Genomic DNA, 53,652 nt, shown 5'->3' with positions numbered 1-53,652 from the left:
CGAGTAAACTGACGAGTTGTATCCCAGTGACCGGGTTCTTGGCGGCCCCGAACCAACCAAAACGGTCGATGAGCAGGCTTCCGCATAGCAAGCCGACAATGACGATGACGACGGCGATGCCGGTCCCGACCATCGGCACAATCAAGACGTTCCCGCCAATAAAGAGTGCCCCGATGATGCCACCGAGCCAAATCCACCAAGGCTGACCGCGTAGTCCGCGCCATTCAACGCTCGGCCGCAAGACGAGCAAGATGAGCAGTAACGTGACCGTCCCGACAACGAACGAAACAAGCGCCCCTTTCAAAGCCGATTCGAGCACCGTTCCCAAATAACCGTTGATGGCCGTCTGTGTCGCACTCATCATCCCGGTCCCGATTCCGACGAGGCGCCAGACGTTCAAATTGCCGGTTCCCGTCTGCGATGTGGCGACGAGTTTACCACGGCGACGGTTAATCCAGTCCGTGAGTGCGACCGTGCAGACGACGCCGAGTAAGACGAGCAGTGCCCCGAACACGCGCCACGGTGTGAGGACGTTGACGGTTGAATTAAACCAACCGAAGTGGTCAATCAACAGTCCCATCAAAATCTGTCCAAAGATCGGCATGATGACGGTCTGGACACTACCGAGTCTCGGGAACAGCAAAATGTTCCCCGTTAAAAAGATGACCCCCAACAAACCACCCGACCACATCCAAAGCGGTTCTCCTTGGAAAATGGATGATTCGATCCCGAATGACTGCCCGGTGAGCAGTAACGTGAGCGTTAAAAAGGTCGTCCCGATCGCAAATGACAGGAACGACGCGACGAACGGTGACCCGACGATGGTGCGCAGACGCGAGTTCACGCTCGTCTGCATCGGTAACAAAATTCCGATGACGAGTCCAATTACAATGGCTAACATAGTCTCTTCCTCGATTCTCTCTATATACTGTGTACGTCTCAAGCTTACTCCTCGAGCACTCGAGCATAAAGGACCGATGTCCTGAAAAATGAAAAAAGACGAGTTCCAACTATCAGGAACTCGTCTTTCGGTGCGTATAGCGCTCAGTTTTCGCTTCGTCGAACATCCGATTCGTCACGTGGTGTGCATCAAACGTCAGTATGACTCGATGGACTAGACGTGAAAACACCAACCCACCAATCGTGCCGACTCCTAAGATCGTTAGGAGTGGCCAAATCGTGAGAAACCCGGTGTGATGAGCAGCAAGCAGACAGAGAAACAGTAAAAAAATGAACCATTCGACGATAAAATCACTGTAAACCCAACGTCGATAGCGAGGCTCTGAATTAAATGTCAGCAACACTTTCGTCTTGCACCACGCAACACACAATTGCGGCAAATACACTGCAAATAGGATGAGCGGTAAGTAAATCGATGTCTGATACGAGATGAACGCGACGACGATGAGGTTGAAGAAGAGACCCCAATAGCGCCAATGCCACGTCGCATCCTCATGTGCGAGCAAACGCTCGATTCGTTCCTGTTTCGTCAACATCTTCATAGCAATCCACTCGCTGTTGCCAATTCAGAGCGGACCGGTTGAGCTGCATCCGCGCTTCGGACAGTCTCATTGAAGCGTTTATACAGAAGCGGCAACAGCACCGCCATCCCAAGGACGAGAATCCATGTCCACCAAGGGACCGCCAGTTTATAACTTGCCACGCTACCGACGATCAAGACGTACCACCCACCTAAAATCCGGTAGACGTTTTGCGTCGCCACTCGTGCTTCGCTTTGATTGGATAGACGAGCGAATGCCTTCCCTTCTTTTAGCAAATACACGATTGAACCGCTGGCGAACAAACCCATCAACCCTAAGCCCACCCACCAAATGTGATCCGCGAGCAACGTGACAAATAAAAGTCCAGGGACAGGAGCGAACAACATGTCTCGTCGCCGCTTCCTTTGCTCACGATATCGATTCATTTCGTCAATCCGTTGTTGTTTCGTCATACGATTCCATTCCTTTTCTAATCATTGATTCCGTCAAGACGACGTTTTAACTTCTCGCGATTGGCTTTAGCCAGCATGTTCGACGTGACGTGTTCCGGGTCGAGTTTGAGCAGTTTTCGATCAATCCACAGCGGTAACAAGACAGAAGGTGGTGCCCCGATGACAATCACCCACATCAATACGTCCTTATGGACTTGCCCCGTTAAAAACAGGGCGATCAGACTGAACAATAAGATGAACGTGAAAACGAGTGAGGAAAACTGTAGTTTAATGAGACGTCGATACGTCCAGTCGTCATTGAACTGCAGATAGAGCGTCGTCTGTTTCCATTCGAAAAACAACGTCGGGATGAGACTGACCACCGCAATCACGCCAGAGTAAGTCGTCTGCATCATGAAATAGAGTGCACTCACAAAGATGACGACACTGCTCCCAATCATAAAACGACGATACGTCGTGTTGATTTGTAACAACGCTTCAGTCCGGGCTTCCCTGTTCATCTCGTACCTCCTCAGTCTCTGACGTTGTCGAGTCGAATCTCACGCAACATCGGATGATCTGGATCGATATCCGTCAATCGCTCGTCTTGTTTTCGAATTAAGCGGTAGCCACCGTATAGTACACCAACTGCCACAGCTAATATCCAGGCGTACATCCAACCAAGGTTAAGCGTCAGCGCAAACGATAAAATGAATACGACGAACAGCGCAAAGACAAATCCGTTCCGACGGGCGATGATGATTTTGGCATCCTCTCGCTCGGTCAACTCGGTCTCGACTCGGTTCGCCTTGAAGAAGATTCCTCCCAGCAGCAACAGACAGACGAGTACGCCGGCCACATACCACCCGTTCCATGAATCCGATTGAATCAATCCGACGAGACAAAACACCATCGGAAACGTGAGCAGACTTTGAAGAACGGCCGTCTTTATATTGGTTTTATAAATCAGATTGATACGTTCTTGTTTGGTCATCGAATCCCCCCTTAAAAGCTTTCTCGTTTGACGTCGCGACGCCTCGGTTGCTCAGGATCAATCCGTTTTACTTTCTCATCAAGCAGGCGTTCGACAATTACCAGCGCTAACGCCGCAAGGGAGAAGATGAAAAAGGGGACCCAACTGATTGTTTCGAGCTTCAAAAGCAACGGGAAAAACAAACAGCTAAAGACAACCATCATATAGTCGAACACATATTGAATGTGGATGACCCGCTTCGCTCGAATGTGGTCTGTGAAACTGCTCATGAATCGACTTTCCCGCATGATCATCACGCCGTATGCTAACAGCGACACGACCATCAAACTTCCGTATACGAGCGATCGTGTCTCGGTTTGTAGAAAGAAGAAGAGCAATACCCCAATCGGAATCGCAAAACCGAGTCGTACGAGAAGCCATTTCCGGTTTGCGGTAACCATTTGCTTCAAACGGTGATGTTTATTCATAAGCTACTCCTTTAATTGTGATGGATCCAAGCTAACCTCATGTCTGTTTCAACCTCACCACGTGAATCTCGTGCGTTGAATCTCGCGACGAGTCGGTTGTTCTATATCCATCCAGCTCAACTGTTGATCAAGTTTATGTTGCGTAAACAAGATGAACGCGCTACCACTGACGAACAGAACAAAGGGAATCAAGCTGGTCAGGATATTCAGTCGCATCATCATCGGAAAAATCACGGCCATCATGATGACGAATAAGTAGTCGAGTTGATATTGGATACCGATCACCTTTTTCGCTTGATCATGCGTCGTTAATGCTTTGACGAAGCGCGCTTCCCTCATAAACAAAATACTTGCTGCACTGGTCAACGATAGAAGGAACGCTGCCATAATCATCGGGGAGCCTTGCGACTGTAAGAAGTAATAGATCAAAACCCCAGTCGGCAAAGCAAACATCAAACGTAACAACATCCACTGTACATTCATTTGTTTCACGCTATGTAATCGTTCTTGTTTACTCATCGCATTCACCTCTTAACTAACTATACGGTTGTCAGTGAAAAAAGTTCCGTTTTTTTACAATTAACTTCACAGCCACCTACTCGCTTGACGAACCTGTGACTTCGCTTTACAGTTTAGTTAACTTAACTATATTAAAAGGTAGAAAGACTGAGGTTTTCTTTATGAATTTCCTACAAAATACACGCTTCGTGTTCACGTGGTTATCCGGCATGACGCTCACACTCGGGTTCTCGATTTTCTTCTTGAGTGTATCCTGGCTCACAATCGATGTGCTGAAGCAACCGGCCCTTCTCGGGATTATCATGACCGCCGTCTCGTTACCGCGTGTCGTAATGATGGTGTTCGGCGGTGTGTTCGCCGACCGATTCCAAAAGAGTCGGCTCTTGTTTTTGACGAACCTCGGGCAAGGTCTTCTTATGGTCGCGGTCGTAGCGCTCCATCTCGCGGACGCGTATTCAGTGTTCGCCTTGATTATGATTTCCATCGTGTTCGGTCTACTCGACGGCATGTCTTATCCAGCGTTGTCATCTTTGATTCCGTCGCTCGTCAAACAAGAAGAGCTACAACGTGCCAATTCGCTCTTCCAAGGAACGCTCGAGCTCATGTTCGTGTTTGGACCGTTTCTCGCCGGGGCCTTACTGACATGGGGTGGCTTCGGGCTCAGCTTCGGGACGGCGGCCGTCCTGATTTTCATCGCCGCCATCTTGATTATGCCGCGCTTGATTCGTGATTCGATTCCCCTAGCCCGTGCCATGTCGCTCGGTCATGTCATCGTTGACTTGAAAGAAGGCATCCGTTACGTCTCGAGCACACCGATTTTACGGAGCGGGACGTTGTCCATCGCCATCGTCAACCTGTTCGTCATGGGTCCGCTCATCATGAGCATCCCGATTCTCGTCGGTGAACGGGGCGGCAACGCGTTTGATTTGAGTTTGATTGAAGGTGGACTTGCTGTCGGGACGTTCGTCGCGAGTTTTCTCGTCCTGTTGTTCCGCTCGGTCCATCGTGGTCGCTTCGTCTTCCGCGTCCTGTTTTTGACGATTGGCGCCTTCTTCCTCTATACGCAGGCGCAGTCCATCACACTCCTTGCCTTGGCTGCGGCCGCGAGCGGATTCATGTTGATGCTCGTCTACTTGCCAACGGTCACACTCATGCAAGAACATAGCGACCATGACAAGATCGGACGGGTCATGAGCATCATGGCGCTCGCCGCATCTGGCCTCGAGCCGATCGCGTTCGCTGTCCTATCGATTTTGGTCGCCTTGGCTGTACCGATTCAAACGCTCCTCATCTCGTTTGGTATAATCGGATTAGTATTGAGTATCGTGTTATACGTGCGGAGCCAGACGTTCCGTGACACGCGATGAAAGGAGAACGACGATTGAACGACACACGCAAACAGCAAGTCATCGAGATGTACCGTCAAATCGACGAGCTCGACTTGTTGTTCACCAAATACTTTACCGAGTTGAACGAATTCGAACTCAGTTACCAGCAAGAACAGATGCTACTCCTGTTCAAACGACAAGACACATGGACGACGACCGAGATTGCGACGAAGATGAATATCTCGAAAAGTGCGGTCAGCCAAGTGCTCAAAGTACTCGAACAGCGTCAGTTTGTTAAAAAAGAGAAGAACCCGGACAACTTGCGCGAGAGTTTCATCCGACTCGGACCGATCGGTTTAGAGTATTCGAAACAAATCGATGCGATTGAAGAACGGCTCGCTGAAGAGATGTTCTCCGTACTCGAAGATGACGAGATGACGATGATCAATCGCTCACTCGCGCTGATGATTAAAAAGTTCAAATGAAAAATGCGTATCGTCCCTGACTCGGGAGGATACGCATTTTTGGTTAGAGTTGATTGACGACACGTTCCGCTGCCCGGAGCGCGCCTTCGATATGGCCGCCGAACAAGGAGTCCGTCTCCGTCCCAGCGAGTGAGAGTCGTCCTTCCCATGCTGAATCGAGCGCGATCGGTTGATAGACCGGGAAGTCGGTCAACGGCTGGGCATCTCGTGGGCTTGACGTGTCACGATCACTCGACCAATCGACGTATAACACGTCACGCGGATGGCGCGCTTCTTCCCCGAACAGACGCACGAATTGATCGATGACGCGACGATTCAGCTCGTCCCGGTCGAGTACCGAGCGTTCGGTAGCAGACAACCGGAAGAAGCCGAATAACGCGGCCAATCCGCCCGGCTGCGAGGCGTCATGAATCTCCTGCAACACCCCGGCCCAGCTCATGCCTTGACCAGATTGACCACTGTCTCGCCAAAACGGGCGGTCGTAGACGGCGAGTACTTTCGCCTGTCCAGCCATCCAGGTCGGCGTGTTTGCCAGCTTCGACTTCGTCGTTTCAGACAGTTCAGGGTGAAACGAGATGCGTGAGACGAGTCGTGGCGGGATGGCTAAGATGACATGTTCGAACGCTGTTGTCCGTCCGCCTTCGAGCTCGACCAATATCTCGTCTTCCGCCTGTTGAATTGAGGTGACGGTCGACTCGAGTTGAATTGTCCCTGCCGGTAGTGTCGAAGCGAGCGACGTCGTCAAACTGGCCATGCCACCGACGAGTCGCATCGATGGAACAGTGTGACCTGGCGGGAGCGTATGACGCTCGATGACACCGAACTGCCGCTCGAGCACCAAGTCCCCGCTCGTGTGTTGAGAGAACGTCGGGAGACCGAGTCGTTCGATCAGTTGCGTGATTGTCGTCTCCGTCTCTGGCCAATACCAGGTCGGGCCGAGGTCGAACCCGTCTTGGCTCAACACCCGTCCCCCGATGCGACTGCGCGCCTCGAACACGGTGACGTCATAGCCTTTCTCAGTGAGGAGCGACGCGGCATATAAGCCGCTCACGCCCGCCCCGATGATGGCGATTGATTTGGTCATATAAATACTCCTTCTCTATACGTGGTGCTCCCATTATACTGAAAAAGACGAATGTACATAATTTGGGCGCACCGCTCAGGAAAGGGCGTTACGACGTGAAGCGTTTCTTCTATTACATCTTATTTCCTTACATCTTGTTGATGCGAGGATTATATCGATTTATCAAAACAGAAAGTACAATGTCTTATGCATTCATGCTGTTCTTTGTTCCTGCCCATGTCCTCATCATCGGATATGGCCTCCAAGTGTCGCTTTTACTAGAAACCGTTTTTAGAATTTATCTTTTGGCAGGATTGTTCACCCCAATGTATTACTTCGAATCGGATGTCAGGCGCAGACGCGCAAAATCAGGATACGTTCCACTTAATGAACGGTAACGTCTAAGAAAGGATTTACCAACATGTCCAATACCGTCAAGACGCTACTTTATCCGTTCCTCGTAGGCATTCGTCTGTTCTCTCGATTTCGAAGAGGCAAGATCTTGATGTATCTCCTTGCCTATCTATTCGTGTTCTCGTTTGAAGGATTGCTGTTTTTCCAAATCCTCTACGTACCCAATTTAGTTCGGACGTTCGTAATCATGTATCTCATCCTCGGGATGATTTACGTCGAATTTCATTTTGATGATTTAGACCAACAGAAGTCGCTTTAATAAATGACTGTCATCGTGGAAGAAACAATGATTCATACTGATCAATCAACTTACCCAACCAGTCATCTTGAACTTCTTCTGACTCCATGCCTCGCTCTAAGTCATCTATGATTTCACTGTTTGGAAAATAGAGGCGCAATACAAACAGACTGTCTGTAATCGTCGATACAAAACTTTGATCTTCGACGTTGATTGTCAAATACGCACCTCGAATCATCCGTTTGACGAGTGACCGTTTTTCGTTTCCCGTCATACGTCTTGTCTTCAATTGCACTTTCGCTTCTCGTAACTGATCGAACAAATCTCGATTCAACGCTCGGCTAGTCCGCTCGTCCGGTTTCATATACGGAAAACGATGAGACAAGTCAGTCCCGTCAACACATGCACACATGTGACGTAACCAAAATCCCCATTCAACATGATTAGTGGGCTCAAGCACTGTATCCAACAGACCAATGTCATAATCAATTTTGATTACTTCCGGATGTTCCCGCAACAGGAGCACGGTACGTCGCTTCAATACATTATCATCCATTTCCCGTTTGACGATGACCGTCACGTCTAAATCCGACCGTCCGGCTACAGCCGTCCCGCGACCGACGCTTCCATATACATATACGCTATGCAGCGCTTCAGCGAATTCTTCTCGCAACAATTGAATCACTTGATCAAGCACTGGCCGAAACATCGGTTGAATCCGTATCACGTCTGTTTGATTGATGACGTAACCCGCCTCGTCTGTACCTAGTCGTGTCGGTAGCTCCATCACACACCCTCCTCAATAAACGTCGTCACGTCGAGCACTTGTCCGAGATCAACCCGAGCGACGAGATAGTGATACTTCGTGTTCGTCTCCGGATACTCCTCGACAATTGATTCGCACCAGTCAATGTCGAACATCTTCTCCCACGATTTTTTCAACTCTTCCTCATTCCTAGCTTCCCGGTCTTCAAACGAGAGAAAACACCGATTCAACGCGAACGTCCAATAACCGGCCTCGACTGCGAGCACATGTGCGTCCGGCAGCTCAACCGTCAGCACGACGCCCGGTTCTCCAGATTCCAAGTAGCCACCCCGTGCGACGTCTGGCCTTGTTTTGCTCAACCAAACCGGATAGTTTCCACGAAGCGAGATTTTCGTCCGTTGCTCATATTGCCCCGCGAGCCAATTGTAGGCAGGGCGATGATACGCGTAGTCCTCGTCTTGAAAAATGCCGTACGCCGGATTCCCAAACAAGTAGCCACACGCATTGGCAGCTTCCCAGGCGCCCGCATGTTGATATGTATAGTAAATTGCCATAGGTTCACCTCTTTTTTTGAAGATACTGTTAGCATAACTGACCTTCCCACTTTGCATCCATCACGGGAATCGTTTGGGTTTGTCTGAATTTGGAAGTATACTAGCCGTATGGATTACATAAAGGAGGAAAAAGCATGAATGTTTTAATGACGTTACTATTTAGTTTATTGGCAATACTTGTCCCACTCGCGTTACTCATCGCGGTCATCGTGATGATTGTTCGATTTATCGATCGCTACGAGAAGCGGGCGGATGCGCGACTCGAGTTGGATCGTCAAACCGCGGCTCATCAGCAACAACAGTTCGACGTCTTAGTGGAGCGCCTCGAGCGAATCGAAGAAAAAATAGAGACACGCCCTTAATGTCGACATCACTCACGATATGGACGAAACGTCTCGTCACCACAGCCATCATCGGTGGTCTGTTACTCGTTGCGACTGTTACTTGTCAACGTGTCTTCAATATGTCGGAAATCAATCTGTTGATTGATAAAGCGGACGAACAACAGCTAAGCTATGAATTGATTATTTATAATCCGCTCACCAATGCTTACAGTTTCGATATCATCGATAATTAAGCGAAAGGAGTGTTTGAATGGATTGGACCACGATCCTGTTGACTGCCTCATTGATCTTGAACGCCTTCTTGATCAATATCATTGCGCAACAAGCAAAGGACATGAGTGCATTGAAACGAAAACAACTTCATACCGAACCAATCGTGCAAGATGCTGAGTTTCATGCGTCGATTAAGGAAAAAATCGATACGATTGGCGTGATTCCGACCGTTAAATTCTTGCGTGAGACATATGACCTGTCGCTGCTTGAAGCGAAACAATTGGTCGATCGGGTAAACGAAAGGGAGTAGCGTGTGCTACTCCTTTTTGACTGCCTTTATTTTAAAAAGAAACCGACTTTACCGCGTTCATAGGCTTTATGCGTCACGTGTTCCGGGTCGATGTTAGCAAGCTTTTGATCAATCTTAGAAGAAGCAATCCACGCAAATAGATTGAACGCCACAACGAGAATCAAAATATTCTCTTGTTCCGGACGTAACAGCAACGTCACAATCAACACACAAAAGATTACAATCACGGCCATCCCGCTCCAATACTCATACCAGACGAGACGCCGATAGTCTGGAGCCTCGTTGAACGTGAGCAGCGTTTTCGTCCGTGCCCACACTTTGACGAACAAGATGACCGGAATGAACAAGACGAACCCTACCAGTTCAGCGAGTCGACGCTCGCCTGTGAACCAAAAGATGACGCCAAGTAAGACGATGAACACTCCAAGAAGAAGTGCTTGGCGGGTGGAACGTTTCCCCGCCTCATATAAATGATCAAACCGTTCGCGTTGGGTCATATTCATATTCCTTTCTACGATTGCATCGTTTATATTCAAGTAGACTGTCATACAAAGAAAAGAGGGTGTTCATGAATCCTACACAAACCGAAGTCCTGGTCTATTTCCAACTGCTTGCCGATGATTTCTCAATCGAAGATGTGACGCGTCGGCTAGGAATCATTCCTACAGAAACCTTCAAACGAGGTGAAAAAGGCTATTCTTCCCATCCTCGCGAACATACATCGTGGTCACTCGGTACGGGCTATCAGCCTTCATTTGATGTGAACGATCAGCTGCAACATATCATTGCTCAACTTCGTGGAAAAGAACCAATTTTAGATGACATTTACAGTGCGTATGACGACATCAAAGCGCGATTCATCATCGTAATCGTAATGGAAGGCGGTCAAACACCGTCGCTTGTGTTTGATTTGGAGACGATTCAATTCGCCCATCGGATCCGTGCCGAGTTTGACATCGATTTATATGCGAACCCATATCAGGATGAGGGGTATTAGACTTCACCGGACTAACATTCATTCGTCTAAGGACACTTCCTGTTCTTGTCTCGCTAACAGAATCTGAAACCCGCACAGCAACAGCGGGAAAATCATACGGAAATCCCGTGAAGGATGGCGAGCACCTACCACATTTTGGTTCGTGCATTCACTTTCTTGATCTCCTTTTGATATGGATCATTTATGATGCTCCACAATTTTTCGCATGTTTTTCGCCTTCACTGTTCGACATGTTGATTTAACAAAGCACCGTACAGTCTTTTTCGGAAAGGCTGTACGGCGTCTGCGTCACACAGCTTGATCGTGCATCGCAATAGAAGATTTCAAAAAAGAATTTCTCAAAAAATAGCGGCTCATACCTAATAAGGTAACTGCCCCGACGAGATACAGTAATCCGTGTCCAACCCAGTCCGCGAGCGCTCCACCGAGTAAATAACCGAACGGAGCCAATATTCCTTGAAGGGCATAGACAACGGTCAATACGCGTCCTAAATAATCAGGTTCGATTTGACGCTGAAGAAGCGTTTGAAATTGAATCCCCATCATCCCAATCGCCACCCAAGCCATACTAAAACAAATCAACGTCACGCCAAAATTACGATTCAACCAAAATGCCGAGATGCACCAAGCGACTCCACCGAATCCGGTTGCCAAGACGAATGTCCATCGTAACGAACGCCAAATCGAATCGATAAGCCGCTTCCCAATAACGTACCAATCGAAATGGCTGCAAGCCATAAGCCGTATTCCTGTTCCTTCGTCGCCAAAATCGGGAGGACGCCAAGCGAGATCGAAATCATGAAGTTAAGGCACGTGAAGACAAGAATCAACGTGCGAAACGAACCGAGTTTCCATACGTAACGAAATCCAAATTGTAAATCAGCAAAATACGGAAAATCACTTGGTGTGTGGCCCTTTGTTTCGTTGATGCGTAACAAAAAGCCAATCCCCCCAAATAAAAACAGATAGAGGATGGCGTTACTCGTATAGACGAGACCGACACCAATAAGCGCCAGCAAAATCCCAGCAATGGCATTGCACAAGATATCGAGACTATGATAGGTGAACGTGAAGAGTGCATTGACTTTTTGTAGGTCCGCCTCCCGAACGAGAGTCGGAACGAGTGCATACTCCGTTGGATAACTCAATTCGCTCGCCAACGTCGCGACGAACAAACCGACAATGACGACCCCTACCGACAGTTCATCTATTACATATAAACTCGCGAGGATTGTGAAGACAGTCGCCTGCACTGCCATTGCCCAAAGCAATAACTTCTTTTTGTCGTAACGATCGATCAACGGTCCATACAGCACTTGAAACGCAACCGGCACCATTGCCACAAACGTCGTGACGCCAACCCAAAAAGACGAGTCCGTCATGTCTTTGACGTACCATACCGATGCTAAAAAATAAAAACTGTCCGCGAAATTCGCAATCACACGTACAGATAACAAAACTACTATGTTCCGATTCATATCATCCGCTCCTCATTTGATTTGTCTAGTAAGTTCGAGACAAATCATAAGGCGGTCCGCGAATATAAGGTTATATGTCGTTCAGGTAATGATACATGACGAGCTCCTTTCGAATTTATTTTATCTAGATGCTAGGCTTCAGCCGTTTTTTATCGAATCGTCTCTTGTTTCATATGTCTCCAATGAACGAAAGCATTCGCAAACCAAATAATCGTCAATAACGGAAACATGACGAGCATCCATGTTGAACTCTCGATTTGAAAAAGCGGCATCATAAGCAAAAGGACGATATTCAATAGACCTACACTGAGATACATGAGAAAAAGGCGTCGATGTTTCGCTCTCATTATGAGTTCTCTCCCTTCTCTTCATAACCACTAATCCAAAACTCAATCTTCAAGTTTGCAAGTTTCATCAAGAAGTCTGGGTCAAACCCCAACTTTAAATCACCATAATAAATGACACCTAAGTCGATATAAATATGGTCGGCTCCACAAGAACGAAGGGTGTCGATATGTTCCGTAAGGGTGTCTACCATCCAAAAGAGTCCGATATACGGATTTTCCATTTGTTGAAATTCCATTGGTGGTTCAAATGACGCATGACCGTGCGTAGCAATCTGCTTTCCTATGCGCTCCATCTCCCCGACTTCGGTCTGGGTATAAAACCGAATGCCTGTTTTCTCCGATGCGACGCGAGGTGAGAAATTCTTTCCGATTAAATGGCAAGGAATCATAAATTGATCTGGAGGATACCTTTCGAGCGTTTCACTCATGATTGTGGACTCGGATATTTCACCGCATTTTTCTCAAGCTTCTCTTCAATCGCCTGCGACACATCAATCCCTGCCGCATGGGCGAACGTCAGCGCATAGATGAGGACATCCGCGAGTTCTTCTTTCATCTCGACGTGTTTAGTCTCGAGCGCTTCTTCGCTCGACACCCATTGGAACACCTCCAACAGTTCGCTCGCCTCAAGCGATAACGACAACGCCAAGTCTTTCGGGTTATGGTGGAACGCCCAATCGCGCTCGTCACGGAATTCAATCACTTTGTCCATCAATCGTTGTACTTCGTTCATGTCTGTACCTTCTCTCTTTGAATGTGTAGCAGCTTATCTCGCAACGCTTGATTGCTCGCATACAAATAAAGTCCTCGGACGCCTCGCTTCATCAACACATTAATCGAGTTCAAGACAATCTGTTCTTTCGCCAACTCGACATCTTTAACACCGTCAATCCCAGCATAAGCTCCTGTATCTTTATAAAGATTCGTGTCAATCACCAAGCAATCCTTCGTCTCATCGTACGTTACCGAAGGACCGAGCACGACGCCGACGTAGTTCAAATCAAAGCCTTGAATTGTATAAATCGACCCGGCCTCAGCAATCGTCTCAGATTTCTCGGCCCACGTCGTCTTGCCGCCCGTCGTATTCCACGGCATCTTATACTCCCCGTTCGACTCATAGACGTAATACGTTTCTCCATCCTTTTTATGAAGATAATCAAACGTCGACACGACTCGACTGAGTCCATGTTTCTGATCTTGTTCGATAATCATTTGATGCATCTCTTCCAACGTTTCAAACACGCGCAAATCATAGTCTGTAGACGACGGGAATACCTGTATCTGCTTAGCTTTAAAAGCGTTGATCCAATCGATGACATCCTCATCCGCCTGCATCCGAAACTGATTTGTCAGTTTATATGTTTTCAAACACTTCGCTTTTTGTTTATATCTCTTTAATACACTTTGGTCCCACCGGCTCTTCAGCTTTAACACTTGGTCTTGGTCGAAGATGACAATGACAATTTTTGCGATCTTCATCAATTCTTCGAGATGATTATCTGCCCGAAAGTTGTTGTATGCATCTGACTTCGTCAATAGAAGGTGCGCCTCGTCGACCAAAATGATATCGACCTTCTTATCTTTTAACTTGTTAAGGAGCGGCGTCGGTTTGACGAAATTGACAGCCTTCAAGTGTTTGACTTGTTTGGCAATCCCCTTATACGTCTTCAGCATCTCCTCATGATTGACGACCAAATAGTTCTCTGTTTGATACAGATTCGAACCCGCTTCATTCGTTCTCGCCTGAATCGTATTAAAGATGGAGCTCAGTACAACACTCTTGCCGACACCGGCCTCTCCTTCAATGACATACAAGTCTCCATACGTGTCTTCGGGCTTGGCCTTCGTAATCCGTGTCTCACAGAATTCAAGCACACGCTCTTTTAAATCCATCTGTTCAACGGATAGTTCTTTGAACGGCGACAATTTAAAGATGTCTTTGTTCTCGATGGCGTGCAGGTCGTTTTCGACGAGCCCATTCTTATGTAGCACACCCCATAACTCAGGAAACAGCTCATTGTCGTAGAATGATTTATTGTAATAATTGTGTGTGAAGTCGCTTGCCGTCTTGCTTTTGTTTTGTAAGGTGTACTTCTCGTCCCCTAAAAAGTAGTTAATCAACTTCGTCTCAAGATGGAACGTCGCCGACCGATTGAACGTCTCATGCTTTACGAGATTGATTTGGTCTACATTTTTCCGATCAGCTTGTTTCAGCTTTAGATGTTGCTTCATGCGCTTTTGGAAATAGACGGTCTCTCCGATATACGCTTCCTTCAGTCCGTTCAAAATATAAATCACCGGATAGTTCAAGTAATCAGCTGTCCGATCAATCTCATCTATACTCGTTTTATCAAAATCTAAAGGAATGACCTCAATCATCTTCACCGACACACCCTCATCTAATTTCAAATTATCTCCAGTTTAGCATAGTCTTATTCCATTTCATTACTCAAGTCTTTCCTGAATCAATGGTATACTCCAACTAAAAAGGGAGGGATTTGGTGCTTACTTTCGACAACGTCTCTGTTCGCCAACAAGACACGCTCATCCTTGAACATATCTCATTCACCATCAATCCGGGTGAAATCGCAGCCATCCATTGCGGCGTCACTTCCCGGGAAATATTGTTCGCGCTATTGACGGACGAGCATGCGAACTACTCCGGGACCATCGATACAGCGAATTGTACGCTGTCACTTTTCTCCATCCGTGACGGGTTATACGACCGGCTAACTGTCGAGGAATACTTGCGTTTCACGCACACACTTTACGAATCGATGGAATCGCTGGATACCGTCCTACAAACCGTTCAACTCACCCCATACCGGAACAAACGATTGAACCGACTCAGCTTGTCACTCGTCCGGCGCGTTCAATACGCGGCACTACTGCTACATAATCGCGACATCTATGTCCTCGAAGAACCGGATCAAAACGTCGATCAAGAGACACGGCACTTGTTCGCGACAGTCTTGATGAAACTGAAGCAGCAACAAAAAGCCATCCTGCTCCTTACGAGCAACATGGAGAGCGCCCTGTTCGTCACGTCGACCGTCTATCGCATCGACCATCGACACTTGCGCTTACTTGATGTGGAACCGGATGAACCGGATACGAACGAAGACGTCACGCCAGAGGTCATGCAGGTCCGCTTCGAGAAGATACCGACGAAAGTGAACGAGAAGATCGTCTTGCTCGATCCACCGGAAATCGACTACATCGAAAGTCAAGATGGCCAATCTGTGCTGCACAGTCAGTCCGAGCAGTTCCCGAGCGTCTTCACGATGAACGAGCTCGAGGCGCGTCTGACGCCGTACGGCTTCTTCCGTTGTCATCGATCGTACATCGTCAACCTGCAACGGGTACGAGAAGTCCTCACGTACACGAAGAACAGTTTCAGCCTCGTGCTCGATGATGCGGCGAAGACGACCATCCCGCTCTCGAAGACGAAAATGGCCGAATTGAAGACGATGATCGGGCTGAAATAGGCTCCATTCACCGCCTCATCCACTCCACTCGATCTTCATAAAGCGCCATTTGCCGCCATTCTAATGCGCCCCCCTTTTCCTCTCGATATGATGTAAGCAAGCAAGACGACATCGACGAGGAGGAACGAGAATGGACTCAATCATTCAAGTGAACGGATTAAAAAAGCTATTCGGCAATGAAGAGGCGTTACGAGACGTGACGTTTTCTGTTAAAAAAGGAGAGGTGTTCGGGTTCCTCGGACCGAGCGGATCCGGGAAGACGACGACCATCAAAATTTTGACGTCGCAACTCGCCCAGACGTCAGGTGACGCCACCGTATTCGGCGTCCCGGTCTCAGAGTTGAAACAAGAACAGTATCGGAAGCGGATCGGCGTGTTGACCGACAACAGTGGCCTATACACGCGCCTCTCGATTGAAGAGAATCTACAGCTCTACTGTGATCTGTATGACGAACCGCGTTCACGAATCGATGACGTACTCCAGATGGTGAATTTGGCCGGCGAACGCAAAAAACGCATCTCCGCCTTATCGCGCGGGATGCTGCAACGGGTGACACTGGCTCGGGCGTTGTTGCATGAACCGGAACTGTTGTTTTTAGATGAGCCTACGTCTGCGCTCGACCCAGTCAACTCGCGTCATATTTATAAAGGGATTGAACGGTTGAAGGCAAAAGGGACGACGATTTTCTTGACGACACACGACATGAACGAAGCCGAAGAACTGTGCGACCGCGTCGCCTTCTTACATCAAGGGGAAATTCAACTGCTCGACGCCCCGAAACGATTGCGCCGGAAATATGCGAACGGCTCGATGCGCGTCGAACTGCATGACGGGGAAACGGTTGAATTGAAGCAAGGAAAAGACGGTGCCGACTGGCTCCATGAACAGATGCGCGACCAGAATATCGCGGCCATCCATTCGAACGAGCCGACGCTCGGGGATATCTTTATCGAAGTGACGGGGAGGAAATTATCATGACATTTTCAATGAAACGGGCACTTGCCATTTTCCAGAAAGACTATAAAGACTTGTCGCGGAACTTATTCGTCTCCTCGACGTTGATCATGCCGCTGTTCTTCGCCGTCTTCTATTCACAGCTCGGCGGAGGAGGCCTCGACGTGACGTACTTCGTCATCAATATCACGTTCAGCCTCGTTGCGACGTTCGTCCAGTGTGCCTTAATTGCCGAAGAGAAAGAGAAGAACACACTCCGTGGGCTGATGTTATCGCCGGCGAGCACGCTCGACATCTTGCTAGGGAAGAGTGCGCTCACGTTCGTGACCACGCTCATCCTTATCGCGGCGTGTGCCTTTATCATGGGATACAGTCCTGCGAACCTACTCGTCATCTCACTCGCATTGATCGTCTCGACGTTCTTTTATATCGGGATTGGGACGATTCTCGGATTGATGACGAAGACGGTCATGGAAGCTTCGCTCATCGTCATGCCGGCGTTTTTCTTCTTCTCGTTCTCACCGATGTTGTTGGTGTACGAGGACCGTTTCTCTATCATCGGTTTACTCGAGTATTTGCCGAACATCGTCTTGATCGACCTCGCGCATCAAATCGAGGCGGGAGCTGGACTCGGCTCTACATGGGTGGACCTTGCGATTCTGACTGCCTGGGCACTTGTCATGTTCGTCGGCAGTACTATGATGTATAACCGGAAACAAACGGATTAATAGAAAAATGGTGTCGCTCCGACTTGAAAAGCGACACCATTTGATAAATTTTATAAGTCTTTAAGGTCTTCTATATCATCTTGACGATCATGCTTTATCGCATCCAACGCACTAATAGTTGACTCAAAAATCTCTATATCAAAACCTTTATTACCTAATCGGAATCGTTTTTCTACCAGTTCTTCATTAATAGATTTTGAACTCTCTAACATAGAAATTAAAGAGTCTATTCTTTGACTCGGGTGTGAGCTTTTAAGTATCTTCCATTTCTCATTCATCACATGTAAATAATGATTAAAAGCTAATTTTTCCGTCCATGGTATGTTGGCTGGATCAGGACTTTCAAGCAAAGAACGACTATATTCAGTAACAGGACCGAAAAAGTCTTTTAAATTTCTTTTAAATGCCAAGCTTAATTGTTGTTGATTGTATTCTCCTAAAGTATTTCCATCAAAATACCATATTCCTTTTCTTTTAAATTCATCTTCATCACTTTCAAAGAAAATACTAGGATCAAAAGATCTAACATTTCTATAATTCCCCGTTGCAATGCCTGATACTCCAACTCCACCAAAAATTAAACTTTGTTGATTGGAATATCCCATAATAACTTTTTTCCCTGCGATATTTAAGCTTATCAAGGCGTCGAGGAGACTATATAAATAACTTTCGTTTTTTATCAAATAGTTATCAGGACTTTTCAAAACTATATAATAACCATCAACTGGATATTGTACACATCTATTAATTAATTCACTGAATTGTTTTTCATTTTTTACTACATCAGGACCTATCGCTAAGGTTTGATAAGTAACTTTTTTTTCAGGGTATGCCATACCACCCAACATCATATTTTCATGAGCATCAAACCACTCTTCAGTAATGCTATTTGTATACATCCCAGAGATAATATATTCATCTACATTAAGATGTTCATGTTGATATTTAATAACATTCTCACCAAAAATTTGAGCCGTTTGTTTATCAAATTCAAGAGTAGAGTAATCTAGGTCATCAAAATAGGGAAACTTTAAGATTTTATCCATATTAGTTTTTGGTTCATAAAATTGTGGATCAAATAGTATTTTTTTATTCTTTCGCTGTAATTTAGAACCGTGTTGTGCAATTTTAACTATCGATGACTGTCTTTGAAGTGATCTTGGAGACAAAATAAAAGCTATATCATCGGGCTTGTCTGCAAATTCTTCATTTAATTTCATCATTCCATAACCTTGTTGTAGATAAAACGTCATTTCACTCAGCCTCTCTATTCAATTCAGTTTTTCAATTATTTTGGTGACGCTTATGGGTCTACGATGTAATTCTTTATTCATACTTTTAAAAACTAAATTATTGAACGTCTCATTTGGAGTTTCTAATTTAGGAACTTTCAATTTCAAAGTATTTTCAATGACTTCCATATTGGACAGACCATCTTTTCGAAACGGATGAATACCTGTACTTAACTCGCACATTAACACTCCCCAAGAAAAAATATCGGTTCTGTTACAAATTATTTTTTTTTGATTCAATATTTGTTCTGGCGCAGCATATCCTATTGTCATCGGCCCCCAAAAAGCAATGTCTGCGGTGAGAGATTCTTTAGTCAAATCTCTAGCAATACCAAAATCTAGTAAAGTAATTTTATTGTTATGTATAATTATATTCTCAGGCTTAATATCACGATGAACCAACTGTTTAGAGTGAACTAATTCAAGTGCCTTCAATAGATTGATGCCTATATTTAAAACCTCTTTAAACTCATAACCCTGTTTTAATATGTAATTTCTTAAGCTATCTCCTTCTACAAATTCTTCAATTACATACAAGTAACTATCTGCCCCAATCTCAATTTCACCATGATTATATACTTCAGGAAAGTAAGAAGATTTTAGAGTTTCTGCTATATCTAACTCTCTCTTGGCTCGAAGTAAGGAATGAGCTTCATTAATTTTTATTAACTTCATAACATGAAAAGAATTTCCGTTTTCACATTTAAAAACTATTTTTTGACCCCCTTCTCCTATTTTTTCTAAAAGGTTTATTCCTTCAAACTCAGATGAGATTTTCTGTCGTAATATCGCCTCATTCATTTTTTTAACTCCTTTATAAGTCGTTCGTTAATTTCCCATAACAGAGGGGTATTAATGAGTTTTTTGTTATTAGTATATACTTTTGTAGTTATCTCCTTGTTACCAGAAACAATTAAATTTACCCCCGTTTTTTTGCATAATTCTTCACATTTAAATAAAATATCTTCAGATAATGTAGGAAGTAATACTAATGATTCATTTGTAAACCATAGATGTCTTTCCGCTTGTTCAACGACATACTTCCAGTTCGTTAACTTTGCTTCGACACACTTAATACTCTTTATAGCTAAAATATCTTCATTCTTTTTTATTTTAATTAAATGACTTTTTTTTTCAATTAATCCTCTACTTTCTAAATTAATAACAATTTTAGATATTTGATTTTCATTAACATTCAAAAATTCTCTAAGTTTTTCCGTTCGTATCCATCTTTTATTATACAAAAAAGTTAAAGCGTAACTATGGATTCTTGAAAATGGACCATCATAATTTTTTTCAATTCGTTTTTCTATTATATGTGGATGATATTTAACTACTACAATATCTGGACGTCCATAATTTGTTTCTAATTCTACAAAAATCTTAGTATCCTTCTTTTTACTTTCATGCAACACAAAACTATCTACTAATTCTTTCTCAGTATTAAACATGCGCTTTACTCCCTTAGAATTTCTAAAAAAATTAAAGTATTAAAAAATTTATTCTGTTTATTTTACTTAATTGAATACTGATAACTAGAAATGCCTTTATCAAAAATTTTACCATATTTTTGATAAAGGCATTTCTGATATTCCTCCATCTATAGTTAATTTACTCCAAAAAAAAAACGCTGAACCCATCTTCACAGGTTCAACGTCAATTATAAACTTACATCATTCCGCCCATTCCACCCATGCCGCCCATGTCAGGCATGCCGCCGCCAGCGCCTGCTGGTTCTGGCTTGTCTGCGATGACCGCTTCCGTTGTGAGGAACATAGCTGATACTGACGCTGCGTTTTGAAGCGCTGAGCGCGTCACTTTCGCCGGGTCGACGATACCGTGTGCGATCATATCGACGTACTCGCCTGATGCGGCGTTGTAGCCGATGCCGACCGACTCGTTCTTGAGCTTCTCGACGATGACCGAGCCTTCTTCACCCGCGTTTTCCGCGATTTGACGGACCGGTGACTCAAGGGCACGGAGGACGAGTTTGACACCTGTCGCCTCATCCGCTGTCACTTCAGAAAGAAGTGCACGAACGGCTGGGATGACGTTAATAAACGCCGTACCACCACCTGCGACGATGCCTTCTTCGACTGCTGCGCGTGTCGCGTTGAGCGCGTCTTCGATGCGGAGCTTACGTTCTTTGAGTTCAGTCTCAGTAGCAGCGCCGACTTTGACGACGGCTACGCCGCCAGCGAGTTTCGCGAGACGCTCTTGGAGTTTCTCACGGTCGAAGTCAGACGATGTCTCTTCGATTTGGTTGCGAATCGTTTGAACGCGTGCTTTGATCGTTGCTTCGTCTCCAGCACCTTCGACAATCGTTGTCGTGTCTTTCGTGACGACGACTTTCGATGCGCGTCCGAGTTGTTGGAGCGAGGCCGACTTGAGCTCGAGGCCGAGGTCTTCTGTGATGACTTGGCCGCCTGTGAGCGTCGCGAGGTCTTCGAGCATCGCTTTACGACGATCGCCGAAGCCTGGAGCCTTGACCGCGACCGCGTTGAACGTACCACGGAGCTTGTTCAAGACGAGTGTCGCGAGCGCATCGCCTTCGATGTCTTCTGCGACGATCAAGATCGGTTTCCCTTGTTGCACGACTTGCTCGAGCACTGGGATGATCTCTTGGATGTTCGAGATCTTCTTATCCGTGATCAAGATGAACGGGTTGTCGAGCACCGCTTCCATCTTGTCTGAGTCTGAGATCATGTATGGCGAAAGATATCCGCGGTCGAACTGCATGCCTTCAACGACGTCGAGTTCAGTCGTGAAGCCGCGTGACTCTTCAATCGTGATGACGCCGTCGTTGCCGACGCGTTCCATCGCTTCAGCGATCAATTCGCCGACTTCTTCGTCAGCTGCCGAGATGGCCGCGACTTGTGCGATTGCTTCTTTCGACTCGATTGGTTTCGAGATGAGCTTGAGTTCTTCGAGTGCACGACGAACCGCTTTGTCGATCCCTTTACGGAGAATCATCGGGTTCGCGCCCGCTGTCACGTTTTTGAGACCTTCACGGATCATCGCTTGAGCGAGGACTGTCGCCGTAGTCGTACCGTCCCCTGCGACTTCGTTCGTCTTCGAGGCGACTTCGGCAACGAGCTTCGCGCCCATGTTTTCGAAATGGTCTTCGAGTTCGATTTCTTTCGCGATTGTCACGCCATCATTCGTGATGAGCGGTGAGCCGAACTTCTTCTCGAGGACGACGTTGCGTCCTTTCGGTCCGATTGTGACTTTTACCGCGTCAGCGAGTGCGTCGACACCGCGAAGCATCGCGTGACGTGCGTCTTCTGAGAATTTAATTTCTTTTGCCATTGTTCATTTCCCCCTAGAAAAGTTTTTGAAAAATGGTGAGTCTTAGCCTACGATTGCGAGAATGTCGCTCTCTCGAACGATTAAGTATTCTTTGCCTTCATGCTTCACTTCGGTACCCGCGTACTTCGAGTAGATGACCAAATCATTTTCTTTGACGTCGAGCGCGATTCGCTCACCTTGGTCCGTGACGCGGCCTGTACCGACTGCGAGGACGCGTCCTTGTTGCGGCTTTTCTTTCGCCGTGTCAGGAAGCACGATGCCTCCGATCGTCTTTTCTTCTTTCTCCACGACTTCGATGATGACGCGATCGCCTAGTGGTTTTAACATAGAAAAAACCTCCTCCGAATATGAATGATGTATCGTTGAATCGTAAGTTTTAGCACTCATCAAAATGGAGTGCTAACATTGATTAGTGTAGTATGAGACGCCTGAAAATGCAAGCGGGAACATCGAAAAAATGCTCCCACTCGCGGTCAAGAGACCTTATTTGTTACAATGGTTAAAAGGAACGTTGACTCTTAGGAATAAGGACGTGTTCAATTGGCTACACTAAACTCAAACCAATCGATAAATACCCGTTTTTCGATGGCGCCTAACATTCGGATTCGGCATATCATCCCGATTCTACTCTACGCGTTTGTTCAATTCTTTCCGGTATTGATTAGCATAGTGCGTCCGGAATGGATCACGCCGACGGCAACCGGACTCTGGTTCGCCATCGGATTCAGCTTGACGATCGTCATCTCGCTCTTCCTGCTTCGTCCCGACTTGAAGCTGTATAAGCAACAAGGGATCCAGTCGAACTTGAACGACACGGTCAAATGGATCGGGCTCGGGATTCTCATGCAGTACGGGCTTGTCATCGTCGCCAACTTGATTGAGACGTGGATCTCCGGTGACGTCATGGGGTCTCAAAACACCGAACAAATCGCGGATATCGTCCGACTCGTCCCGGTCATGACGCTCTCGGTCGTCTTGCTCGGCCCGATTATGGAAGAAATCCTCTTCCGTCATATCTTGTTCGGTAACTTGAGCGCCCGCTTCGGGTTCTGGATTGCGTTTGCGGTCAGCTCGCTCTTGTTCGCGTTCATCCATGGCGACAACAAGATTCTCGTTTACGTGGCGATGAGCTTCGCCTTCACGGTCGCATACGCCAAGACGCGTCGCTTGATCGTGCCAATCGCGATTCACGCATTCAACAACGCGCTCGTCATGGTCGTATTATTCTTAATGTAGAAATGAGGTGGCATTGATGCCGCGACACTTAAAAGTAATGTTTTTGTTCAGTCTCTCATTCGGGATTCTGTTCACCGTCCTCGCTTACTACTCGGTGCAAGAGTACGGCTTCAGCTTCTGGACGTACTTCATCATCGCCGTAGCCGCGTATGACTTCTTCAAGGTGTATCAGATTTTAACGCTCGCCCGAAAAGCGAAAAAAGAAAAGACCGATAAATCGGCATAACGAAAAGACCAAGCGTGCAGCTTGGTCTTTTTTAGTGTCGAATCGCGTTGGACGTATCGCTCAGCCCGTCTCGATACGCGCTCCGAATGAACAAACCGTTGAGCGTCAATCCGATACCTAGAACGAGATAAATCGTATCCAGCAACGGCACCCGTGGCTCATCAAAGAAAAAGACGCCGATGATAAACACGAGCATGAGGCCCACGCCGAACCATGTCACGAGTGACTGGTTGACGGCGGCACGAATCGTCACATTCGTTTCTTTGTCGAGTTTGCTCAATTGCTGTTCATAGTAAGCCGATAACGTCACCCCGAATCCGGTGACTACGCTCATTGCATATTCGCCGTCCCATACACCTAGCCCGAACAAAACGGGCCACAGGATTAATAAAACGATGAACCATTTTTTTAGTGAGTCTCATTATCTTACCTCTTCTCTATAGTTTGAGCGGTGTTTCCACCATGATCTATGGTGACATCCTGACAAAGTTCAAGTCTGGTTCCGCTCCTGCTCGTACATATGTATTTCATTCATCAAAAATAACCCTTTCGTCGCAAACAAATACGTCAACGCGGTCAGTGCGAACTGTTGTGTCGATTGCGTCAGGCGCGGCGCATCAAATCCGATTAAGAAGATGACAATGAACACGAGAATCGCGACGAGCCACGTCTTCTCACTCGAACGCCAAAACAGGCGCTCTCGCGTAGAGGTCGGATACTGCCCGGCCTTTCGTCGGTGCCACCGATAAAATAACACACTCGCGATGAGAAACAACACATGCGAGGACACACCGAAAAGAACGGCTGCCGCCACTAAACCAATACTCACCGCTACTGCCATCTTACGTCCCCTCATCCTGTCCCCTCCTCTGTTCAATCTATACGAAGAAAACGAATCAAAGTTTCATTCGTTTTTGAAAAAGAAATCAATCTACGTTATATTTGATAGGTAAACTATCAAATAAGGAGAGATACGATGAAGAAAGCATTTCTCGCGCTGGTCGCGTCCCTGTTTCTCGTCGCCTGCTCAAACGAAGACGACTTGTCTACATACGACGAGTATGGCGTGCTCGAAGAGACGATTGATGTCGCGCAGTATGAACCGAAAGTCGAGACGGACAACGACGGCAACCGCGTCATCTTGTTCTATGAAGGTGAACGTGTGGCCTATAAGAGCGTCTATGTGAAAGATGGGCGTCATTTGAAAATAATCAGCACGGACGATGAGGGCCCGCTCTATAACGACACGCTATGAAACACAGCCCTCTTCACGCGAAGAGGGCTGTTCTCAATTTTCGTAATGAATTTGTTGCTCATGTTGTAGGTGATACGTGATCAACCGCTCACTGTCTAACGGTTCATTAAATAGTGACACGGCCGTGATTTGGTTATTGTCATACGTCCGATAGTAATAGATGCCCTCATCGACATTACAACATGAGGAATAGATCGTGTACTCGTACGTCCCGTCTTCGGCCTCGTTCAAGCCACGCGTTTGCAGCACCGTATCCAACAGTTTGAAAAATTGTCCGACCGCGGACGCCTCGGTCGGTTCACAAATCGAATTGAAGGTCGCGAACGTCGCCCGGACGAAGCGTGACGTCGACGATAAGTCACCCGGTAAGCCTTGCCCGCCTAACCCGAGACAATAGGCATCGAGGTTCAATGTCGGCGCGAACGTATTGGCCGGCAGTTTCGTCGAGACGTGGCGATAATCATTCAGATTGAACAGTTGATACTCGAACGACGGATTGTTCGTCAAAACCCCGACTGGATTGTCGTACACGCGCAATCCGTCCGCCATCGGCTCGACGACAATTGATTCCTGCTTATCGGCAATGATCCAGTGTAGCGGGTGAAGTGGAAGCGCGTCGCTGAAATTGAGATTGACCAGATGAATCGTCGCCAGTCGTTCTTTCACTTCCTCAATCGTCGCGCATTGTCCGAGGATCCACGGAATGAACTCGAACGGGGAGACGTTGTCTCGTCCGTCGACTTCCGGCTTGAACACGGCATTCCCCGGGAAGTTCAACCCCGCCATGCTCAGTCCCTTCTCATTCGTCGCCTCGTAATAGAGCGGGTAGTCTTCAACGACGGTCGCCATTCCGATCATTGCGTAATGGTTCGCATTCTCGCCCATCCGTCTGAAGTTGAACGGATAGTGTCGGGGCGTGATCGTCACTTGCTCGTGATAGGACACGTTCAAGTCTAAGTTTCTGCCGAAGTAGTGGGCGTGCGGAGCGTACGTGATTGCTGTACACATAACAAAACTCCTTCCATTCTAATGCAGACAATAACAGCACTCTTTGTCCTATTCACGTTATAGCGGAACTTCAACCAAAGACCGGTCAGGCTTTCGCCTGACCGGTCTCGAAGTCGTGACACTCATTCATCATGTAAATCCCTTTCAACGCGTGGATAAAATTGATGCCATAGTAGCATCGTTATCGTTAGCTTGTCTGCATCAAATAAGCTTAAGAATACAAACAGAAAATATCGCGTCGGCCAGGTCTTACCGCTATGTTATACGTGACGTTCGGTAGAAGGTTCGAGGTCTTGAAAAAACCAAAGACCAAAGCCTTTCAAACCAAATATGAACGCCAACCCGTAATGCATGAGCGCCCGCAACGAATAGTCAACCGTGTCCACACGGAATGAGATGAAGAAACCAATCATCAAGGCAACAATCACGGCACGAAGCGTGAACGTACTTGCCTGTTCCCCGATGGCCTTCCCTTTCGCGTCACCTTGTGCATACGCCACGTCACGGCGCCAGTAATAGAGGACTAACGCGAACGACATCAAAGTACCTTGAGGCATGTCCCCGAGCAGCAGCTCCACTACGACAAATCCGAGCATAACACCCGTCCCTAGTTTTAATACATCCTGATTCGAGTACTTCCCCCGAATACGAAGCATCGTTGATGATTTTTTCATAACACAATGAACCCAACCGTCAACACCCCATATAAGAAACCGAGCACGATTACACTGATGGCAATCGACTTATATTGCGGATATTTATGTAGCACGACCGCTCCCGCGATGACGTGAATAAACGCGACGATGAACGTCACAATCGCAAAACCCATTGTCTCATTCCTCGCTTTCAAAAAAAATAAATAGAAAATCATGGGAATTCATTCGTTTCCCGGTACACTAAAGACTGCATTCATTATATCAATTCTCAGAAAGAAGGCACATCCCATCATGAATTATTCACGTATCGATTTAACGACGGAGGAAATGCTCCTCGTCAACAGCGAAGTCGAGAAAAAGAAACGCAATCTCGTCGTCGCGTACTTGCTTTGGTTCTTCCTCGGCGGTTTCGGCGCACACCGTTTCTACTTTAAAAAGACAGGTAGTGCCCTTGGGATGCTGGCTCTCACGGTTGGTTCAATCATCCTTACCGTCGTCTTGATTGGTTTCGTCGGATTGTTCGTCGCAGGCATTTGGGCGCTCGTCGACGCGTTCCTCATGCCAGGCTGGCAACAACGCGAAGTCGAAGCGATCGAGCGCGAAACGATCGAGTCGTTGAAAACTCGCTCTGAGCGTCAAGCTGCCTTTTAACGACCAGACGGTCACGCCAACGCGTGACCGTCTTTTCTATTAGAAGCTATTCTCTTTCAAATAGAACGCGAAGTTGCGGTGCTTCCGTTCTTTCGTCGCGTAATGGATCCACAGCCACGCGAGCGACTCAAGCTCACGCGCCAACTTCAAGTGACGGAGCGTATGGGCGTCGAAGCCGATTTTCGAGGCAAGGTCTTGAACGGCTCGGACCGATTCTTGCTCGTCTCCGGCGATGAACATCATCGACATGTTCGGGTTCTCCAAGTTCTCGACGCCGGTCTGATTGAACGCCTTGACGATGCGGACGTGCGGCGCAAGTTCCTGCAGATGCTCGGCCCCTGATTTCCCTTCCGGTCGCTCGACGGAATCGAACTCTTTGGCGATCGGATTCGTCACGTCGATGACGATCTTATCGTCCAAGTCTCGAAGTGATTGAATCAAATCGACGGCCGCCGCGAACGGCGTCGTCAATAAAAGGATTTGCGCGTTCGACGCCACTTCCTGGAGCGACATCGTCCCCTCGCGCTCCGAGCGCGTCCCGTACAATACTTCATAACCGACGTCCTCGAACTTGCGTCCGAGCGTCCGCCCGACTTTCCCTGCCCCTAAAATACCAATCTTCATGTATACCGACTCCCCTTCACAGTTCTTCGTCCGTCCGCGTCACCGTCCCGCCGAGTTCCGTCGCGAGTCCATCGAGCACCGAGTGATCGAACTCTTCCCCGATTGCCATTACCCCGGTCTGACCGGGCTCGATATTCCCGACCGTCCGCTTGAACGTCTCTTGAATACTTTGGACGTGTTTCAAATCTTTCGTCCCTCCGATGAGTCCGCCTGTGAGCGTCCCGAACAGAATCCCGAACGGTCCGCCGAGAATCCCGACCGCCATCCCGATCAAGGCACCTTTCGTCGACTTGTTCGTCGGTGTCAGTTGGACAGCGTCCTCGAACGAGAAGGCCCCGTTGTCTTCACGCTTGATGACGACGAGTTGTTCGAACCCGACGAGCCCTTCGGCGTGATACTTTTTCAACTTGCTGAACGCTTGATACGAGATGGACTCCTCTGGAAACGTGAACGTGACGATATGGTACGGTTGTTTTTCCTTCTTGGCCATGTTGGCTCCTCCTTTATGGAACACAGGTGACACATCAGCTTTCTCTTACCACTTCCCCGGCTTCAGACGAAAAAAAACCTAGTCCGAGGACTAGGTCGTGGGTGGCCGCTTCTCATTTAGTTCGTAATGCGAATACGGGATGCAGAGCGGCGTGCCGTAGAGCGGGTCTTCCGTCACGACGACTTTCAAGCCGAACACGTCCTGCATGAAATCCTCGTCGACGACATCGTTCGGACTACCTTGCCGATAGACGTTGCCTCCAGCGAGCGCGATGATATGGTCGGCGTAGCGACAAGCGAGATGCAAGTCGTGGAGCACCATGATGATCGTCTTACCCTCTAACCGGTTCAAGCGGTACATCAAGTCGAGAATCTCGATTTGGTGCGACATATCGAGATACGTCGTCGGCTCATCGAGTAGAATCGTTTCCGACTCCTGGGCCAATGCGAGCGCAATCCAGACGCGTTGCTTCTGCCCGCCCGATAAGTTCGAAACGAGCGTGTCCCGGAGCGAGACAGTGTCCGTGAAGGCGAGCGCCCGTTCGACGGCCCGTTCATCATCTTCCGAGTAGCGCTTGAAGAACGTCTGATACGGATAACGGCCGAACCGGACGAGTTGTTCGACGGTCAATCCGTCCGGCGCGACGTTCACTTGCGGCATGAACGCCATGAGCCGGGCCGCTTCCTTCGCCCGATACGCATCGAGCGGCTTGTCGCGGAACGCAATCGTCCCACCGAGCACGTCCCGTTGACGAGCGAGCGTCGATAACAACGTCGACTTGCCGCATCCGTTCGCCCCTAACAGCACGGTGATTTTGCCGTGGGGAATCGAGAACGTCAAGTCCTCGAGCACCATCTTCTGGTCATAGCCGATGACGACTTGTTGTAAATCAAATGTATTCATCTCATGCTTCCTTTCATCATCCGGCGAAGTAAATAGAAGAAGTACGGCGCACCGATAACAGCCGTCATGACACCGGTTCGCAGTTCATACGGGTAAAAGATCGTTCGGGCGAGCACGTCCGCCAAGACGACAATCGTCGCCCCGACGAGTAGCGTCGCCCAAATGTACGGCAGCTTCAAGCCTTGGCGGGCGATGTGCGGCGCCATCAGTCCGACGAAGCCGATTGCTCCGACGAAGGCGACCCCGATTCCAGCAAGGAGACACGATAAGAGTAAAGTCCCACGCTGTGTGCCTCGGACCGGTACACCGATACTCGTCGCGACCGCCTCGCTAATGTGGAGCGGGCGAACGTGCCGTTCAATCAAGAAGGCGGCGAGCAAGAATAGGATCGCGAGCGGTACCATGATTTTCAATTGATTCCATGTCGCCGCGTAGACGGTACCGGTGAGCCATTGTTGGATGTCGTTCTTCCGGTACACGTTCGAGGCGAGCATCATGAACTGGACGATGCCTTGCGAGAAGATGCTAATCCCGATTCCAATCAACGCGAGCCGGACCGGCGGGACGCCCCGTTTCAATAGATAAAATAAGAACGCACCGACCGTGAGCGCCCCGGCGAACGAAGCGAACGGGATATAGGCGAGCGGGACGGACAATTGGTTCGTTCGCTCATCCGTGAAGACGGTGAAGAACGTCGCCGTCGCCACCCCGGCCCCGCCGACAATTCCAAAAATCTCCGGCGAGGCGAGTTCGTTCTTAATCGTGAGTTGTAATAAGTGCCCGCTGACCGCGAGACATGCACCGGCCGTGATGGCCATGAGGACGCGCGGCATCCGGAACTCGAACACGACGAGCTCGGCGAATGCGTCACCCGACCCGAGGAAGAGCGCTCCAAGCGACCACGGCGTCAAAAACGTATCGCCGATGGCGAGTCCTAAATAGAAGGAGAGCAGTAAACCGACGATGAGGGCGACCGCGAGCACGATCTCCCGTTTCCGGAGCGTGAATGAGAACGGGCCTTTTCGAAAACTGTATGATTTCATGATTTAAAGACTCCTTGTCTGGCGCTGACGAGATAGATGAAGAACGCGCCCCCGATGACGGCGAGCACGACGCCGACCGTCACTTCCCGTGGGAACAGGACGAGTCGTCCGAAGATGTCGGCCGATAACAGCAGCACACTCCCAAGGAGCGCACTCCCGGCGAGCCGAGCGAAGAACGCCGTACCGAACATATAGCGTGCGAGATGCGGGGCCAGCAAGCCGACGAAGGCGATGGGACCTGCGAGCGCGACCCCGAACGCCGACAAGACAACGGCGAGCGTGACGGCGACAAACTTGATGACACCGACGTTTTGGCCGAGCGATCGGGCGACCTGGTCACCGAGCGACAACGTCTCGAGTTCTTTACTGATGAGGAGGACGCACAGGCTCGCGACAATCATCCACGGCAACAACGTCGTGACGAGTGCGAGCGAGCGGCCCGCGACCGAGCCCGTCAACCAGAACAGGACCTCATCGAGCGCCCCTTCCTCGTAGGCGATAATCGACTGTGTGAACGAGCTGAACAGCGCCGCGAGTGATGCCCCGGCGAGCGTCATATACATGACGTTGCCCCCGTTCGCGCTGAGGAGGTAGACGATGACCCCGGCGATAAAGGCTCCGACGAGCGCGGCTGATGTGAACGAGGCGATGCTGCTGAAGCCGAACAACGTCACGAGGACGATGGCCAGGCTCGCACCCGCATTGACCGCCAAAATGTCGGGCGACGCGAGCGGGTTGCGGGTCACGAGTTGGAACAGCAACCCGGCGAGACCGAGGACGCTTCCGACGAGAAGGGCGACGACGGTTCGCGGAATGCGATTGTCGTTGAGCGCAATCATCGCTTGCGATGACGCGTCGCTTCCAAGTGCAAGGACGTCAGTATGGCCGACCGGGATGACGCCGACACGGAGACTGATATAACTCAAGATAGGTAACGCGATGATCAAGGCGATTAGTTTGATCCAAGGTTTTATCATTTTACTCACTTCTTTCCTCTCCTACCATAGCAAAATCTCGCTGCCAGAAAAAGGGGTTGACAGTGAGAATCATTATCACTTATAGTCAGGGAGGAAATCTTACAAATCAGAGGAGACTTTATACATATGAAAAAGTTTGCGTTAGCCCTACTCACGCTCTGCCTCACGGTCGTCCTTGCTGCTTGCGGCGGGTCAGACGAGACGAGCAACTCGAACGAGTCAGCAGATCAAGAAACGCGCACGGTCGAGCACGCCATGGGTACGGCTGAAGTGCCAGTCGAACCGAAACGTGTCGTCGTCTTGACGAACGAAGGGACCGAGGCGCTCATCGCCCTCGGCGTCAAACAAGTCGGCGCCGTCAAATCATGGAACGGTGACCCGTGGTACCCACACATCGAGTCAGAGATGACCGATGTCACTGAAGTCGGGACGGAGAGCGAGGTCAACCTCGAAGCGATCGCGAAACTCGAGCCAGACCTCATCATCGGGACGAAACTTCGCCAAGAGAACATCTATGACAAGTTGAACGCCATCGCACCGACGGTCATGTCGGAGACGCTCAAAGGTGATTGGCAGGAGAACTTCGCGCTCTACGCGAACGCCCTCAACCTTGAGGACAAAGGAAAAGACGTCTTGGCTGACTACGAGCAACACGTCGAAGATACGAAAACCGAGCTCGACGACGCTGTGAACAAAGAGCTTTCGGTCGTACGCTTCCTTCCTGGCGCGTCACGCATCTACTTCACGGACAGCTTCTCAGGTGTCATCTTGGGCGACGTCGGCATCAAACGCCCGGCGTCACAAGACCGCACCGAGTTCGCTGAAGAGATCACGATGGAGCGCATCCCGGAAATGGATGGCGACCATATCGTCTACTTCACATACGGCGGAGCAGATGGATCGAAGACAGCCGAAGAGTGGCAGTCGAACCAACTTTGGAAAGACCTCGACGCTGTCAAGGCCGGTGAAGTGACCGAAGTGAGCGATGACACGTGGAACACATCAGGCGGTGTCTTGTCAGCCAACGAAGTGCTCGACGAACTCGTCACCATCTTGAAATAAGCGAAAGCGCGCCAAATCGGCGCGCTTTTTGCTATTGTCATATGGTAAAATTTTCATATCACAGTTGAGAGAGGAGCCCTACTTATGCAACGTCCGCTTCGTAAATCTGCCACGAACCGCTCACTCTCGGGCGTCTGTGGCGGCATCGCTGAATACTTCGACTTGTCCCCACTCGGTGTCCGCCTGCTCTTTTTGATCGTACCGGGAAACGTCCTCATCTATATCATTCTCGCCAATTCGATGAAGGAAGCCCCGCGCTATTTATAAAAAACTCGGAAGCCGCGGCTCCCGAGTTTTTTTATGCGTTGACTTTGTCTTTCATCGCCGCGAGCGCACCACTGTTGATGAAGTGCCATGGCTTGTTGTAGTGCGGTTGGAAGAAGAAGTCGACGTAGGCAAGTTCTTCGACCGTCATCTCGTTTTGGATTGCGAGCGACAACGTGTTGACCGCTTGCGTCATATCCGCTTTCGAGAGAACTTGTCCACCGACGACGCGATGCGTGCCGACTTCATAGACGAGTTTGAACTGGACCGGTTCCGCTGTAGGCATGAACTCCGGACGGTACGCGTCTTCAATCACGACACTCTCGACGTCGAGACCGAACAAGCCGGCTGCTTCTTCTGTGAGACCTGACGAAGCAATGTTCCAATCATAGAGACGGAGGCCTGACGTCCCTTGCGTGCCTTGATAACGGACACGCGGTGTGACGAGGTTCTCGGCGACGAGCGTTCCCATGCGGACCGCGTTCGTCGCAAGCGGAATGTAGGCGTGTGTGCGCGCCGGGTTGTAATAGACGGCACAGCTGTCACCAGCGGCGAAGACGTCCGGGTTGCTCGTGCGCATATATTCGTCGACGATGATGGCGCCGTTGCCGAGCATGTCGACTTTCCCTTCGAGGAGTCCCGTGTTTGGGCGGAATCCGACACAAAGGATGACGAGGTCAGCTTCAAACTCACCTTTGTCGGTCACGACGTGCGTAACGTTACCGTCTGTCCCACGGAACGCTTCGACCGTCTGGCCGAGCTCGAGGTCGATGCCGCGTGACGTCATGTCCACTTCGAGTTGATCCGTGAACGACTTGTCGAGGTACTTGTTCAAGATGCGGTCGGCACTATCGATGAACGTGACGTGTTTGCCGTACACTTCGAACGCTTCGACGAGTTCGACGCCGATATAGCCGGCACCGATGACGGCGATGTTCGTCGCGTCTTTCGCCCGCTCGATGATCCGCTGGGCGTGGCCATAGTTTTTGCAGAGCTCAATCCCAGTCATCTCGATGCCAGGCAGCGTCGGGACGATCGGCCATGAACCCGTTGTGACGATCAAACGGTCGAACGTGTCATGCACGTCTTCCCCCGTCTCAAGGTTTTTGGCATGGACAGTCTTCGCTTCTGTATCGATGTTCAACACGTCGTGTTTCATGCGCATCGTCGCGCCGAGTTCTTCGAGCTCGGTCGGTGACGAGTAAAACAATTCTTCCGCACGTTTGACGACACCGCCGACGTGGAGGGCGATCCCACACGAGAGGAAGCTGACGTTGTCGTTCCGCTCATAGACGGTGATGTCAAGATTATCGTGCTTGGCGAGTAATCCTTTGACTGCTGCTGTTCCTGCGTGTGTACATCCGATGACTGCGATTTTCATATGGTAGTCTCTCCTTTGAGTGGTTGGCAAGTTTACGATTGTGATAAATATCACATTCACTTTCTGAACTTAGTGTACTATTTCACAAGGATGTTTGACAATCTGTTTGCTCACTTCTTCACGTAATTTTGTCTAAAGTTTGAACGTCCGTTGTGACGACAAAAAAACCGTCCCGCAACCGGAACGGTTCCCTTATGAATTTGTCGTGCGTCTCGCTTTGATCCAGTGATAGATAACGACACCGATATACGTGACGAGGCCAATCACGTACAAACTGAAGCCAATCATACTCCAACCTAGTCCATCCCACCCGCGGACAAAGACAAGGCCTATAAGGAATATCCCGTAGCCCATCACAAGCAGCGTCAGCGAGAAGACGAGTCGTCGCCTGAATCGCGACTTCAAAAAGTTCAGTCCGGTAATCAATAAAATCGTCGTCAACACACCAACGATGATGAGTGCATCCCCGTAGTATTCCCAAGTCATCGCTTCTCCTCCTGACATGATTTAATTGACTCTATCGTATCACGACCTGTCCGCATTCCCCATCTCCGAAAAAAGCCATCCGCATCATCGCGAATGGCTTCTTCTCATCGTACATAAATTGTCTTCGTCACACTTCGGCCTTGCGGCGTCACGAGACGGAGCGTCAATTTCGTACCTTTCTTTTGTGGCGCGAAACTGAGCGTTGACGATGTTGCCGTTACCGTCTTCTTGGCGAGCACCGTCGAGCCACGTGTGAGCGTTAACGTACCGTATGAGACGTTCGATGTCGCCTTCAGTGTCTTCGATGCGCTCGATGGAATCGTCGTCACGAGCGTTGGTGTCGGTCCGGTCGTCACTTTCACCGTCTGGGTGTGTCGGAACGTGCCGCTTTGGCTCGTCAACGAAAGTGTTGCATTGACCGGCTGCCGCGTGAAGCGGAGCGTCACACGTCCAGTACTACTCGACTTGCCCGTAGCCAATACTTTCGAACCGTTCTTCAACGTGACCGTGCTATTCGGGATCATGTAGCCGACCCAAAGCGACTTCTCATCGTTGATGGAGAGTGTCGAGAGCGACGTCTTCGGCAAGCTCAGTGAGACCTCTCGTGATTTCGACCCGACCGATGCTTTGACGCGAACGCGATCCCCCGGTTTGGCCGGAACGGTGTAACGTGTCGTCGATAGGCGTTTGGCCGAGACGAGTTTGTCGTTCACATAGAAACGCACCGTCGCCGTGCTCGTCTTTTTGATTGAGAGTGTCGCTTGTGTCTTTGTCACCAACGTGTCCGTTACACTGAGCGTCGGAGTGAACGCTTGGACCGTCTTCGTAAGTTCGTACGTCGCATCCCCGCTCGAACGTGTGACGAGGATGACATCTCCTTCCTTCAATGGGGTATCGAACGTGTACGGCATGACGCGTGTTGTCGCCACATGCGTACCATTCCGATAGATGCGATAGGCCTGATTGGTACTCGATGTGATATTGATGGATTTGTCATACATTAACGGTGTCCGAGTCCACGAAAACACAGGCGGTTCCACTCTTGTGTCCACGGTTGTGAGTCGGAACGCAGAAGCGGGTGCCTCTTTTAATTTGAAGTAGACTTTGGTTCCAATGTCTATAGGTATCGTACTAAACTCTTTAATCGAAATGAGCCCGTCTTCATCCGCTTGCTCGTTCGAAATCTCGTAGTATTTCCCACTGCGAATCAACACATCCACCGTGGCGTTCGGAGTCGTTTTCAACGTGACACCTGAAGTGACCGTTTTCGTCAGAACCGAGATGCCGTTCGATGATGTGTCCTCAATCTCTTTGACCGTTTGAAGTTCAATCGGATCGGCGTAAACACCTGATCCACTACCGATTTTCACAGTCACACGCGATCCAGGTGTGAACCAACGTGCCGGTTGCCACGTATAGCGTCCCGATTCATCCGATTGGACCGTCGCCGATTGATAGTTCAACAACGAATCCGATGAGTTCGATTGATACAAGTTTTTCGTCACACTGACAAAAACAGGCGTGTTCGGAGCCGTCTTCCCGCTGATCGGGCCTAAGACACCGGTTGGCGGGTCGAGCGTGAGCGGCACATATTTCGATGCCCATAAATCTAACCGTCGCTCAAAATCGCTCCATTTAAAAATCATGTCATACGATTCATTCGTCTGTAGCGTCAGTTTCCCTTGCTCCCAAACGAACGGGTCGTCTTGATAGGCTAAACGTGCCGTCAACTCAGTCGCTGGAATCGGTAAGGTCGTACCATCGACGAGTGTGGTCGTTCCGCTAACCTCGTAAGGATGACCTACCTCATAGCGAGTCGTCGTTTTCGGCACACTGACCTGCAGTTGCCACGGTGCCTTCCAAAATGACTCGGGCGTGTAGCCTGCTGACCGGTTCTCAGAAAAGACGTACCATGATCCACGTTTTTGGACGAAGACATCATCAATCGGTGCCTCTCGCCACTCATTTGTGGCGACGTTATAACTAACATAGAACGTCGTGTACATTTTCCGAATCGTGAAATAGTAGACGCCGTCATTCCATATGAGGTTTCTTACGCTTGGGGCTTCTTTCTCGATCCATTGTTTCGTTACGAGATCAAAGATGAAAAGTGTATCCGATTCCCCTACTTTTGCTACAATCCACTGATTTGATCCCTTGATTGAGGATGCGCCCCTCACCTGACCCGTATACGATCCGAGTGTTTCAATTGTCTCACCCGTCACCGTTCGCTTCGTCACTTGACCGTCCACGAATGCGAGAACATTTCCATCATCAAGCAGTCCATACGCTTCATACATACTTTCCGCCTGAATCGACCCGAGAATTTTGCCCGAAAGCGATGTCGTGACATACTTCTTGTCATCGGTCCACAATACCGTGTCTGCTGCCAAATTAATATCTACGACCGCATGAAGTCCGCTCCCTGCGTCAATTGGAAAGACCGTCTTTGAACCGGTGTGAGGATTCCAGACCATCCATTCTTGCCAGCCCTCCAAAATGAATCGACCGTCTCCGATTGCGTGAATGTTATGAAGAACAGACACGCGAATCGGTAACGTATATTCCTCACCGGTCTTGATGTGAACAAGCGTCTCCGGATCTCCCGAACGCCACACATACCCACTATCTCCTACGACTTCTCCTGACGGAATACTTTCCGGTTTGGCATAATCCTCTGCTCGGACTTCGACTCCCGGTGCTACCATCATGACGAGCACCACGAGCATGCTCCATAACCATTTCTTCATTACTCTCCTCATTTCTGTTTATGAATGCATAACTTTCAAAAATAATCCATTTTTTGATTTAACCCTCCTAATTTTAAGTCGTTTTCTTAAAATTGAATAGCCCTAAAATCACAAAAAAACACCACGTCGCACGACGTAGTGTTCACTTCTCATTCATCTGTTTCATCAAATCCATCTGTTCTTTCACTTGCGCCTCTTTCTCACGTCGAAGCACACCCCGGTACGTCACGCGTGAGATCGACAAGCTAATCTCGTACAAGAAGAAGAGCGGCAGTGACACCATGAGGTGCGACGTCAAATCCGGCGGCGTGATAAACGCTGCGACGACGAACAAAGCGAAGTAGGCGTACTTCCGGATTTTCGAGAGGAAATACGGCGTCACGACACCGATGCGCGTCAAGAACATCGTCACGACCGGTAACTGGAATAACAGTCCGAATGGGATGGTCAGTTGCAACAAGAACGTGAAGTAGTTCGACGCCCCGATGATTTGTGTCAGACCGAGGTCTTGCCCGAGGTCCGTCGAGATATCGAGGACGAGCGGGAACAACCAATAATAGGCGAACGCCAAACCGACGAGGAATAAAACCGAAATGATTGGAATGTAAGCAAGCGTCGCTTTCCGCTCGTTCGGATGCAGACCAGGTGCGACAAACGCCCACAGTTGATACAGTAGAAACGGACCAGCCGCGACGAGACCGATGACGAGCGCCAAGTTCAAATAAATCATGAGCGGGTCCGCGACCCCAAAGGCGTTCAACTCGAGTCCTCGTTCGACGAGGTCCGCCTGCAGATAAGCGAGCACGTATTTGACACTCGGCAAAGCGATCAAAAAGAAGGCAAAGACGACAAATGCCGACAGCATCAGTCGTCTCCGCAGCTCTGTCAAGTGGTCGGACAGTGCCCGTTCTTGATCAGGTTGATGGCTCATCGTTTACTGCTCTTTCTTCTCAATTTCTTTCTTGTCTTTCTCGTCATGTTCGTTCATCATACCACTCGTGGCATTTTTGAACTCACGGAGCGTCTGTCCGGCGGCGCGTCCGAATTCAGGCAATTTCTTCGGCCCGAAGATGATGAGCGCGACGATGGCGATAATGAAGATACTTGCTCCCCCAGGAATACCGACGATGAGCAACGATGATAGTAATTCCATTATTGATGGACCCCCTCAGCAGATGGATAGTGTTGCATAAAGTAAATGAGCGACTGGAGTTCGATCGACAAGTCGATATGATGGACGCGGACCGTGTCCGGCACAGTAAGCCTGGCCGGCGTGAAGTTCAAGATGCCTTTGATGCCGAAGCGGACCAAATCATCTGCGACAGGCTGTGCATAGGCAGACGGCACCGTTAAAATGGCGACGTCAATCTTGTTTTGCTTCATAATCTGTTCCATCTCATCGACGTGATGAATCGGGACACCGGACATCGTCGTGCCGACTTTTGTCTCGTCTGCGTCGAACCCGACGACGATATGTGTGTTATTGTTTTTAAGAAAGTTATAGTTGACGAAAGCTGTCCCGAGATGACCAACCCCGACCAAGGCGACGTTCGTAATCTCGTCTTGATTCAGTGTCTTACGGAAAAAGTCTAACAGATACTGTACGTTATAGCCATATCCCTTTTTACCGAGCGCACCGAAGTACGAGAAATCGCGACGGATCGTGGCCGAATCGACCTTGACCGCCTCGCTCAGTTCAGCAGAAGAGACACGCTGTTTTCCTGATGAATGTAGGCTTTGGATAAACCGATAGTATAGTGGCAACCGTTTGGCTGTCGCTTGCGGAATCTTTGGTTCGTTTTGACTCAACGGAAAGAGCCTCCTTTTTACGACGCGTTTCAAACGAATCTAATGTCATACACCTTGATTGTAAACGAATTCACATGACCACTCAATGAATATACCTGAAATGGGGAAGAAATAAAGTATACTAAATAGAGAGAAAGGGGTTTTTTCACTTGATCCTACTGCAAGTCAATAACTTATCGAAATCATTCGGCGTCGAGCCGATTTTAGAGAACGTCAAACTCGAGATTCAAGAAGGCGAACGCGTCGCCCTCGTCGGCCGCAACGGCGCCGGTAAGTCGACACTGCTCAAAGTCATCGCCGGGGAATACAATTACGACTCAGGCGATATCATGAAGCCGAAAGACGTCACCATCGGCTATCTCGCCCAGGACTCAGGGTTAGAGTCGAACGAGACGATGTGGAATGAGATGCTCACCGTCTTCACCGATTTGATCGAGCAAGAGAAGACGCTCCGCCGCATGGAGCAAGACATGGGTTCCGAGCGCATCTTGAACGACCCGGCCGCCTATGAACGCTTATTGTCATCTTATGATGAAGAACAACATACGTTCAAAGACCGCGGCGGCTATCAGTACGAGGCAACGATCCGCTCCGTCCTTCACGGGATGCGTTTCTATCCGGACGACTTCGAACGCCGCATCGATACGCTCTCCGGCGGACAACGGACACGTCTCGCCTTGGCGAAGATGCTGCTCCAAAGTCCTGACCTGCTCATCTTAGATGAGCCGACGAACCATTTGGACATCGAGACGCTCGGTTGGCTCGAGAAGTATTTGAGCGGCTATAAAGGCGCCGTTCTTATCGTCTCCCACGACCGCTACTTCCTCGACCGCGTCGTATCGGTCGTCTATGAACTGTCACGCCATCGAAGCCGCCGCTTCGTCGGGAACTATACGAAGTACCTCGAACAGAAAGCCGCCATCTACGAACAAGAGAAGAAGCAGTTCGAGTCGCAACAAGAAGAGATCGCCAAGATGCAGGACTTCATCCAACGCAACATCGCCCGGGCGACGACGACGAAACGGGCGCAGAGTGTCCGCAAGCGTCTCGAGAAAGTCGACCGGATGGAAGCGCCGGACGGTGACGAGCGCAGTGCCGTCCTCTCCTTCTCGATCAAACGCCAAAGCGGGAACGACGTGTTGAGCGGCAGTGACCTCGCCATCGGCTATGAGGAACCAATCGCACAACATCTTCGCTTCCAGCTACAGCGCGGCGAATCAGTCGCCCTCGTCGGCCCGAACGGGGTCGGCAAGTCGACGCTCTTGAAAGTATTGACGAAACAACAGCCGGCCCTTACCGGCGACATCCGCTACGGTGCCGGCGTCGAGATCGGCTACTACGACCAGGAGCAACAGAACTTGTCGGACAAAAACCGCGTCATCGACGAGATTTGGAACGACTGGCCGCTCATGCGCGAACAAGAAGTCCGCAGCCTGCTTGGACAGTTCCTGTTCAGCGGTGACGACGTCATGAAACGCGTCCATGAACTGTCGGGTGGAGAACGAGCCCGTTTGACGCTCGCCAAACTGAAACTCGAGCAACCAAACTTGCTCATCTTGGATGAGCCGACGAACCACTTGGACCTCGACTCGAAGATGATTCTCGAGAACGCCCTCGTCGACTATCCAGGTACGATCCTGTTCGTGTCGCACGACCGGTACTTCATCGACCGGCTCGCGACGCGCGTCTTAGAGATCACGCCGAGCGGCATCGATGAGTACCTCGGCGACTACTCGTATTACGTCGAGAAAAAGGAAGAGCTCGAAGACCTGGCCCGGCTCGCCCGCGAGGAAACGAAACAAGTCGTCGTCAAAAAACAGCGGGCCGACAAGGAGCAGCAGCGCGAGGAGCGCCGGATGAAACAGCGGATCGAGGAAATCGAGCTGACGATCGAGCGGCATGAAGCACGACTCGAGGAGATCGAGCAGCTGTTGTGTGAACCGGACGTCTTCAACGACTTCGCCCGGGCGCAAGAACTGTCGACCGAGTCCGACGCGACGAAAGAATCAATTACGGCGCTGTACGCAGAATGGGAGGAGCTCCATTCATGATGCGATTCCGTGCGATGCGAATCGAATGGATGCACGCCTTCCTGACCGGTCTCGCCTATATCGTGCCGACGGGGACGGAGTACGTATCCGAACTGATTCGGGGCGAACCGACCGTCGTCCCTTCGCTCCTGTTTTATTTCTTACCGGTCGTCATCGGCTTCATCATCCAGACGTGGAGCGGGATTGTCATCAGTTTGTTGAGCGGTCTGCTCATGAGCACGCTGTTTATCCGCTTTGTCGTCTGGCCGGTCGATGTGACCGTTCACAGCTTTTACACCCCAGGCTCGGTATGGGGACACTTCTATCAATCGACGCTCCTCATGTGGATGCTCGCCCTGATCGTCTTCGCCGTGAGCCGGATTAACACATGGCACCGTGAAACATATCGGATGAAGAACCACTGACATCACCTGATTCATCAGGTGATGTTTTTTGCTATAAATTTATTTATCGATAGCCTTATTTTTATTAATTTGTTTTTCATTCGGATGCACGTTATTCTAATCTCGTGCAACACAACAGGTTGAATTTGAAGGAGGAACTCACAATGAGTAAACACGTCTTAATGGTCGTCACGAACGCCAATGAAATGAAGGAAGGTCATGCGACAGGTCTTTGGTTATCTGAATTCGGGGAAGCATATGTCGAATTTAAAGAAGCTGGGTATACCATCACAGTCGCGAGTCCGAACGGTGGCGAAGCACCGATCGACGCACGTAGCTTAGAAGGTGAGGTACCGGAAGCGATTCAAGCAACGGCACCGCTTCTCAAAGATACGATTGACTTGAAAACAATCACAGACTTCAGCTCGTTCGATGCCATCTTCTTGCCAGGGGGACATGGGACGATGTTCGACCTCCCACATAGCGATGCTTTGAACCATGCGCTCCGTACGTTGTTTGAAGCAAACAAAACGGTCGCAGCGGTCTGCCACGGACCAGCCGGACTCGTCAACGCGACACTTTCGGACGGCACACCGCTCGTCAACGGAAAAACGATTGCGACGTTCACGGACGAAGAAGAGCGTGCGACCGGACTCGATGTCTACATGCCGTTCATGCTCGAGACTCGTCTTCGTGAGCTCGGTGCGAACATCGTACTCGCTGACAATTTTACAGAGAACGTTCAAGTCGACGGTAACTTGGTGACAGGCCAAAACCCACAATCGACAGTCGCTGTCGCAAAAGCCGTCATCGGCACATTAAACTAATCCATTCTTTCTCGTTGCCAATCGATGAAAGAAGATGACCCGCCTGTTCGAACAGGCGGGTTTTATGTCCTAGGAGGAACCAAGATGATCACCATTTTAGCTCGGATTCAAGCAAAATCTGGTCTTGGATCAGCGCTTGAGACACATTTACGTCAAGTCGTCGCCCCATCTCGCAGCGAGGCAGGTTGCGTCTCGTATACGTTACATCGTGTCGAAGGAAACGCTGATGCATTTGTCTTTTATGAGAAATGGACAGACAAGACGGCACTCGATTCCCATATTGCATCACCCCACTATCAAACATATCGTGAACAAGCAGCATCACTTCTTTCCAGTCGCGATGTTCAATACTTAGAGGAAATCAAGGAGGTTGAATGACCAATGGAACGTTTTCAATATCACAATCCGACTAAACTGTTATTCGGGAAAGGACAACTCGAATCGCTCCGTACCGAAATCCCCCAATACGGGGACCGCGTGCTTCTCTTATATGGTGGAGGTAGTATTAAAGCAAACGGTCTTTATGATGAAGTGACCGCTCTCTTGTCAGATTCGGGAGCACACGTCGTCGAACTTTCGGGTGTCGAACCGAATCCACGGCTGACGACGGTTCAAAAAGGGATTCATTTAGTCCATGAACATGAAATCGATTTAATTTTAGCTGTCGGTGGAGGTAGTGTCATCGACTGCGCGAAAGGAATCGCAGCCGGTGCAAAATATGACGGGAATCCGTGGGACATCGTGACACGACAAGTTCCAGTCAAAGATGCGTTACCAATCGGGACAGTGCTGACACTTGCAGCGACCGGATCGGAAATGAACGGTGGTGCCGTCATCACGAACTGGGAGGCACAAGATAAACGCTCTTTCGGTTCGCCGCTCACTTACCCGAAATTCAGCGTGCTCGACCCGACATACACGTTAAGTGTTCCAGCGAACCAAACGGTCTATGGAATCGTCGATATCATGTCGCACGTACTTGAACAGTATTTTCACGCTTCTGAGAACGCGCTGCTCCAGGAGCGGTTCGGTGAGTCTATTTTACGTACAATGATCGAGATTGCGCCTCGTCTCGTTCAAAACTTGCATGATTTCGAGGCCCGTGAAACGATGCTGTTGAACGGAACATTCGCCTTGAACGGTACGTTATCGATGGGAGTGAAGACGGACTGGGCGACTCATATGATGGAACATGCAGTCTCTGCCGTCTATGATATCCCACACGGTGGCGGACTTGCCATCCTCTTCCCGGAATGGCTTCGTTACGTCAGTAAGACACGTCCCGAGCGCATTATTCAACTCGGGGAACGGGTCTTTGGAATCGAAGTGAACGGCAAGTCGGATGACATGCTCGTCGAAGAGACCATTCAGGCGCTACAAGACTTCTGGACATCAATCGGTGCCCCGTCACGCCTAAGCGATTATGAGATTGACGAGACGCATCTCGAATTGATGGCGAAACGGGCAATGGTGGCTGAACAGATTGGTCAGTACGTTCCGCTTCATCAGCAAGATGTAGCTGCTATCTTAAAAAACGCATTATAAAAAGTAGGGCCCACAAAGGGTCCTACTTTATGTTTCATCCTTCAGTGCTTTTATGACTTGGTTGATGATTGGGTCATGTTTTGACTCGGTCCGATGCGCCAAATAGAGGACGTTCGTCGCAAAACGGTCCGGGGCGACGACTTGTATCGTCCCACGTTCGAGCGCGTGCCGAATCAGATAGTTCGGTAGGACGCTGATGCCGCTTTTTGTCTCAACGGCAGTCAAAATTGCGTCGACGTTCGGTAAGACCATCTCAGGACGAATGTCAGGGCGCTCACCGAATTGGGTTTGGTAATAACGACGAATAATTGGCAATTCCAGCCCGTAGCTAATCCATGGCTGTCGATCCATCCATTCTTTCAGCTCATCTGTCGGCACCGTCCAATCACTCGGTGCGACAAGTAAAAATGTCTCATCCGCAATCGGGACGTATTGGATTCCTGGTTCATCCATCCGTTTTGTGGCGATGACGAAATCGAGCTCGCCATCTGCGAGCCGCTTGATGAGTTGGTCGACCATCCCAAAATCGGCGATATATTGTGCTATGTCGAGCGGCAACATGGGGATGACCTCATGTGTAACAAATTCGGTCGGTCCCCCGAACTTCAAGACCGGTCGTGTCGATTCGCCTGAGACATAGCGCATTTCGAGCGATAGCTCCTCGAGCCGATCGATGAGTCCAACGACTTGCGTGTATAACTCTTTTCCTGCGTCAGTCGGAATCATCTGTCTCGGGGCACGTGTGAATAGCGACGTTTGAAGTTCTGCTTCAAGTGCCGCGATATGCTGACTCACCGCAGGTTGTGTCAAAAAACGGACACGTGCGGCTGCGGACACAGAGCGCTGTTGGTAAACATGGATAAAACTGCGATACCATTCAAAATCAATCATATGTGTAAACTCCCTTTTATTTCTTTACCTCAGTATAGAAGAGAGCTATTCATAAGACAAATAACATTTCATTGACTAATCGATAAATAAATTTATAAGGAGTAGATTCTATATGAAAGCTTTACTGTTACACGAACCGAACACCTGGCAGACGATGCGACTTGAAGAAATCGAGACTCCGACGTTACGTGCTGGTGAAGTCTTGATTGAAGGAGAACATGCCGGACTGAATCCCGTCGATTATAAGACGGCGACGAACGGCAATCCGAACTGGTCCTATCCGCACATCCTCGGCCTAGACGTCGCCGGTACCATCAAAGCCGTCGCGGATGATGTGACGGACGTACGCATCGGTGATCGTGTCCTTTATCATGGCAACTGGAACGAATGGGGTGGATTCGCTGAGTACACTCGCGCTAAAGCACATATGGTCGTGCCGATCCCAGACGGCGTCTCGACGCAAGAAGCGGCCGCTCTTCCCACCGCCGGATTCACCGCATATCAGGCCATCTTTGAGAAATTACCTATGAATGCGATTGATACAGTGCTGATCCACGCCGGTGCGGGTGGCGTGGGCGGATTCGCTATCCAACTCGCGAAACATCTAGGCAAGCGGGTCATCACGACCGCATCAGCACGCAACCACGATTGGGTCAAACAACTTGGTGCAGATGAAGCAATCGACTATACGACAGAAAATTGGCAACAACGGGTCATGGAGTTGACTGATGGGCACGGCGTCAATGCTGTCATTGACCCAGTCGGCCGCGAGACGGCTACCGCTTCATTACACGTCATCGCTTATAATGGACACCTTGTCCATATCGCCGGCGCACCAGAGCCTGGTATCATTAAGCCTTTTACTCGGGTCATCTCATATCATGAGGTCGCACTGAATGCCATCCATCATCAACAAGACCGCATTAGCGAAGCAAATATCGTCCGCATCGGTTCACACATGTTGCGTCTTTTAGAAGCAAAAGAGATTTCTTCGATGATTCAAGAGACGATCGCGTTTGCTGACATTCCAGAAAAATTAGTCGAACTTTCCGAACGCCATGTCGTCGGAAAAATCATTGCCGATTTGAAGGCTTAATCTATACAAAAACAAACCGTCCAACGCTCAGCGTCGGACGGTTTGTTTAGAAGTAACGCAGCGGTTGGAATCCGCGCGTATGGAAGTCGAGCTTGAGGCCGTCTTCCGTGATGAAGAACACGTACTCGTTTGTATCGACGTCGCGGACGAACACTTTGTAGAACGTGAGCGTCTCTTCGTCGTTCGTCACATACTTCGCCTCATGCGTCGAGATGACTTGGGCGAACAGTTGCTCTTTGTCAAACTCGTTGACGATGTCCTCGAACTTGGCCGCTTCCTCTTCGGTCGCTTCCCGGCCCGGTGCGATCTCGTAATACGCGTCGCTCGCTTTCGGCTGAACGCCGAGGTTACGGTCGACGACGATGACACTCTCGATATCTTGATCGTCTAGGCTCTTATAGCCGTACAACGTCTCGACGAGCGTGTTCTCACCCGTGACTCGACCGATGCCTTCGAGCGAGTCTGCATCGGTCAGTGAGCGAACGCGTGTCTCTTCCGGCACGATTTCTTCTTGATAAGCGATATTATAAGCGCGGATGATCTCCCGTACTTGCAAAAACGTCGCGACGACGAGCAGTACGATGAGACCTCCAATGATTATGCGTTTCATCATCTGTATATTTTCCCCCTAGACTGTCATGCTCTCTTCTAAGGATAACCCAGGAACCGCATTCATCGCTAGTGTATCGCGCTTTCCGCGCACATACGCATGATGCGCCGCGACACCAATCATACCGGCGTTATCTCCGCATAGATCGAGTGGTGGGATGACGAGGCGGATACCTTCACGGTCCGTCGCTTCTTGAAGCGCGGCACGGAGTCCACGGTTGGCCGCGACACCACCCGCAACGAGTAGCTGCTTCGCGCCTTTTTCTTTCACGGCACGAATCGCTTTCTCGACGAGCACTTCGACGACACTCGCTTGGAAGCTGGCCGCTAAGTTTTCAGGGATGACCGTCTCCCCGCGCTGTTCAGCGTTATGGACGGCGTTGATGACCGACGACTTGAGTCCGCTGAAACTGAAATCAAAACTGCCCGCTTCGAGCCGGACGCGCGGAAACTTGTACGTGTCTTCCCCATCGGCCGCAAGACGGTCGATGGCCGGTCCACCTGGGTACGGCAGATTAAGCGTCCGCGCGACTTTATCATATGCTTCTCCGGCCGCATCGTCACGCGTCTCACCGATGACTTCGAACACACCGTGCTCCGGCATGTAGACGAGCTCCGTATGTCCGCCTGAGACGACGAGACAGACGAGTGGGAACTCCATCTTTTCGACGAGTTCGTTCGCATAGATGTGTCCGGCGATGTGATGCACGCCGATGAGTGGTTTACTATGGGCGAACGCGAGCGCCTTGGCCGCACTGATGCCGACGAGAAGTGCCCCGACGAGACCCGGTCCTTGCGTGACCGCGACGGCATCGACGTCTTGCATCGTCACACCGGCTTCACTAAGGGCGTCATCGATGACGTACGTGATTCGTTCGACGTGATGGCGCGAGGCGACCTCGGGCACGACCCCACCGAACCGTTTGTGGCTTTCAATCTGCGACGAGACGACGTTCGATAAGAGCGTCTTACCGTCACGCACGAGCGCGACCGACGTCTCATCACAGCTCGACTCAATCGCGAGGATGAGCGATGTGTCCATCTGTTTCACTTCCTAACTTCGCCCAGTAGATATAGGCGTCTTCATTATTGTCTTGATAATATCGTTTCCGGCGTCCCGCATTTTCAAAACCAAACTGTTCATACAGCTTTTGGGCACCGATGTTTGAGACACGCACTTCGAGTGTGAGCGCTGCGAGTGACTTTGAACGGGCAAATTCGATGAGTTGCGTCAGGAGCAGGTTGCCGATGCCTTGCCCGCGATACTCCGGTAAGACGGCGATGTTCGTGATATGCCCCTCGTCTACGATTTGCCAGACGCCGATGAAACCGACGACGCGTCGTTCATGGACAGCGACGAAGTAAATCGCTTGGTCATTGCGGAGCATCTCGTTCATGAACGCCTCTTTCGTCCAAGGAATGGCGAACGAGGCTTCCTCGACTTTGGTCACTTCATCGACGTCGAGCCAGTTCATGCGACGGATTTGAATGTCAGCCATTGTTCTGTCCCTCGAGCCATTTCGCTTCCGCCTCAGCGAGACGGAGATACTCGGGCTCAAACGCGTGGACATCGTTCGTGACTTCACCTAAGGCGACGAGATCGCTCGCCCGGCCGTAACTATGCGCGGCCGGCGCTTCTGTATACTCATACGCGGCCAAGACGTCACGGAACGGCTCGACGTCGCCGACGACGACGAACGGTCCTGTGATATTGGCTTCGAGCCAAGCAGTTACCGAGGCGTGACGGTCGGGTGTAACGGCCTCGTTCTGTTGATAATGACCGATATACGCATTGCCACGACGGGCGTCGATGAGCGATACGACCGGGAGCTCCGTGTTCGGGGCCGCCGCCATGAGACGGAGCGCCGAGACCCCGACGAGCGGGATTTGAAGCGTGTAGGCGAGCGTCTTCGCCGTCGTCACACCGATACGAATGCCCGTATAAGACCCAGGCCCTGTCGTCACGACGATGCGTTCAAGCTCGGGCGGTGTCCATTTGACAGCGCTCATCAATTGTTCGATCATCGGCATGAGCGTGACGGCATGGTTTTTAGACACCATGACCGTCGCTTCGGCTTGAATCTGTCCGTGTTCGCTCAAGGCGACAGACAGACGTGTCGTTGCCGTATCAATCATGAGTTGCTTCATGCGAGCACCTCTTTCACGAGCGCATCGTACATGTCACCGACGGGCGCGAACGTCAGTTGACGTTCCTCGTCCCCGATTCGCTCGATCGTGATGGCGAGGCGTTCAGTCGGCAACGATGACTCGATCAAGTTCGACCATTCGACGATAGCGACGCCATCCCCGTTAATATATTCTTCGAGCCCGATATCGTCCCCCGTGTCTTCGAGACGATAGACGTCCATATGATAAAGCGGCAAGCGCCCTTGATACTGTTTCATGATCGTGAACGTCGGGCTATTGACATTACGCGTGACACCGAGACCTTTGCCAATGCCTTGGGTGAACGTCGTCTTCCCGGCACCGAGGTCACCGTTCAACGTTATGACCGTCCCGGCTTGGACGAGCGTGGCGAGTTTTTCTGCCACCGCCTGCGTCTCGGCCGCAGAATGGGTAATCAATGTATACATGATGTTTCTCCTTTAGTAGTTCTAGCGATACGTACTCATTGTACACTCAATTTTACGCAAAAAAAAACACGAAACGTCATCGTTTCGCTATCTCATTTAAAAAATTGGTTGCGGGGGCTGGATTTGAACCAACGACCTTCGGGTTATGAGCCCGACGAGCTACCAGACTGCTCCACCCCGCGACGACATATGAAATTAAATAAAAATTGGTTGCGGGGGCCGGATTTGAACCGACGACCTTCGGGTTATGAGCCCGACGAGCTACCAGACTGCTCCACCCCGCGATGGTTTGAATTGTTTCGACATCCTCTATAATAAGTGAAGTAGTTATAAAATGCAACCTTTTTCTAAATGTTTTTTGAGAATTGGATTCGGGAACAATTAAGAGAGTGTATTTTACTAGAGAAAAGGGGCGCGACCGTCATGTCGAAATGGGGTAATCGCTTTAAAAAATGGTTCTTTTCCGAACTGGATGCATCCGTCTATTTTCATACCGTACCGTTTCTACCGAACGAGACCGTCCATGGAACGTTACGCGTGTCGAACACCACTTCACATGTCGTGCGGCTGCAAGAGTTGACGCTCAATTTTTTGACGACTTTCAAAGACATCACGCTCGAAGGAAACGAGTTCAACCGCGAGGCCGATCTTCAAGAAATTCCAATCCCTCTAACGGCCGTGCTCGAACCAGGTGCTGAAGAGCATATCCCGTTCACGTTTGATTTGACGATGTATGCCCCATCGACTGCCGGGGCCCCTTATAGCGTCGAAGCGACCGTTTGGGACACGGACGGTAAACGAGTTTGGTTCGATGTCATTGAGAACGTTGAAGTTGAACCCCTCCCCGCTTTAAAACGCTTGCTAGAGGCGACCGAGCACGCCGGTCTCGAGCTCATGTTCGTCCGTAACGTCATCGACCCGCTCGGGGAAGAACGACCGTATCCGTTCGTCGAGAAGTACGGATTTAAACCGGTGGGTGATTGGGCCGACGAGTTCGAAGTCGTAAAATCGTTTTGGCGCATCGATGAAGATGGGGTCGACGTCTATTACTGGCTCGACAACATCGAAAAACAACGGACACTCGAGTCCATCGCCAACGACGTCACGTTGCGCCATCGCTCACTCACGTGGGATCAACTCGAACGAGAACAAGACCGTCTCGGACTCGGGATTCAAGAAACATTACGTAGTCACCGCTCATCATGAGCGGGGCTACGTATCTCATTTGTCTTTTTTCGTGGTTATAAATTGATGCAACATCGAGGCAATTACACCGGGAACAATGCCCAAAACAACAGATGCGATGAGAATGGCGATAAATTCTTGAAACGTAATCGGAAATAACAATTGAGTGGCCATGAACACAAACACCAGAATGGAACTACCTATCACCCATATGATTGGTTTTTTCACAACGTCACATCCTTTACCCATTCATCTCCACTCGTGTTCACGACCACCTGGAACTTCTCACGATGCGGATGCATGAACAGTTCGTACTGAAGCCGACGCTCGTCGTGCGAGGCTTTCAAATACGCCAGGTCCATCCCTCGCTCTTGGACGTCTCTGACGGAACGGCGTTCGAACTCTTTATCGCTATTCGTATACAAATAGACCGATACATCGAAATAGTGGGGTTCGAGGAACGCGACGCTCATCCCTTCGATAATCGTGATTTGTTTTGCTGGATTGATCCATTTCCGTTCAAGATATGGGACATCAATCGTATAAAAGCCGATGCCTTCCCGTACCATCCGGACATCACGCTCGAGTGACAGCAAGTGATGCGCCGCCGGATGACAGGCCGTCATTTTATAGTGATGTGGTGTTCCGTCGACCGTATAGTTGAGCATCGCACTCTTCCGTAACGTCGAATCCGTGATGTATGGGTCGGTATTGATATAGTTCACGTCCGCGAGGCGTACACGCAAAGCGTCTGCGAGCGTCGACTTCCCGGCACCCCCGTGTCCTGAAATCCCGATAATTGTATGTCTTTCTTGCCCGACTTCGTCGACGATATAATCGATCAACTCATTCATTTGAATCCCCCTTTTGGTACACTTCATATTGAAAGGAAGTGTACTCATCCGATGTCTACTTGTCCATATTGTCATCCACAGCTTGACCCATCACAACGAATCGTCTTGTTCACGTCGGCTCTGGCGTCATCGTCCCGAAATAATCAGAATGACCAACAGCTCATCGCGTGAGGATGAGCTGTTGGCGTTTCGTTTCGGTCGCTTCGAGTTGTCGCTCCAATCGTTCAACTTCTCTCTCCATTTTCTCAATCAGTTTAGCGATTTCACGATCGAGCCCGTTCACTTTATCAAGTGAATCATTGATTCGTCCGTGCATCGTCCATTCCGAGAAAATGTCGTCGAGGAAATAGTCTGCGAACTGAATGAGTGACCCACGTTCGATGTGTAAGCCGCTGACGACGCCTTTCACATCAGCCAACTCCCGCGAGAAGCGCTCGAGTGCGGCTTGAAGTTCATGCATCTTCCGCTCTGAAGCATCGATGGCATCATGTTTCATCGCTGTCGCAATCAATCCTCCTCCAAAGAACGTATCATATGTCGACCAACCTTTCGCACTGTCGAGATGTTTCAGTGTTCTTGAGATGGCCGTCCGTGCTGAATTTCCAGCACCGATGGCTTCTTTATATTCAACAAGCACCTCATTCATTTTTACCTGTTGATCCGTGAGTCGATATAATTCTTCCCGAACAGTAGAATCTTGCTTCAAATGCGTTTCCTTCTCTTTTAGGAAAGTCTCCCATTTTGCGTCGATTCCATGATACGTCTCAAACGTTTCATATAAGTCACGACGCTCAAGCGCCAACTCATCTACCATTGCCTCATGTTCCCGTAACTTCAATTCGGCCCGGGCCGCCTCTTCTAATTCAATCGTTTTTTGTTCGTTGAATGTTCCCCTTAGCTTACGCCATGCTTTGACGAGCGAGAATGAATCTAAGTCATAGACATCGCGCTGTTCCTTCGTAAACGAATTGAGAAGTTGCTTTCGTACAGCTTCGTGTTCGGCAATTTGCTTGTCGAGTGTTTTTAATTTTCGGGCGAGTCGGTCCCGTTCTGCCATCTGTTGTTGTAAGTCGTGTTGGGTTTGGTAGAGATCACTCATAACGTTTCATTCCTCCAGTTTCTTTTCGATAATGTTCTAACAGGTCTTTGATGTGTACCCCATCAATCGTCAAGCCGTCAATCGATGAGTCTTCGATTTGCATACCATCGAGCCGACAGTTCTTCATAATCGTGCTCGTCAGGTTTGTGTGGAAGAACGTCGTCGGCCGTCCCGACTCGAACATGGTAACGAACCGATACTGGGAGCCGGATAGATTTAAGTCATCGAACTCAGATTCTCGGAAATTGATATTTCGGAACTGACTCCTCGTGAAATTACAATTGCTGGCCCGTAGTTCCGAGATGTTACTATTCGTGATGGCAAGTTGGCTCGCATCCACCCCATACGCTTGGGCACCTTTGATGGAGCGCTCTTCATATCGAAATGTGATTGCTTCATCTACGGGTCGCTTTACTCGTTTGATGAAACAGACTTCCTCGTCCGACTCGAAGACAGACTGGTAACCGGCAGCGCGATAAAATGCGACATTGTTAGGTTGGGCTGCTGACGTCTCCAACTCCCAGATTCGTATAGTCGGATGAAGTTCCTCGATCAATTGTAGCGCGCGTTTCCCTATTCCTCGTCCTTGCTGCTCGGGATGGATAAACATACGATCGATTCGACCATACTCCTGTCCGGTCAATGTCACAACGGTTCCACCGATTACCTGTCCATCAAGTTCGATTACATAACAGGTCAGCTGCTCAATCAAATAACGATTCATCGATTCATTATCATAGCCGGGTGGCTCAATATTGAGGTCACGATATGGTAGCCGGAGACGATCTGCCTCTTGTTTAAAACTCGCTCGTGAAACCTCAGTGAACACTTTATGGTCTGAGACGGTCGCTTCACGGATTAGCATACTTGACTCCCCCTCTTCTGTCTCTTCATACGAGAAGAATGCATGAAAAGTTTCAAGGAGAACGACAAAAAAGGACGACCAAGCAGATGCTTGATCGTCCTTCGCGTTGGCCTAGCAACGTCCTATCCTCACAGGGGGAGACCCCCAACTACTTTCGGCGCTGAAGTACTTAACTTCCGTGTTCGGCATGGGAACGGGTGTGACCACTTCGCTATCGCCACTAGACAATTATTATATTAACATTATATATATAATTCGTCAACACTTTTATGAAAAAAGAACGACCAAGCAGATGCTTGATCGTCCTTCGCGTTGGCCTGGCAACGTCCTATCCTCACAGGGGGAGACCCCCAACTACTTTCGGCGCTGAAGTGCTTAACTTCCGTGTTCGGCATGGGAACGGGTGTGACCACTTCGCCATCGCCACCAGACATCGAGAGATTGTTCTCTCAAAACTGAAGACTCATCAATTCATACAAACCATTAGACTAGATCAAAGCCTCGACCGATTAGTATCATTCAGCTCCACACGTCGCCGTGCTTCCACCCATGACCTATCTACCTCATCGTCTCTGAGGGGTCTTTCTTGATTGCTCAAAGGGAAATCTCA

Annotated in this window: 70 protein-coding genes, 2 tRNA genes and 3 rRNA genes (1 of these 75 only partly in view); 23 read left to right on the top strand and 52 right to left on the bottom strand. The window is 49.5% G+C overall.

Going from position 1 to position 53,652, the window contains the following annotated elements; translation table 11 throughout:
• The 7 genes from EVJ34_RS13860 to EVJ34_RS13830 all read right to left on the bottom strand — a co-directional run.
• A protein-coding gene (locus EVJ34_RS13860; protein WP_131485993.1) for a DMT family transporter crosses the window boundary here: on the bottom strand, positions 1–901 show its 5' portion. 38 nt of this gene lie to the left of the window's left edge; 901 of the gene's 939 nt are visible here — the first part of the coding sequence; it begins with the start codon at positions 899–901; its stop codon lies beyond the left edge, outside the window.
• A 112-nt stretch (positions 902–1,013) separates the two neighbouring features.
• A complete protein-coding gene (locus EVJ34_RS13855) occupies positions 1,014–1,496 on the bottom strand; it encodes a hypothetical protein (RefSeq protein WP_131485992.1) in 483 nt (160 codons plus the stop codon).
• A 2-nt stretch (positions 1,497–1,498) separates the two neighbouring features.
• On the bottom strand, positions 1,499–1,954 hold the full coding sequence (locus tag EVJ34_RS13850; protein WP_131485991.1) for a hypothetical protein: 456 nt from the start codon (positions 1,952–1,954) through the stop codon (positions 1,499–1,501).
• 17 nt (positions 1,955–1,971) lie between these two features.
• A complete protein-coding gene (locus EVJ34_RS13845; protein WP_131485990.1) occupies positions 1,972–2,454 on the bottom strand; it encodes a hypothetical protein in 483 nt (160 codons plus the stop codon).
• Positions 2,455–2,465: 11 nt separating this feature from the next.
• Positions 2,466–2,927 carry a hypothetical protein gene (locus EVJ34_RS13840; RefSeq protein WP_131485989.1) on the bottom strand — a complete coding sequence of 154 codons (462 nt, stop codon included), beginning with the start codon at positions 2,925–2,927 and terminating at the stop codon, positions 2,466–2,468.
• An 11-nt stretch (positions 2,928–2,938) separates the two neighbouring features.
• Positions 2,939–3,394 (bottom strand): hypothetical protein, encoded by a 456-nt coding sequence (locus EVJ34_RS13835; protein ID WP_131485988.1) that lies wholly within the window; start codon positions 3,392–3,394, stop codon positions 2,939–2,941.
• Between the two features lie 54 nt (positions 3,395–3,448).
• Positions 3,449–3,913 (bottom strand): hypothetical protein, encoded by a 465-nt coding sequence (locus EVJ34_RS13830; RefSeq protein WP_131436832.1) that lies wholly within the window; start codon positions 3,911–3,913, stop codon positions 3,449–3,451.
• Between the two features lie 161 nt (positions 3,914–4,074).
• Between EVJ34_RS13830 and EVJ34_RS13825 the strand changes: the two genes are divergently transcribed.
• The gene (locus EVJ34_RS13825) at positions 4,075–5,280 is read left to right on the top strand and encodes an MFS transporter (RefSeq protein WP_131485987.1); all 1,206 of its coding nucleotides are present in this window, start codon (positions 4,075–4,077) and stop codon (positions 5,278–5,280) included.
• 14 nt (positions 5,281–5,294) lie between these two features.
• On the top strand, positions 5,295–5,726 hold the full coding sequence (locus EVJ34_RS13820; RefSeq protein WP_236636718.1) for a MarR family winged helix-turn-helix transcriptional regulator: 432 nt from the start codon (positions 5,295–5,297) through the stop codon (positions 5,724–5,726).
• Positions 5,727–5,769: 43 nt separating this feature from the next.
• Here the strand turns inward: EVJ34_RS13820 and EVJ34_RS13815 are convergent, their stop codons facing one another.
• Positions 5,770–6,810: a flavin monoamine oxidase family protein gene (locus EVJ34_RS13815; protein ID WP_131485985.1), complete on the bottom strand. Its 1,041-nt coding sequence runs from the start codon at positions 6,808–6,810 to the stop codon at positions 5,770–5,772.
• 400 nt (positions 6,811–7,210) lie between these two features.
• Between EVJ34_RS13815 and EVJ34_RS13810 the strand changes: the two genes are divergently transcribed.
• The gene (locus EVJ34_RS13810; RefSeq protein WP_131436824.1) at positions 7,211–7,462 is read left to right on the top strand and encodes a hypothetical protein; all 252 of its coding nucleotides are present in this window, start codon (positions 7,211–7,213) and stop codon (positions 7,460–7,462) included.
• Between the two features lie 10 nt (positions 7,463–7,472).
• Here the strand turns inward: EVJ34_RS13810 and EVJ34_RS13805 are convergent, their stop codons facing one another.
• Positions 7,473–8,228, bottom strand: coding sequence for a nucleotidyltransferase domain-containing protein (locus tag EVJ34_RS13805; protein ID WP_131485984.1), 756 nt, complete (start codon positions 8,226–8,228; stop codon positions 7,473–7,475).
• Complete coding sequence (locus EVJ34_RS13800) at positions 8,228–8,761, bottom strand: DUF3841 domain-containing protein (protein ID WP_161568922.1); 534 nt, start codon at positions 8,759–8,761, stop codon at positions 8,228–8,230. Before EVJ34_RS13800 ends, EVJ34_RS13805 begins: the two co-directional genes overlap by 1 nt.
• A 134-nt stretch (positions 8,762–8,895) precedes the next feature.
• Here EVJ34_RS13800 and EVJ34_RS13795 point away from each other — a divergent pair, with 134 nt between their 5' ends.
• From EVJ34_RS13795 to EVJ34_RS13785, 3 genes are read left to right on the top strand one after another with little or no spacing between them, the layout of a single operon-like run.
• Positions 8,896–9,123, top strand: a complete 228-nt coding sequence (locus EVJ34_RS13795; protein ID WP_131485982.1) for a hypothetical protein — start codon at positions 8,896–8,898, stop codon at positions 9,121–9,123.
• A complete protein-coding gene (locus EVJ34_RS13790) occupies positions 9,123–9,338 on the top strand; it encodes a hypothetical protein (protein WP_131485981.1) in 216 nt (71 codons plus the stop codon). The genes EVJ34_RS13795 and EVJ34_RS13790 overlap by 1 nt, the downstream gene beginning before the upstream one ends.
• A gap of 17 nt (positions 9,339–9,355) precedes the next feature.
• Positions 9,356–9,628: a hypothetical protein gene (locus EVJ34_RS13785; protein WP_131485980.1), complete on the top strand. Its 273-nt coding sequence runs from the start codon at positions 9,356–9,358 to the stop codon at positions 9,626–9,628.
• Positions 9,629–9,654: 26 nt separating this feature from the next.
• Here the strand turns inward: EVJ34_RS13785 and EVJ34_RS13780 are convergent, their stop codons facing one another.
• Complete coding sequence (locus EVJ34_RS13780; protein WP_131485979.1) at positions 9,655–10,125, bottom strand: hypothetical protein; 471 nt, start codon at positions 10,123–10,125, stop codon at positions 9,655–9,657.
• 71 nt (positions 10,126–10,196) lie between these two features.
• Here EVJ34_RS13780 and EVJ34_RS13775 point away from each other — a divergent pair, with 71 nt between their 5' ends.
• Entirely contained in the window at positions 10,197–10,625 is a 429-nt protein-coding gene (locus tag EVJ34_RS13775) for a DUF4279 domain-containing protein (protein ID WP_131485978.1), read from the top strand.
• A 288-nt stretch (positions 10,626–10,913) separates the two neighbouring features.
• On the opposite strand, the gene EVJ34_RS13770 is transcribed toward EVJ34_RS13775, so the two are convergent.
• The 5 genes from EVJ34_RS13770 to EVJ34_RS13750 form a co-directional block, all read right to left on the bottom strand.
• Positions 10,914–11,279 carry an MFS transporter gene (locus tag EVJ34_RS13770; protein ID WP_236636717.1) on the bottom strand — a complete coding sequence of 122 codons (366 nt, stop codon included), beginning with the start codon at positions 11,277–11,279 and terminating at the stop codon, positions 10,914–10,916.
• Entirely contained in the window at positions 11,228–12,103 is an 876-nt protein-coding gene (locus EVJ34_RS13765) for an MFS transporter (RefSeq protein ID WP_131485977.1), read from the bottom strand. The genes EVJ34_RS13770 and EVJ34_RS13765 overlap by 52 nt, the downstream gene beginning before the upstream one ends.
• 346 nt (positions 12,104–12,449) lie before the next feature.
• The gene (locus tag EVJ34_RS13760) at positions 12,450–12,878 is read right to left on the bottom strand and encodes a hypothetical protein (RefSeq protein WP_131485976.1); all 429 of its coding nucleotides are present in this window, start codon (positions 12,876–12,878) and stop codon (positions 12,450–12,452) included.
• On the bottom strand, positions 12,875–13,183 hold the full coding sequence (locus EVJ34_RS13755) for a nucleotide pyrophosphohydrolase (protein ID WP_131485975.1): 309 nt from the start codon (positions 13,181–13,183) through the stop codon (positions 12,875–12,877). Before EVJ34_RS13755 ends, EVJ34_RS13760 begins: the two co-directional genes overlap by 4 nt.
• Positions 13,180–14,829, bottom strand: a complete 1,650-nt coding sequence (locus EVJ34_RS13750) for a DUF2075 domain-containing protein (RefSeq protein WP_131486054.1) — start codon at positions 14,827–14,829, stop codon at positions 13,180–13,182. Before EVJ34_RS13750 ends, EVJ34_RS13755 begins: the two co-directional genes overlap by 4 nt.
• A gap of 122 nt (positions 14,830–14,951) precedes the next feature.
• Here EVJ34_RS13750 and EVJ34_RS13745 point away from each other — a divergent pair, with 122 nt between their 5' ends.
• The 3 genes from EVJ34_RS13745 (at position 14,952) to EVJ34_RS13735 (ending at position 17,621) form a co-directional block, all read left to right on the top strand.
• A complete protein-coding gene (locus EVJ34_RS13745; RefSeq protein WP_131485974.1) occupies positions 14,952–15,938 on the top strand; it encodes a LytTR family transcriptional regulator DNA-binding domain-containing protein in 987 nt (328 codons plus the stop codon).
• A gap of 130 nt (positions 15,939–16,068) precedes the next feature.
• Complete coding sequence (locus EVJ34_RS13740) at positions 16,069–16,917, top strand: ABC transporter ATP-binding protein (protein WP_131485973.1); 849 nt, start codon at positions 16,069–16,071, stop codon at positions 16,915–16,917.
• Positions 16,914–17,621, top strand: a complete 708-nt coding sequence (locus tag EVJ34_RS13735; RefSeq protein WP_131485972.1) for an ABC transporter permease — start codon at positions 16,914–16,916, stop codon at positions 17,619–17,621. Before EVJ34_RS13740 ends, EVJ34_RS13735 begins: the two co-directional genes overlap by 4 nt.
• A 50-nt stretch (positions 17,622–17,671) precedes the next feature.
• Here the strand turns inward: EVJ34_RS13735 and EVJ34_RS13730 are convergent, their stop codons facing one another.
• The 5 genes from EVJ34_RS13730 to groES form a co-directional block, all read right to left on the bottom strand.
• The gene (locus EVJ34_RS13730) at positions 17,672–18,874 is read right to left on the bottom strand and encodes a hypothetical protein (protein ID WP_131485971.1); all 1,203 of its coding nucleotides are present in this window, start codon (positions 18,872–18,874) and stop codon (positions 17,672–17,674) included.
• Positions 18,875–18,892: 18 nt separating this feature from the next.
• Positions 18,893–19,714 (bottom strand): serine/threonine-protein kinase, encoded by an 822-nt coding sequence (locus EVJ34_RS13725; protein ID WP_131485970.1) that lies wholly within the window; start codon positions 19,712–19,714, stop codon positions 18,893–18,895.
• Positions 19,711–20,364, bottom strand: a complete 654-nt coding sequence (locus EVJ34_RS13720) for a hypothetical protein (protein ID WP_131485969.1) — start codon at positions 20,362–20,364, stop codon at positions 19,711–19,713. The genes EVJ34_RS13725 and EVJ34_RS13720 overlap by 4 nt, the downstream gene beginning before the upstream one ends.
• 217 nt (positions 20,365–20,581) lie before the next feature.
• A complete protein-coding gene (gene groL / locus EVJ34_RS13715) occupies positions 20,582–22,222 on the bottom strand; it encodes a chaperonin GroEL (protein WP_131485968.1) in 1,641 nt (546 codons plus the stop codon).
• A gap of 42 nt (positions 22,223–22,264) precedes the next feature.
• Entirely contained in the window at positions 22,265–22,549 is a 285-nt protein-coding gene (gene groES, locus EVJ34_RS13710) for a co-chaperone GroES (RefSeq protein ID WP_021065365.1), read from the bottom strand.
• Between the two features lie 213 nt (positions 22,550–22,762).
• Between groES and EVJ34_RS13705 the strand changes: the two genes are divergently transcribed.
• Entirely contained in the window at positions 22,763–23,458 is a 696-nt protein-coding gene (locus EVJ34_RS13705; protein ID WP_236636716.1) for a CPBP family intramembrane glutamic endopeptidase, read from the top strand.
• Positions 23,459–23,474: 16 nt separating this feature from the next.
• Positions 23,475–23,684 carry a YdiK family protein gene (locus EVJ34_RS13700; protein ID WP_021065367.1) on the top strand — a complete coding sequence of 70 codons (210 nt, stop codon included), beginning with the start codon at positions 23,475–23,477 and terminating at the stop codon, positions 23,682–23,684.
• Positions 23,685–23,715: 31 nt separating this feature from the next.
• On the opposite strand, the gene EVJ34_RS13695 is transcribed toward EVJ34_RS13700, so the two are convergent.
• On the bottom strand, positions 23,716–24,018 hold the full coding sequence (locus EVJ34_RS13695; protein ID WP_131485967.1) for a hypothetical protein: 303 nt from the start codon (positions 24,016–24,018) through the stop codon (positions 23,716–23,718).
• A gap of 156 nt (positions 24,019–24,174) precedes the next feature.
• Complete coding sequence (locus EVJ34_RS13690) at positions 24,175–24,540, bottom strand: hypothetical protein (protein WP_131485966.1); 366 nt, start codon at positions 24,538–24,540, stop codon at positions 24,175–24,177.
• 120 nt (positions 24,541–24,660) lie between these two features.
• On the opposite strand from EVJ34_RS13690, the gene EVJ34_RS13685 reads away from it, so the two are divergent.
• Positions 24,661–24,939 carry a putative periplasmic lipoprotein gene (locus EVJ34_RS13685; protein ID WP_131485965.1) on the top strand — a complete coding sequence of 93 codons (279 nt, stop codon included), beginning with the start codon at positions 24,661–24,663 and terminating at the stop codon, positions 24,937–24,939.
• Positions 24,940–24,972: 33 nt separating this feature from the next.
• Here EVJ34_RS13685 and bsh read toward each other — a convergent pair whose 3' ends face one another.
• The 3 genes from bsh to EVJ34_RS15855 form a co-directional block, all read right to left on the bottom strand.
• Positions 24,973–25,947, bottom strand: coding sequence for a choloylglycine hydrolase (bsh, locus tag EVJ34_RS13680; RefSeq protein ID WP_131485964.1), 975 nt, complete (start codon positions 25,945–25,947; stop codon positions 24,973–24,975).
• Positions 25,948–26,207: 260 nt separating this feature from the next.
• Positions 26,208–26,621, bottom strand: coding sequence for a hypothetical protein (locus EVJ34_RS13675; protein ID WP_131485963.1), 414 nt, complete (start codon positions 26,619–26,621; stop codon positions 26,208–26,210).
• Positions 26,618–26,776 (bottom strand): hypothetical protein, encoded by a 159-nt coding sequence (locus EVJ34_RS15855; protein WP_029596201.1) that lies wholly within the window; start codon positions 26,774–26,776, stop codon positions 26,618–26,620. Before EVJ34_RS15855 ends, EVJ34_RS13675 begins: the two co-directional genes overlap by 4 nt.
• Positions 26,777–26,894: 118 nt before the next feature.
• Here EVJ34_RS15855 and EVJ34_RS13670 point away from each other — a divergent pair, with 118 nt between their 5' ends.
• Positions 26,895–27,254 carry a TM2 domain-containing protein gene (locus tag EVJ34_RS13670; RefSeq protein ID WP_131485962.1) on the top strand — a complete coding sequence of 120 codons (360 nt, stop codon included), beginning with the start codon at positions 26,895–26,897 and terminating at the stop codon, positions 27,252–27,254.
• Positions 27,255–27,293: 39 nt separating this feature from the next.
• On the opposite strand, the gene EVJ34_RS13665 is transcribed toward EVJ34_RS13670, so the two are convergent.
• From EVJ34_RS13665 to EVJ34_RS13645, 5 genes are all read right to left on the bottom strand, one after another.
• Positions 27,294–27,878 (bottom strand): NADPH-dependent F420 reductase, encoded by a 585-nt coding sequence (locus tag EVJ34_RS13665; protein ID WP_131436756.1) that lies wholly within the window; start codon positions 27,876–27,878, stop codon positions 27,294–27,296.
• 16 nt (positions 27,879–27,894) lie between these two features.
• Positions 27,895–28,368, bottom strand: coding sequence for a hypothetical protein (locus tag EVJ34_RS13660; RefSeq protein ID WP_131436755.1), 474 nt, complete (start codon positions 28,366–28,368; stop codon positions 27,895–27,897).
• A 90-nt stretch (positions 28,369–28,458) separates the two neighbouring features.
• On the bottom strand, positions 28,459–29,271 hold the full coding sequence (locus EVJ34_RS13655) for an ABC transporter ATP-binding protein (protein ID WP_131485961.1): 813 nt from the start codon (positions 29,269–29,271) through the stop codon (positions 28,459–28,461).
• Complete coding sequence (locus EVJ34_RS13650; RefSeq protein ID WP_131485960.1) at positions 29,268–30,314, bottom strand: FecCD family ABC transporter permease; 1,047 nt, start codon at positions 30,312–30,314, stop codon at positions 29,268–29,270. The genes EVJ34_RS13655 and EVJ34_RS13650 overlap by 4 nt, the downstream gene beginning before the upstream one ends.
• A complete protein-coding gene (locus tag EVJ34_RS13645) occupies positions 30,311–31,291 on the bottom strand; it encodes a FecCD family ABC transporter permease (RefSeq protein ID WP_131486052.1) in 981 nt (326 codons plus the stop codon). The genes EVJ34_RS13650 and EVJ34_RS13645 overlap by 4 nt, the downstream gene beginning before the upstream one ends.
• Positions 31,292–31,417: 126 nt before the next feature.
• Here EVJ34_RS13645 and EVJ34_RS13640 point away from each other — a divergent pair, with 126 nt between their 5' ends.
• Together EVJ34_RS13640 and EVJ34_RS13635 are read left to right on the top strand one after the other, a co-directional pair.
• On the top strand, positions 31,418–32,353 hold the full coding sequence (locus EVJ34_RS13640) for an ABC transporter substrate-binding protein (protein ID WP_131436751.1): 936 nt from the start codon (positions 31,418–31,420) through the stop codon (positions 32,351–32,353).
• A gap of 84 nt (positions 32,354–32,437) precedes the next feature.
• On the top strand, positions 32,438–32,620 hold the full coding sequence (locus EVJ34_RS13635) for a PspC domain-containing protein (RefSeq protein WP_131436749.1): 183 nt from the start codon (positions 32,438–32,440) through the stop codon (positions 32,618–32,620).
• 31 nt (positions 32,621–32,651) lie between these two features.
• Here the strand turns inward: EVJ34_RS13635 and EVJ34_RS13630 are convergent, their stop codons facing one another.
• The 6 genes from EVJ34_RS13630 to EVJ34_RS13605 all read right to left on the bottom strand — a co-directional run bounded on the left by EVJ34_RS13630 (position 32,652) and on the right by EVJ34_RS13605 (position 39,043).
• Complete coding sequence (locus EVJ34_RS13630) at positions 32,652–33,998, bottom strand: FAD-dependent oxidoreductase (RefSeq protein ID WP_131485959.1); 1,347 nt, start codon at positions 33,996–33,998, stop codon at positions 32,652–32,654.
• A 192-nt stretch (positions 33,999–34,190) separates the two neighbouring features.
• On the bottom strand, positions 34,191–34,484 hold the full coding sequence (locus EVJ34_RS13625) for a YesK family protein (protein ID WP_161568921.1): 294 nt from the start codon (positions 34,482–34,484) through the stop codon (positions 34,191–34,193).
• Between the two features lie 104 nt (positions 34,485–34,588).
• Positions 34,589–37,234 (bottom strand): hypothetical protein, encoded by a 2,646-nt coding sequence (locus tag EVJ34_RS13620; RefSeq protein WP_131485957.1) that lies wholly within the window; start codon positions 37,232–37,234, stop codon positions 34,589–34,591.
• Positions 37,235–37,376: 142 nt separating this feature from the next.
• Positions 37,377–38,165 carry a twin-arginine translocase subunit TatC gene (gene tatC / locus EVJ34_RS13615; RefSeq protein WP_131485956.1) on the bottom strand — a complete coding sequence of 263 codons (789 nt, stop codon included), beginning with the start codon at positions 38,163–38,165 and terminating at the stop codon, positions 37,377–37,379.
• Positions 38,166–38,168: 3 nt separating this feature from the next.
• Positions 38,169–38,387: a twin-arginine translocase TatA/TatE family subunit gene (locus tag EVJ34_RS13610; protein ID WP_131485955.1), complete on the bottom strand. Its 219-nt coding sequence runs from the start codon at positions 38,385–38,387 to the stop codon at positions 38,169–38,171.
• Positions 38,387–39,043 carry a redox-sensing transcriptional repressor Rex gene (locus EVJ34_RS13605; protein WP_029596207.1) on the bottom strand — a complete coding sequence of 219 codons (657 nt, stop codon included), beginning with the start codon at positions 39,041–39,043 and terminating at the stop codon, positions 38,387–38,389. The genes EVJ34_RS13610 and EVJ34_RS13605 overlap by 1 nt, the downstream gene beginning before the upstream one ends.
• Before the next feature lie 149 nt (positions 39,044–39,192).
• Here EVJ34_RS13605 and EVJ34_RS13600 point away from each other — a divergent pair, with 149 nt between their 5' ends.
• From EVJ34_RS13600 to EVJ34_RS13580, 5 genes are all read left to right on the top strand, one after another.
• Positions 39,193–41,094, top strand: a complete 1,902-nt coding sequence (locus EVJ34_RS13600) for an ABC-F family ATP-binding cassette domain-containing protein (protein ID WP_131485954.1) — start codon at positions 39,193–39,195, stop codon at positions 41,092–41,094.
• Positions 41,091–41,498 (top strand): hypothetical protein, encoded by a 408-nt coding sequence (locus EVJ34_RS13595; RefSeq protein WP_201739955.1) that lies wholly within the window; start codon positions 41,091–41,093, stop codon positions 41,496–41,498. Before EVJ34_RS13600 ends, EVJ34_RS13595 begins: the two co-directional genes overlap by 4 nt.
• Before the next feature lie 143 nt (positions 41,499–41,641).
• Complete coding sequence (locus EVJ34_RS13590) at positions 41,642–42,304, top strand: type 1 glutamine amidotransferase domain-containing protein (protein WP_131485953.1); 663 nt, start codon at positions 41,642–41,644, stop codon at positions 42,302–42,304.
• Between the two features lie 84 nt (positions 42,305–42,388).
• On the top strand, positions 42,389–42,682 hold the full coding sequence (locus tag EVJ34_RS13585; protein ID WP_131485952.1) for a putative quinol monooxygenase: 294 nt from the start codon (positions 42,389–42,391) through the stop codon (positions 42,680–42,682).
• A gap of 3 nt (positions 42,683–42,685) precedes the next feature.
• The gene (locus EVJ34_RS13580) at positions 42,686–43,849 is read left to right on the top strand and encodes an iron-containing alcohol dehydrogenase (protein ID WP_131485951.1); all 1,164 of its coding nucleotides are present in this window, start codon (positions 42,686–42,688) and stop codon (positions 43,847–43,849) included.
• A 27-nt stretch (positions 43,850–43,876) separates the two neighbouring features.
• Here the strand turns inward: EVJ34_RS13580 and EVJ34_RS13575 are convergent, their stop codons facing one another.
• Positions 43,877–44,740 carry a LysR family transcriptional regulator gene (locus EVJ34_RS13575; RefSeq protein ID WP_131485950.1) on the bottom strand — a complete coding sequence of 288 codons (864 nt, stop codon included), beginning with the start codon at positions 44,738–44,740 and terminating at the stop codon, positions 43,877–43,879.
• Positions 44,741–44,852: 112 nt separating this feature from the next.
• Between EVJ34_RS13575 and EVJ34_RS13570 the strand changes: the two genes are divergently transcribed.
• On the top strand, positions 44,853–45,836 hold the full coding sequence (locus EVJ34_RS13570; protein ID WP_131485949.1) for a zinc-binding dehydrogenase: 984 nt from the start codon (positions 44,853–44,855) through the stop codon (positions 45,834–45,836).
• A 46-nt stretch (positions 45,837–45,882) separates the two neighbouring features.
• Here EVJ34_RS13570 and EVJ34_RS13565 read toward each other — a convergent pair whose 3' ends face one another.
• The 7 genes from EVJ34_RS13565 to EVJ34_RS13535 form a co-directional block, all read right to left on the bottom strand.
• Positions 45,883–46,449 carry a hypothetical protein gene (locus EVJ34_RS13565; RefSeq protein ID WP_131485948.1) on the bottom strand — a complete coding sequence of 189 codons (567 nt, stop codon included), beginning with the start codon at positions 46,447–46,449 and terminating at the stop codon, positions 45,883–45,885.
• A gap of 15 nt (positions 46,450–46,464) precedes the next feature.
• A complete protein-coding gene (tsaD, locus tag EVJ34_RS13560; RefSeq protein WP_131485947.1) occupies positions 46,465–47,487 on the bottom strand; it encodes a tRNA (adenosine(37)-N6)-threonylcarbamoyltransferase complex transferase subunit TsaD in 1,023 nt (340 codons plus the stop codon).
• Positions 47,459–47,944, bottom strand: a complete 486-nt coding sequence (gene rimI / locus EVJ34_RS13555) for a ribosomal protein S18-alanine N-acetyltransferase (RefSeq protein ID WP_131485946.1) — start codon at positions 47,942–47,944, stop codon at positions 47,459–47,461. The genes tsaD and rimI overlap by 29 nt, the downstream gene beginning before the upstream one ends.
• Positions 47,937–48,593 carry a tRNA (adenosine(37)-N6)-threonylcarbamoyltransferase complex dimerization subunit type 1 TsaB gene (tsaB, locus tag EVJ34_RS13550; protein WP_131485945.1) on the bottom strand — a complete coding sequence of 219 codons (657 nt, stop codon included), beginning with the start codon at positions 48,591–48,593 and terminating at the stop codon, positions 47,937–47,939. Before tsaB ends, rimI begins: the two co-directional genes overlap by 8 nt.
• Positions 48,590–49,039 (bottom strand): tRNA (adenosine(37)-N6)-threonylcarbamoyltransferase complex ATPase subunit type 1 TsaE, encoded by a 450-nt coding sequence (gene tsaE, locus EVJ34_RS13545; protein WP_131485944.1) that lies wholly within the window; start codon positions 49,037–49,039, stop codon positions 48,590–48,592. The genes tsaB and tsaE overlap by 4 nt, the downstream gene beginning before the upstream one ends.
• 105 nt (positions 49,040–49,144) lie before the next feature.
• Positions 49,145–49,221: transfer RNA gene (locus EVJ34_RS13540), tRNA-Met, on the bottom strand.
• Between the two features lie 25 nt (positions 49,222–49,246).
• Positions 49,247–49,323: transfer RNA gene (locus EVJ34_RS13535), tRNA-Met, on the bottom strand.
• Positions 49,324–49,462: 139 nt separating this feature from the next.
• Between EVJ34_RS13535 and EVJ34_RS13530 the strand changes: the two genes are divergently transcribed.
• Entirely contained in the window at positions 49,463–50,245 is a 783-nt protein-coding gene (locus EVJ34_RS13530) for a sporulation protein (protein ID WP_131485943.1), read from the top strand.
• A 15-nt stretch (positions 50,246–50,260) separates the two neighbouring features.
• On the opposite strand, the gene EVJ34_RS13525 is transcribed toward EVJ34_RS13530, so the two are convergent.
• The 7 genes from EVJ34_RS13525 to EVJ34_RS13495 all read right to left on the bottom strand — a co-directional run.
• Complete coding sequence (locus EVJ34_RS13525; protein ID WP_131485942.1) at positions 50,261–50,452, bottom strand: hypothetical protein; 192 nt, start codon at positions 50,450–50,452, stop codon at positions 50,261–50,263.
• Positions 50,449–51,078: a uridine kinase family protein gene (locus tag EVJ34_RS13520; RefSeq protein WP_131485941.1), complete on the bottom strand. Its 630-nt coding sequence runs from the start codon at positions 51,076–51,078 to the stop codon at positions 50,449–50,451. Before EVJ34_RS13520 ends, EVJ34_RS13525 begins: the two co-directional genes overlap by 4 nt.
• 160 nt (positions 51,079–51,238) lie before the next feature.
• Complete coding sequence (locus tag EVJ34_RS13515) at positions 51,239–52,177, bottom strand: coiled-coil domain-containing protein (RefSeq protein WP_131485940.1); 939 nt, start codon at positions 52,175–52,177, stop codon at positions 51,239–51,241.
• Positions 52,170–53,042, bottom strand: coding sequence for a GNAT family N-acetyltransferase (locus EVJ34_RS13510; RefSeq protein ID WP_131485939.1), 873 nt, complete (start codon positions 53,040–53,042; stop codon positions 52,170–52,172). Before EVJ34_RS13510 ends, EVJ34_RS13515 begins: the two co-directional genes overlap by 8 nt.
• Before the next feature lie 109 nt (positions 53,043–53,151).
• Positions 53,152–53,267 (bottom strand): 5S ribosomal RNA (gene rrf, locus EVJ34_RS13505).
• Positions 53,268–53,357: 90 nt separating this feature from the next.
• A 5S ribosomal RNA gene (gene rrf, locus EVJ34_RS13500) occupies positions 53,358–53,473 on the bottom strand.
• 58 nt (positions 53,474–53,531) lie between these two features.
• Positions 53,532–53,652: ribosomal RNA gene (locus EVJ34_RS13495) — 23S ribosomal RNA — on the bottom strand; the annotation flags it as partial.

This window comes from Exiguobacterium sp. SL-9, assembly GCF_004336985.1.
In the GTDB taxonomy this organism is placed as follows: Bacteria; Bacillota; Bacilli; order Exiguobacteriales; family Exiguobacteriaceae; genus Exiguobacterium.
The sequence above is the reverse complement of the archived record's forward strand: the minus strand, read 5'-3'. Positions and strand labels throughout refer to the sequence as shown.

Coding starts and splice junctions, on each gene's coding strand:
- tatC (WP_131485956.1), bottom strand. CDS start 38,165: ATGAGCCATCAACCTGATCAAGAACGGGCACTGTCCGACCACTTGACA.
- EVJ34_RS13735 (WP_131485972.1), top strand. CDS start 16,914: ATGACATTTTCAATGAAACGGGCACTTGCCATTTTCCAGAAAGACTAT.
- EVJ34_RS13620 (WP_131485957.1), bottom strand. CDS start 37,234: ATGAAGAAATGGTTATGGAGCATGCTCGTGGTGCTCGTCATGATGGTA.
- EVJ34_RS13700 (WP_021065367.1), top strand. CDS start 23,475: ATGCCGCGACACTTAAAAGTAATGTTTTTGTTCAGTCTCTCATTCGGG.
- groL (WP_131485968.1), bottom strand. CDS start 22,222: ATGGCAAAAGAAATTAAATTCTCAGAAGACGCACGTCACGCGATGCTT.
- EVJ34_RS13570 (WP_131485949.1), top strand. CDS start 44,853: ATGAAAGCTTTACTGTTACACGAACCGAACACCTGGCAGACGATGCGA.
- EVJ34_RS13645 (WP_131486052.1), bottom strand. CDS start 31,291: ATGATAAAACCTTGGATCAAACTAATCGCCTTGATCATCGCGTTACCT.
- EVJ34_RS13780 (WP_131485979.1), bottom strand. CDS start 10,125: ATGACCCAACGCGAACGGTTTGATCATTTATATGAGGCGGGGAAACGT.
- EVJ34_RS13805 (WP_131485984.1), bottom strand. CDS start 8,228: ATGGAGCTACCGACACGACTAGGTACAGACGAGGCGGGTTACGTCATC.
- EVJ34_RS13630 (WP_131485959.1), bottom strand. CDS start 33,998: ATGAAAATCGCAGTCATCGGATGTACACACGCAGGAACAGCAGCAGTC.
- EVJ34_RS13750 (WP_131486054.1), bottom strand. CDS start 14,829: ATGATTGAGGTCATTCCTTTAGATTTTGATAAAACGAGTATAGATGAG.
- EVJ34_RS13725 (WP_131485970.1), bottom strand. CDS start 19,714: ATGAATGAGGCGATATTACGACAGAAAATCTCATCTGAGTTTGAAGGA.
- EVJ34_RS13665 (WP_131436756.1), bottom strand. CDS start 27,878: ATGAAGATTGGTATTTTAGGGGCAGGGAAAGTCGGGCGGACGCTCGGA.
- EVJ34_RS13510 (WP_131485939.1), bottom strand. CDS start 53,042: ATGCTAATCCGTGAAGCGACCGTCTCAGACCATAAAGTGTTCACTGAG.
- EVJ34_RS13755 (WP_131485975.1), bottom strand. CDS start 13,183: ATGAACGAAGTACAACGATTGATGGACAAAGTGATTGAATTCCGTGAC.
- EVJ34_RS13595 (WP_201739955.1), top strand. CDS start 41,091: ATGATGCGATTCCGTGCGATGCGAATCGAATGGATGCACGCCTTCCTG.
- EVJ34_RS13565 (WP_131485948.1), bottom strand. CDS start 46,449: ATGATGAAACGCATAATCATTGGAGGTCTCATCGTACTGCTCGTCGTC.
- EVJ34_RS13650 (WP_131485960.1), bottom strand. CDS start 30,314: ATGAAATCATACAGTTTTCGAAAAGGCCCGTTCTCATTCACGCTCCGG.
- EVJ34_RS13790 (WP_131485981.1), top strand. CDS start 9,123: ATGTCGACATCACTCACGATATGGACGAAACGTCTCGTCACCACAGCC.
- bsh (WP_131485964.1), bottom strand. CDS start 25,947: ATGTGTACAGCAATCACGTACGCTCCGCACGCCCACTACTTCGGCAGA.
- EVJ34_RS13785 (WP_131485980.1), top strand. CDS start 9,356: ATGGATTGGACCACGATCCTGTTGACTGCCTCATTGATCTTGAACGCC.
- EVJ34_RS13840 (WP_131485989.1), bottom strand. CDS start 2,927: ATGACCAAACAAGAACGTATCAATCTGATTTATAAAACCAATATAAAG.
- EVJ34_RS13850 (WP_131485991.1), bottom strand. CDS start 1,954: ATGACGAAACAACAACGGATTGACGAAATGAATCGATATCGTGAGCAA.
- EVJ34_RS13825 (WP_131485987.1), top strand. CDS start 4,075: ATGAATTTCCTACAAAATACACGCTTCGTGTTCACGTGGTTATCCGGC.
- EVJ34_RS13810 (WP_131436824.1), top strand. CDS start 7,211: ATGTCCAATACCGTCAAGACGCTACTTTATCCGTTCCTCGTAGGCATT.
- EVJ34_RS13690 (WP_131485966.1), bottom strand. CDS start 24,540: ATGAGGGGACGTAAGATGGCAGTAGCGGTGAGTATTGGTTTAGTGGCG.
- tsaB (WP_131485945.1), bottom strand. CDS start 48,593: ATGAAGCAACTCATGATTGATACGGCAACGACACGTCTGTCTGTCGCC.
- EVJ34_RS13835 (WP_131485988.1), bottom strand. CDS start 3,394: ATGAATAAACATCACCGTTTGAAGCAAATGGTTACCGCAAACCGGAAA.
- EVJ34_RS13815 (WP_131485985.1), bottom strand. CDS start 6,810: ATGACCAAATCAATCGCCATCATCGGGGCGGGCGTGAGCGGCTTATAT.
- rimI (WP_131485946.1), bottom strand. CDS start 47,944: ATGGCTGACATTCAAATCCGTCGCATGAACTGGCTCGACGTCGATGAA.
- EVJ34_RS13625 (WP_161568921.1), bottom strand. CDS start 34,484: ATGACTTGGGAATACTACGGGGATGCACTCATCATCGTTGGTGTGTTG.
- EVJ34_RS13590 (WP_131485953.1), top strand. CDS start 41,642: ATGAGTAAACACGTCTTAATGGTCGTCACGAACGCCAATGAAATGAAG.
- EVJ34_RS13635 (WP_131436749.1), top strand. CDS start 32,438: ATGCAACGTCCGCTTCGTAAATCTGCCACGAACCGCTCACTCTCGGGC.
- EVJ34_RS13685 (WP_131485965.1), top strand. CDS start 24,661: ATGAAGAAAGCATTTCTCGCGCTGGTCGCGTCCCTGTTTCTCGTCGCC.
- EVJ34_RS13520 (WP_131485941.1), bottom strand. CDS start 51,078: ATGAATGAGTTGATCGATTATATCGTCGACGAAGTCGGGCAAGAAAGA.
- EVJ34_RS13660 (WP_131436755.1), bottom strand. CDS start 28,368: ATGGCCAAGAAGGAAAAACAACCGTACCATATCGTCACGTTCACGTTT.
- EVJ34_RS13800 (WP_161568922.1), bottom strand. CDS start 8,761: ATGGCAATTTACTATACATATCAACATGCGGGCGCCTGGGAAGCTGCC.
- EVJ34_RS13515 (WP_131485940.1), bottom strand. CDS start 52,177: ATGAGTGATCTCTACCAAACCCAACACGACTTACAACAACAGATGGCA.
- EVJ34_RS13610 (WP_131485955.1), bottom strand. CDS start 38,387: ATGGAATTACTATCATCGTTGCTCATCGTCGGTATTCCTGGGGGAGCA.
- EVJ34_RS13580 (WP_131485951.1), top strand. CDS start 42,686: ATGGAACGTTTTCAATATCACAATCCGACTAAACTGTTATTCGGGAAA.
- EVJ34_RS15855 (WP_029596201.1), bottom strand. CDS start 26,776: ATGGGTTTTGCGATTGTGACGTTCATCGTCGCGTTTATTCACGTCATC.
- EVJ34_RS13795 (WP_131485982.1), top strand. CDS start 8,896: ATGAATGTTTTAATGACGTTACTATTTAGTTTATTGGCAATACTTGTC.
- EVJ34_RS13670 (WP_131485962.1), top strand. CDS start 26,895: ATGAATTATTCACGTATCGATTTAACGACGGAGGAAATGCTCCTCGTC.
- EVJ34_RS13575 (WP_131485950.1), bottom strand. CDS start 44,740: ATGATTGATTTTGAATGGTATCGCAGTTTTATCCATGTTTACCAACAG.
- EVJ34_RS13855 (WP_131485992.1), bottom strand. CDS start 1,496: ATGTTGACGAAACAGGAACGAATCGAGCGTTTGCTCGCACATGAGGAT.
- EVJ34_RS13730 (WP_131485971.1), bottom strand. CDS start 18,874: ATGACGTTTTATCTACAACAAGGTTATGGAATGATGAAATTAAATGAA.
- groES (WP_021065365.1), bottom strand. CDS start 22,549: ATGTTAAAACCACTAGGCGATCGCGTCATCATCGAAGTCGTGGAGAAA.
- EVJ34_RS13720 (WP_131485969.1), bottom strand. CDS start 20,364: ATGTTTAATACTGAGAAAGAATTAGTAGATAGTTTTGTGTTGCATGAA.
- EVJ34_RS13675 (WP_131485963.1), bottom strand. CDS start 26,621: ATGAAAAAATCATCAACGATGCTTCGTATTCGGGGGAAGTACTCGAAT.
- tsaE (WP_131485944.1), bottom strand. CDS start 49,039: ATGTATACATTGATTACCCATTCTGCGGCCGAGACGCAGGCGGTGGCA.
- EVJ34_RS13655 (WP_131485961.1), bottom strand. CDS start 29,271: ATGAATACATTTGATTTACAACAAGTCGTCATCGGCTATGACCAGAAG.
- EVJ34_RS13530 (WP_131485943.1), top strand. CDS start 49,463: ATGTCGAAATGGGGTAATCGCTTTAAAAAATGGTTCTTTTCCGAACTG.
- EVJ34_RS13765 (WP_131485977.1), bottom strand. CDS start 12,103: ATGAATCGGAACATAGTAGTTTTGTTATCTGTACGTGTGATTGCGAAT.
- EVJ34_RS13695 (WP_131485967.1), bottom strand. CDS start 24,018: ATGAGCGTAGTCACCGGATTCGGGGTGACGTTATCGGCTTACTATGAA.
- EVJ34_RS13740 (WP_131485973.1), top strand. CDS start 16,069: ATGGACTCAATCATTCAAGTGAACGGATTAAAAAAGCTATTCGGCAAT.
- EVJ34_RS13585 (WP_131485952.1), top strand. CDS start 42,389: ATGATCACCATTTTAGCTCGGATTCAAGCAAAATCTGGTCTTGGATCA.
- tsaD (WP_131485947.1), bottom strand. CDS start 47,487: ATGGACACATCGCTCATCCTCGCGATTGAGTCGAGCTGTGATGAGACG.
- EVJ34_RS13760 (WP_131485976.1), bottom strand. CDS start 12,878: ATGAGTGAAACGCTCGAAAGGTATCCTCCAGATCAATTTATGATTCCT.
- EVJ34_RS13640 (WP_131436751.1), top strand. CDS start 31,418: ATGAAAAAGTTTGCGTTAGCCCTACTCACGCTCTGCCTCACGGTCGTC.
- EVJ34_RS13775 (WP_131485978.1), top strand. CDS start 10,197: ATGAATCCTACACAAACCGAAGTCCTGGTCTATTTCCAACTGCTTGCC.
- EVJ34_RS13830 (WP_131436832.1), bottom strand. CDS start 3,913: ATGAGTAAACAAGAACGATTACATAGCGTGAAACAAATGAATGTACAG.
- EVJ34_RS13845 (WP_131485990.1), bottom strand. CDS start 2,454: ATGAACAGGGAAGCCCGGACTGAAGCGTTGTTACAAATCAACACGACG.